38 protein-coding genes, 1 tRNA gene and 1 pseudogene (1 of these 40 running past the window's edge) are annotated in these 57,671 nt (G+C 50.0%); 20 read left to right on the top strand and 20 right to left on the bottom strand.

Annotation, left to right across the window (positions count from 1 at the left end; translation table 11 throughout):
• A partial coding sequence (locus tag EKK48_15115) for a hypothetical protein (protein ID RTL40590.1) occupies positions 1 to 7,444 on the bottom strand: 7,444 nt, incomplete at its 3' end.
• 317 nt (positions 7,445 to 7,761) lie between these two features.
• Entirely contained in the window at positions 7,762 to 11,922 is a 4,161-nt protein-coding gene (locus tag EKK48_15120) for a hypothetical protein (protein RTL40591.1), read from the bottom strand.
• Positions 11,923 to 12,270: 348 nt separating this feature from the next.
• Here EKK48_15120 and EKK48_15125 point away from each other — a divergent pair, with 348 nt between their 5' ends.
• Together EKK48_15125 and EKK48_15130 are read left to right on the top strand one after the other, a co-directional pair.
• Positions 12,271 to 17,337, top strand: a complete 5,067-nt coding sequence (locus tag EKK48_15125; protein RTL40592.1) for a hypothetical protein — start codon at positions 12,271 to 12,273, stop codon at positions 17,335 to 17,337.
• Positions 17,338 to 17,439: 102 nt separating this feature from the next.
• Positions 17,440 to 18,900, top strand: a complete 1,461-nt coding sequence (locus EKK48_15130) for a hypothetical protein (protein RTL40593.1) — start codon at positions 17,440 to 17,442, stop codon at positions 18,898 to 18,900.
• Positions 18,901 to 18,906: 6 nt separating this feature from the next.
• Here EKK48_15130 and EKK48_15135 read toward each other — a convergent pair whose 3' ends face one another.
• Together EKK48_15135 and EKK48_15140 are read right to left on the bottom strand one after the other, a co-directional pair.
• Entirely contained in the window at positions 18,907 to 19,458 is a 552-nt protein-coding gene (locus EKK48_15135; GenBank protein ID RTL40594.1) for a hypothetical protein, read from the bottom strand.
• 111 nt (positions 19,459 to 19,569) lie between these two features.
• Entirely contained in the window at positions 19,570 to 20,580 is a 1,011-nt protein-coding gene (locus EKK48_15140; protein RTL40595.1) for a glycosyltransferase family 9 protein, read from the bottom strand.
• A gap of 136 nt (positions 20,581 to 20,716) precedes the next feature.
• Between EKK48_15140 and EKK48_15145 the strand changes: the two genes are divergently transcribed.
• From EKK48_15145 to EKK48_15160, 4 genes and pseudogenes are all read left to right on the top strand, one after another.
• The gene (locus tag EKK48_15145; protein RTL40596.1) at positions 20,717 to 21,010 is read left to right on the top strand and encodes a hypothetical protein; all 294 of its coding nucleotides are present in this window, start codon (positions 20,717 to 20,719) and stop codon (positions 21,008 to 21,010) included.
• A gap of 79 nt (positions 21,011 to 21,089) precedes the next feature.
• A pseudogene (locus EKK48_15150) lies at positions 21,090 to 21,143 on the top strand (hypothetical protein).
• Positions 21,125 to 22,150: an inorganic phosphate transporter gene (locus EKK48_15155; protein RTL40597.1), complete on the top strand. Its 1,026-nt coding sequence runs from the start codon at positions 21,125 to 21,127 to the stop codon at positions 22,148 to 22,150. The pseudogene EKK48_15150 and the gene EKK48_15155 overlap by 19 nt, the downstream one beginning before the upstream one ends.
• Before the next feature lie 29 nt (positions 22,151 to 22,179).
• On the top strand, positions 22,180 to 22,644 hold the full coding sequence (locus tag EKK48_15160; protein ID RTL40598.1) for a universal stress protein: 465 nt from the start codon (positions 22,180 to 22,182) through the stop codon (positions 22,642 to 22,644).
• Here EKK48_15160 and EKK48_15165 read toward each other — a convergent pair.
• From EKK48_15165 to EKK48_15175, 3 genes are all read right to left on the bottom strand, one after another.
• Positions 22,551 to 24,551: a hypothetical protein gene (locus tag EKK48_15165; GenBank protein RTL40599.1), complete on the bottom strand. Its 2,001-nt coding sequence runs from the start codon at positions 24,549 to 24,551 to the stop codon at positions 22,551 to 22,553. The two genes, EKK48_15160 and EKK48_15165, sit on opposite strands and share 94 nt — an antisense overlap.
• A 5-nt stretch (positions 24,552 to 24,556) precedes the next feature.
• A complete protein-coding gene (locus tag EKK48_15170) occupies positions 24,557 to 25,240 on the bottom strand; it encodes a LysM domain-containing protein (protein ID RTL40600.1) in 684 nt (227 codons plus the stop codon).
• Positions 25,241 to 25,781: 541 nt separating this feature from the next.
• Positions 25,782 to 29,108, bottom strand: a complete 3,327-nt coding sequence (locus EKK48_15175; GenBank protein ID RTL40601.1) for an insulinase family protein — start codon at positions 29,106 to 29,108, stop codon at positions 25,782 to 25,784.
• A gap of 154 nt (positions 29,109 to 29,262) precedes the next feature.
• Here EKK48_15175 and EKK48_15180 point away from each other — a divergent pair, with 154 nt between their 5' ends.
• Both EKK48_15180 and EKK48_15185 read left to right on the top strand, forming a co-directional pair.
• Complete coding sequence (locus tag EKK48_15180) at positions 29,263 to 31,302, top strand: ferrous iron transporter B (GenBank protein ID RTL40602.1); 2,040 nt, start codon at positions 29,263 to 29,265, stop codon at positions 31,300 to 31,302.
• A gap of 130 nt (positions 31,303 to 31,432) precedes the next feature.
• A tRNA-His gene (locus EKK48_15185) sits at positions 31,433 to 31,508 on the top strand.
• A 242-nt stretch (positions 31,509 to 31,750) separates the two neighbouring features.
• Here the strand turns inward: EKK48_15185 and EKK48_15190 are convergent.
• The 3 genes from EKK48_15190 to EKK48_15200 all read right to left on the bottom strand — a co-directional run bounded on the left by EKK48_15190 (position 31,751) and on the right by EKK48_15200 (position 33,244).
• On the bottom strand, positions 31,751 to 32,266 hold the full coding sequence (locus EKK48_15190) for a hypothetical protein (GenBank protein RTL40603.1): 516 nt from the start codon (positions 32,264 to 32,266) through the stop codon (positions 31,751 to 31,753).
• Positions 32,267 to 32,381: 115 nt separating this feature from the next.
• The gene (locus EKK48_15195) at positions 32,382 to 32,819 is read right to left on the bottom strand and encodes an RES domain-containing protein (GenBank protein RTL40604.1); all 438 of its coding nucleotides are present in this window, start codon (positions 32,817 to 32,819) and stop codon (positions 32,382 to 32,384) included.
• Positions 32,819 to 33,244 (bottom strand): DUF2384 domain-containing protein, encoded by a 426-nt coding sequence (locus EKK48_15200; GenBank protein ID RTL40605.1) that lies wholly within the window; start codon positions 33,242 to 33,244, stop codon positions 32,819 to 32,821. The genes EKK48_15195 and EKK48_15200 overlap by 1 nt, the downstream gene beginning before the upstream one ends.
• A 243-nt stretch (positions 33,245 to 33,487) precedes the next feature.
• On the opposite strand from EKK48_15200, the gene EKK48_15205 reads away from it, so the two are divergent.
• Both EKK48_15205 and EKK48_15210 read left to right on the top strand, forming a co-directional pair.
• On the top strand, positions 33,488 to 36,373 hold the full coding sequence (locus EKK48_15205) for a TonB family protein (protein RTL40606.1): 2,886 nt from the start codon (positions 33,488 to 33,490) through the stop codon (positions 36,371 to 36,373).
• Between the two features lie 125 nt (positions 36,374 to 36,498).
• Positions 36,499 to 37,155 (top strand): hypothetical protein, encoded by a 657-nt coding sequence (locus tag EKK48_15210; protein RTL40607.1) that lies wholly within the window; start codon positions 36,499 to 36,501, stop codon positions 37,153 to 37,155.
• Positions 37,156 to 37,164: 9 nt separating this feature from the next.
• Here the strand turns inward: EKK48_15210 and EKK48_15215 are convergent, their stop codons facing one another.
• Both EKK48_15215 and EKK48_15220 read right to left on the bottom strand, forming a co-directional pair.
• Positions 37,165 to 38,034, bottom strand: a complete 870-nt coding sequence (locus EKK48_15215; protein RTL40608.1) for a nucleotidyl transferase AbiEii/AbiGii toxin family protein — start codon at positions 38,032 to 38,034, stop codon at positions 37,165 to 37,167.
• Positions 38,031 to 38,666 (bottom strand): hypothetical protein, encoded by a 636-nt coding sequence (locus EKK48_15220; protein ID RTL40609.1) that lies wholly within the window; start codon positions 38,664 to 38,666, stop codon positions 38,031 to 38,033. The genes EKK48_15215 and EKK48_15220 overlap by 4 nt, the downstream gene beginning before the upstream one ends.
• A gap of 212 nt (positions 38,667 to 38,878) precedes the next feature.
• On the opposite strand from EKK48_15220, the gene EKK48_15225 reads away from it, so the two are divergent.
• Together EKK48_15225 and EKK48_15230 are read left to right on the top strand one after the other, a co-directional pair.
• Positions 38,879 to 39,520 (top strand): GntR family transcriptional regulator, encoded by a 642-nt coding sequence (locus EKK48_15225; protein RTL40610.1) that lies wholly within the window; start codon positions 38,879 to 38,881, stop codon positions 39,518 to 39,520.
• Entirely contained in the window at positions 39,513 to 40,763 is a 1,251-nt protein-coding gene (locus EKK48_15230) for a pyridoxal-phosphate dependent enzyme (protein ID RTL40611.1), read from the top strand. Before EKK48_15225 ends, EKK48_15230 begins: the two co-directional genes overlap by 8 nt.
• A gap of 13 nt (positions 40,764 to 40,776) precedes the next feature.
• Here EKK48_15230 and EKK48_15235 read toward each other — a convergent pair whose 3' ends face one another.
• Complete coding sequence (locus tag EKK48_15235; GenBank protein RTL40612.1) at positions 40,777 to 41,796, bottom strand: hypothetical protein; 1,020 nt, start codon at positions 41,794 to 41,796, stop codon at positions 40,777 to 40,779.
• Between the two features lie 124 nt (positions 41,797 to 41,920).
• Between EKK48_15235 and EKK48_15240 the strand changes: the two genes are divergently transcribed.
• The 3 genes from EKK48_15240 (at position 41,921) to EKK48_15250 (ending at position 44,751) form a co-directional block, all read left to right on the top strand.
• Positions 41,921 to 42,406 (top strand): hypothetical protein, encoded by a 486-nt coding sequence (locus EKK48_15240; GenBank protein ID RTL40613.1) that lies wholly within the window; start codon positions 41,921 to 41,923, stop codon positions 42,404 to 42,406.
• Positions 42,396 to 42,836: a hypothetical protein gene (locus tag EKK48_15245; GenBank protein RTL40614.1), complete on the top strand. Its 441-nt coding sequence runs from the start codon at positions 42,396 to 42,398 to the stop codon at positions 42,834 to 42,836. Before EKK48_15240 ends, EKK48_15245 begins: the two co-directional genes overlap by 11 nt.
• Before the next feature lie 130 nt (positions 42,837 to 42,966).
• On the top strand, positions 42,967 to 44,751 hold the full coding sequence (locus EKK48_15250) for a hypothetical protein (GenBank protein RTL40615.1): 1,785 nt from the start codon (positions 42,967 to 42,969) through the stop codon (positions 44,749 to 44,751).
• 48 nt (positions 44,752 to 44,799) lie between these two features.
• Here EKK48_15250 and EKK48_15255 read toward each other — a convergent pair whose 3' ends face one another.
• The 3 genes from EKK48_15255 to EKK48_15265 form a co-directional block, all read right to left on the bottom strand.
• Entirely contained in the window at positions 44,800 to 45,330 is a 531-nt protein-coding gene (locus EKK48_15255) for a hypothetical protein (protein RTL40616.1), read from the bottom strand.
• 66 nt (positions 45,331 to 45,396) lie between these two features.
• Positions 45,397 to 46,242 (bottom strand): hypothetical protein, encoded by an 846-nt coding sequence (locus EKK48_15260; protein ID RTL40617.1) that lies wholly within the window; start codon positions 46,240 to 46,242, stop codon positions 45,397 to 45,399.
• Positions 46,243 to 46,336: 94 nt separating this feature from the next.
• On the bottom strand, positions 46,337 to 48,391 hold the full coding sequence (locus tag EKK48_15265) for a hypothetical protein (GenBank protein ID RTL40618.1): 2,055 nt from the start codon (positions 48,389 to 48,391) through the stop codon (positions 46,337 to 46,339).
• A 210-nt stretch (positions 48,392 to 48,601) separates the two neighbouring features.
• On the opposite strand from EKK48_15265, the gene EKK48_15270 reads away from it, so the two are divergent.
• From EKK48_15270 to EKK48_15280, 3 genes are all read left to right on the top strand, one after another.
• Complete coding sequence (locus tag EKK48_15270) at positions 48,602 to 50,425, top strand: PAS domain S-box protein (GenBank protein RTL40619.1); 1,824 nt, start codon at positions 48,602 to 48,604, stop codon at positions 50,423 to 50,425.
• Complete coding sequence (locus tag EKK48_15275) at positions 50,426 to 51,103, top strand: response regulator transcription factor (protein RTL40620.1); 678 nt, start codon at positions 50,426 to 50,428, stop codon at positions 51,101 to 51,103. It abuts the gene before it with no gap.
• A 267-nt stretch (positions 51,104 to 51,370) separates the two neighbouring features.
• A complete protein-coding gene (locus tag EKK48_15280) occupies positions 51,371 to 52,621 on the top strand; it encodes a hypothetical protein (GenBank protein ID RTL40621.1) in 1,251 nt (416 codons plus the stop codon).
• A 121-nt stretch (positions 52,622 to 52,742) separates the two neighbouring features.
• Here EKK48_15280 and EKK48_15285 read toward each other — a convergent pair whose 3' ends face one another.
• The 4 genes from EKK48_15285 to EKK48_15300 form a co-directional block, all read right to left on the bottom strand.
• Positions 52,743 to 53,873: a hypothetical protein gene (locus EKK48_15285; GenBank protein RTL40622.1), complete on the bottom strand. Its 1,131-nt coding sequence runs from the start codon at positions 53,871 to 53,873 to the stop codon at positions 52,743 to 52,745.
• Between the two features lie 327 nt (positions 53,874 to 54,200).
• Positions 54,201 to 54,488: a hypothetical protein gene (locus EKK48_15290; protein RTL40623.1), complete on the bottom strand. Its 288-nt coding sequence runs from the start codon at positions 54,486 to 54,488 to the stop codon at positions 54,201 to 54,203.
• A 117-nt stretch (positions 54,489 to 54,605) separates the two neighbouring features.
• Positions 54,606 to 55,571 (bottom strand): exopolyphosphatase, encoded by a 966-nt coding sequence (locus tag EKK48_15295; GenBank protein RTL40624.1) that lies wholly within the window; start codon positions 55,569 to 55,571, stop codon positions 54,606 to 54,608.
• Positions 55,572 to 55,645: 74 nt separating this feature from the next.
• Positions 55,646 to 56,353, bottom strand: a complete 708-nt coding sequence (locus EKK48_15300; GenBank protein RTL40625.1) for a hypothetical protein — start codon at positions 56,351 to 56,353, stop codon at positions 55,646 to 55,648.
• Positions 56,354 to 56,488: 135 nt separating this feature from the next.
• Between EKK48_15300 and EKK48_15305 the strand changes: the two genes are divergently transcribed.
• On the top strand, positions 56,489 to 57,493 hold the full coding sequence (locus EKK48_15305) for a hypothetical protein (GenBank protein ID RTL40626.1): 1,005 nt from the start codon (positions 56,489 to 56,491) through the stop codon (positions 57,491 to 57,493).
• A 77-nt stretch (positions 57,494 to 57,570) separates the two neighbouring features.
• Positions 57,571 to 57,671 carry the start of an alpha/beta hydrolase gene (locus tag EKK48_15310; protein RTL40627.1) on the top strand. 790 nt of this gene lie beyond the right edge of the window, so only the first 101 of its 891 coding nucleotides appear in the window; the start codon lies at positions 57,571 to 57,573; its stop codon lies beyond the right edge, outside the window.

The raw sequence follows: 57,671 nt of genomic DNA on the forward strand, positions 1-57,671 counted from the left end.
GCACTGTACCGGCGTTTCCTTGATTGGCGCCACCTTGCACTGTACCGGCGTTTCCTTGATTGGTTCCTTGGTTGGCACCACTTTGAAGTGTACCGGCGTTTCCTTGGTTGGCACCGCTTTGCAGTGTAGCGGCGCTTCCCTGGTTGGCACCACTTTGCAGTGTACCGGCGCTTCCTTGGTTGGCACTACTTTGCATTGTACCGGCGCTTCCTTGATTGGCACCGCCTTGCACTGCGCCTTGAGTGCCCTGATTTGCGCCAGCAGTTAATCCGCTGTTAGCCCCGACATTAGAACCGGCATTTGCACCTGATCCAGTAGCGGATGTACCAGCATTCGCCCCAGTAGCTCCGGTCTGTGAAGCGGTGGCGTTACCCATTGCGCCTCCGGAGACTACTACATTGTTACCAGCACTGTTCCCAGCCAGGTTCCCACCGGTAGTGGTGTTTCCAGCATTAGCGGTGCTTCCAGCCGCACTGGTGTTCCCAGCATTAGCAGTGCTTCCAGCTGAAGCGGTGTTCCCAGCATTAGCAGTGTTTCCAGCTGAAGCGGTGTTCCCAGCATTAGCAGTGTTTCCACCTGAAGCGGCATTCGTGCCAGCGTTCGTACCAGTGGTGTTAACAGCCGACGTGCCTGTACCTGAAATGTTGGAACTTACATTCGCTGCACTATTTCCACCAAGAACATTGGAAGCAGTTCCGCTGGCCTGAGAACTCAAGGTACCACCGCTATTCGCAACGTTGCCTGTCGAATTGGCCGTGCCAGTTCCAACAGCCGCGCTCTGGTTAGAAGAGGCATTAGCACCAGTTGTGACACCACTATTGGCAGTTCCAGCCAAGTTCGAACCGGCCGCAGTGCCTAAAGTGCCGGTTGAATTTCCTGAATTCTGGCTTGACACATTGCCGGCGGTGGTCTGGTTGCCTCCGACAGAACCGCTCACATTACCGGTTGTGCCTCCAGTACCAGGGTCTTTGCCGGTAATATTGACTGCAGGCAATGCATTGACGTTACCGCTTGCCGTCGACAGGCTCAACGAGCTATTAGCTGAATTTCCGCTATTAGAATTGATTACAGAAGCTGCGGTGGTCGCGGCATTGTTAGCGGTAGAGTTACCCGCAACATTAGTAGCGCCAGTGGCTGTTCCCGCGTTGCTTGTATTTGTACCACCAGTACCAGTAGCATTGCCGGACGCCGTGTTGAGAGTGCCACCGGTGCCGACATTCGAACCTGTATTGACGGTTCCCGCATTAGCTGTCGAACCGACGTTGGTGGTTCCAGCATTGGTCGTTGCACTGTTTGCATTTGCGCCAATATTAGTACCTGCGGAATTGCCTAAAGTACCGGTATTAGTAGTAGCATTATTGGCACTACCTGTAGTGGCTGATGCTGAAGGCAACGATGATACTGTGCCTGTAGTAGCTGTTGAGTTGAGCGTCTGACCAGACGTATTGACGCTCGTAGAATTCGAAGCGAGATTGGTTCCAGCATTTGTGGTTACAGTTGTAGAATTGCCAGTGTTGACGATTCCAGTGTTGACGTTAGCAGTGCTTACGTTGCCTGCTGTATTTGCAGATGTGTTTGCAGTATTTGCACCGGTATTCGCGGTGTTCGCACCAGTGACTACAGTGCCAGTGCCAGTGTTAGCGGCAGCGGTAGTGCCTGCAACTACCGTTCCAGTATTAGTGGCAACATTAGTGCCGGTGCCGGTGACAGTTCCATTCGTATTCGTAATCGGAACAGCAGTTGAACTGCCGGTATTTCCATGTCCATTATTTGTAGCATTGACGACCACACTACCGTTGGCGCTACCGATCGCGACTCCAGTGTTCGTGGAAAGATTGAGCGTACCACCTGAGCCCAGGTTCACAGGTCCCGGCGTCGCTTGAACCGGTCCTACAGCAACACTGCTTCCGGTGCTGTTGCCACTGCCATTAGTGACAGTAACCGGCACAGAGGGTGCCTTCACTTCAACTGGCTGACCGTAGAAGTTCGTACCGTTATCTTTGGTGGTACCAGGGTAACCGAGTATCGGTCCAGGCAAAACTACTGGAGTGCCGACCGGCGGTTGTGTTGTCGTCCTCTCCATCGGAGTAATAGTGACCATGCCAGTCTTGCTGTCGATCGTCACCGTACCCGTCGTTTCCTTGATCACGTTTCCTTTTGGATCAAAGACGGTCAAAACGTTGCCGTTAGCTTGACGCAACAGATAACCTTCGGAGTTCTTAATCTCGGTTCCGTTCGGTCCAACCGTTACTTCCGTGACCTTGCCGTTCACAGGAGCGAGATAGTAAGTGGTTGTCTGATGGTCGGGGCTAATAGCCACTCTCGAACCATCAGCTTTGACGATCATCTGTGAGCCATCCGGCGAAATCGTCTTAAATGCCTGTGTTGCAGAATCAGTCCACGTCTGTTTACCGCTGGCATCGACAGTGAGCGTACCTTTAAAGGCTGGTGCCCCAGGGCTGGTCCACACGCCATCTTTGAGAGTGTAGACCGTATTGCCGCTCGCATCACTGACCCGCACTGGCTGTCCATTCGGGCCAGGCGCATACTCGATCAAAGTCTTATTACCAACAGAATCAGTTATGGATGTCACCCGTCCATAGCTATCTTTCTCAACAGTCGGTGTAACCGTCGGCGGCGGAGTTACATCTCTCTGCTGAGTGGGCTGCGTAATGACATCGGGTTTAGTTTGACTAACAACCGCATCTGGTGCCTTTGGAACTTCTGGCGCCTTCACAACATCAGGTGCTTTGACAGGCTCTGCAGTTTTTACAACCTCTGGTGCTTTCACAACCTCTACGGGTTTCGGAGGCTCAGGTGTTGCTTGAACACGCTCCGGCGTGCTTACTGGTTGATTAACTGGCTGCTGCTCTTGCCTGACGGGAGGCACATCAAGTCGTACAGAGGAAGTATCTCTGTTTGCATTGTAGATAGAGTTCGAATTATTGGACGAATTGAAGTTCTCCGACCTGATCACAGGGTTATCAATCGGAGTGTAGCGAGATCCGGTGTTATTGTCTGTTGATGCAACTTGCTTAAACAACTCCGGCGCGTTGCTTGACGAGCTTATCCTTTCGACAACTGGAGGAGCACCCGGTCCACCACCGCCGTAGCTGATGTTAGAAGGCTCGACTCTAGGTGCTGGAGGATCGACACGCATCGTCGTAGCCACCAGCCCGACAGTATTGGAGTCAGCAATCTTCGTTGCCGGTGGAGTGAATGTAGACTGCGGTGGCGGCGCTTGATAAACAGGCGGACCGTTGTTGACGACAGGTTGAGGAACATCAGCCTTCACAGGTGCTGTCACGACAGGTTGACCAGCAGGCGCTTGCACGACCGGCACCACTTCTGGTGCTTTAACTACAGGCGCCGACTCGGCAATCTTGCCTAAAGGTGAGCTGGGAACTTCCGGCACGTTAGGCTTCGGCCCAAATACAGGAGCTGTTGGAGTCGGCGGTACAACCGGCGGAATCGGTGCAGGCGGCGTCACGACGACCGGCTTACCACTGCCATCGGTATAGGTTCCATCAGCTGCCTTATTGGCGACTTGTCCTACACCATCAGCTCGAAGCACCTGAACACTGCCGGTATCGCTATTGGTGATAGTCGTGTTGCCAGTCTTTGAATCAACCGTAATGCGACCATTACCTGTTTGCAATACGTTCCCTTGAGCATCCGTAAGAGTAAATTTGCCTGAGCCATTTTCCTGTGTGAGAACTGAACCATCAGCTCCATTCTTGACTCGAATGTTGCCGTTTGCGTCCACCGTCACTTCGGTCTGCTTACCGTTAACAGGCGCATGCACGTATGTAGTGCTATCGCCGTAGGCATTAGTCTCAACGCGAGAACCGTTCGGATTAGCCTTAATCGTACTGCCATCTGAGTTGATAGTAGTTACGACTTTGCTGTTCGCATCGGTCCAGACCTGATTGCCGTGACTATCGATTGTGACGGTGCCCTTGAAAGGTGCGTCACCGCGCAGGTCACTGGTCCACGTCTTTCCGTCTGCAGAAAGCGTCCAGGTTCTAGTTCCATCACTGATCTGCGATGGTTGACCGTTTGTATACTTAACTGTCGTGTATCGTTCTTGGGCATCTTCGATGCCCAATACTTTGCCGGTAGCATCGCGTTCAACGGTCGAGGAAGGCAAGCCGTAAAACGAGTTGACTTCAAGCTGCGATCCATTGGCACGAATGGTTAACTGCGTGTTGCCGTCGGTACTGACCCATTGTTGGCTTCCATCGGCGCCGACAGTGACATTGAATGTCTTTGGCGGTGTTGATTTGTCGGTGAACGTACCATCAGCGTTGCGCTCGAAAATGGTGCCACCACTATTGATGGTTTTCAGACCCTGCGCATCATAATCAAAATTGTTGACTTTACCGACACTGTCGATTACTTGCTTGACATGACCATCTTTGGTCGTCGTAATCACTGAACCATCTGCTTGATGCGAGTGCACCATTCCTGCAGCATCAGTCAACGATGGCAGCCCGTTGTCGCTAATCTTCAGATTAGTGTAAGTAGTGCCATCTTTGCCCTGAAAGTTAACGCCATCAGTCGAGGTCAGTACGTTGGTACCATCGGTTATTGATTTCAATTTTCCAGTTGCAGGATCATAGTCATATTTGACAGTATGACCTGCTGCATCTGTTGCTGATTTCAGGTATTTATCACCAGTGTCTGGGTTGACGCCCTGCACACGGCTAGAGCCGTCAGGCATGCGCGTGGTGATATCTCCCGTCTTGATATCGACCGTACTCTTTTCGCCAAAATTGTTAGTAAATGAGTAAGTCCCGTCAGTCTTAACAGTGATGCTGCCCGACCATTTATCACCGTTATCATTGACCCAATTTTTGCCGGTAGAATCGGTAGCTTTCCAGTGACCGTCTGCGTTTTGCACATCAGTCAAATTGCCTTTTGCATCATAACCAAAGCTGTATCGATTACCTTTGGCATCGAAGATTTCGGTCACTTGACCAAACTTATTTGTTTCGATGCTGGACGTATCTTTCTTGAAGACATAGCTGCTTCCATCAGCGTACAAACGTGTGCTGGCGCCGGTAGAGTCATGATAATTGAGCGTTCCATTCTTATCGACGGCTACTTCGTTTAAGGTTGTCGTGCCGTTGCTGAAGGTCTTGCCACCGTCTGTGCTGCTGAAAGAACCAGCCGGTGAAGTGAATGAAACCAACTTATTGTTGGCATCGTAGTTGTAGGAATATGTCTTACCGTTGCCGTCGATTACATTGGTTACGCTACCAGCTCGGTTAGTGGTGATTACACTACCGTCGAGATTCTGAACAGTGCTGTTTGACGCAGAATCTTTGTACTTGAGCTGACCGCTGGCATCGAGCTGCACGCCGGAAATAACCTTACCCGAGCCATCTGTTGATACGAAGCTGTTGCCGCCATCAACGGAGTGGTAAGTGCCGGTTGGAGTTTTGATATCAGAAAGCTTGTCACCATTGTAGGTGTATGTCGAAGACTGCCCGCGTGCATCAACGACAGTCGACAGACGGCCAGCCTTGTCATACTGAAGCTGCGAACCATCCGGGTTCTCTGCGACTTTTGTTCCGTCAAGATTGGCAATTTGTTTAACACCCTTGCCGTCTTGATATACAGTTGTGCCAGTCAACTGGTCGATTGCCATCGAGCCAGTCCAGGTGTCAGTGCCGTTCGTCCAGTTTTTGCCGTCTGCCGATGTCCACGTGCCCGACTCGTTTTTCGTGCTCTTTATGGTCCCGTCGGCGTTGTAAGTGAACTCTGATACATGACCGCCGGCATCTGATTCTTTGATGATGCGATTTTCTTTATCGCGTTGCAGACTGGAGCCGTCAGGACGCACCTCAAGCGTGGATCCATCAGTTTGTGTAAGGTGTTTGATGCCGGTGCCTGCATCGGTCTGAACAATATTACCCTTTTCGTCTACACCGATAGTGCCTTTGTATGTTTGCGTTGCATCTGATTTAAGTGTCCAGTTCTGACCATCTGTCGAAGTCCAGTCACCTTTGCTGTTCGTAAACGTAGTCGTATTTCCGTCATAGCCGAAGGTGTACTTTGATTTACCATCAGCGCTGGTAACCAGAGTCGGGCGTCCCTGGCTGTCCCGGTTGACGGTGGAACCATCCGCTTGAGTGGAAACACTCGTGCCATCGCCCTTCTGAATGATGACCGTGCCGTCTGCAGTTCGCGTTTCCTTTTCAGGATATTTATCACCAGCTTTTGGCGCTGAAGTGAAGGTGTACGTACCATCACGGGTGACATCGAAAGTGCCTTTGACCTTCGTCTTGTCGGTGTCATTCACCCAGGTGTTGCCGCCATCAGGAGAGTGCCACCATCCATACTCATTCTTGACGCCTGTCTTTCGACCATTGGCATCGTACTGAAATTCGTAAGTTTTATTGTCTGGTGTGGTTATCTTCGTAACTTGACCATCCGGATTCGACTGGATTGTCGACTTGTCCGGATTAGTTACCGTTTTATTGCCGTCAAGCGAATATGAGGTGCTGACGCCATCTTTGACAATTGTAGCCTTACCATTAGCATCGAAATCCTTGCCATCGAATTTGGTGCCATCTTTGAACTGAACCTGGTGAGAGCCGTCGGGGTTCCAGGTGGTTGAAATTCCGGTACTGCGATCTTGATACTGGAAAGACCCGGTGCTGTCGTTGACTGTGATTGAACCCTTGAAAGTCTGACCTTTCTCGTTCTGCCAGGTATTACCATCCGCGCTCAACTTCCAGTTGCCGGTGGCATTATCGACTTCGACAAGATTACCGTTTTGATAGACAAACTTAGATTCACGACCGGCCGAATCCTTTTCGGCTACGACACGCGGCGGCTGGCGGTTCGTATCTTTGGTCACATAACTGCCATCAGCATTCAAAGTCTGAACCAGATGCTGACCAGTCGCATCAACACCCTGGTCGATCTGTCTTGGCGGTCCTGAAATTATGGCGGTATCGGTCGCGGGTGCGTTCGCTACCTCAGGAGCTGGTCCAGTCGGGTATTGAATCCATCCAGCAGGAATGAAGTTAGCGTCGCCGGGTTTGAGCGTAGTCTGTTGAGGTCCTGCCAGAGCTTGAGCCTCAGGATTGGCCTGGACAACCTTTCCATCACTCACTTGAGAAACAACAAAAGGTCCTGACTGTTGCTTAACTTCGGGGGGTTGCTTCGGCGCAAATTCCCCGCCGGGAGCCGAAACCAGACCGGCAGTGTTCACCTTGGCAGTTATATTCGTGTAGTCGTCAATGCCGAAACCGTCATCAATGCTCTTGCCTGCAGGACGAACGGCAGTGAGAGTCGTTCTTCTGTCACCATCACCAACGATGTTCGTCAGGTTGAGCGTCGTTTCGGCTGGCTTTTTTTCGCCTACCGTGGTTTTATCAGTCGCTTTTGGCGGCTTCTTCGAGTCATCAGTTGGAGGAGGTGTTTCAACCATTAGAAACCAGAACCGTCTTCACGGTCACTTTGCTCAGTTTTTCCTGCGCTTCCAGACACTTTCAGAGAATTAGTCGTCTAAGGCTAAAGCCTCAGTGGCAGCGCAATCGCACTCGGTAGTAAGAGATGAAACCGTCTGCCTTAGTCGACTAACTCAGCCAGTCTCCGGGGATCCCAGGGCTACCGGCAAATGCCGTCGCCCGCACCGATGTCAATATACTCCTATCCGTGTGCCAATAATGTCATCTATCCAACATTTCTTGTCCATTAGACAAGAAAACTATCGGATCTAGATTAATTCTGTCCGGTCAGACCAGATCAGCGGTTCAGGCTAATTAATTGAGCAAAATAACGGTCTCGATAATTCTTCCAGTTTGTCTTCAAATCGTTGTTCGAAAGTTCCAAAATCGCTTCGGTTGGCAAGTCGATGCGAACGCTCTTTCGATCGCCGCGAGGAGAGTATTCATGACGCATTGAACTCTGTGCAAAAATTTCGTAAGCCACCACGGATTTCCAGGCGTTATCCCGACTGACTTCTACGACAACAACAGTCGACGGGTTATCGCCATGAACCATGCATCGGGTCAGGCGAGTCTGTTCATCGAGTTGGACGACCGCCACTTGAGCTTGCGCATCATAGAGCGGCGGCGGGATGACTGGCGCCGGTTCGAGTTCGACGGTTTCTGGAGGGGCCGGGCGTTTGGTCAGAGGAACTCCAGGTTTTTGCACGAATCCAGCGGCCTGGATGACGACCATGCCGGCATCAGACACAGATGGAGGTCTCGAGTCGAGATTGAAGCTATGAGCACAAGCGCCGCAGATTGCCGCGCCTACCGCGCTCAGTCGGCCACACTGAGGGCAGGCCTTTGTCGACCTGCCGCCCGCTGGTGCCTTGACACCGTTATGTTCACGGAAGTACTCAACCTCATGAGCGGTCGGGATCAAAATCGTGGATCCGCGCGACAATCGTGCTAAAGGTGTGCCTTTTTGATCCGTCTCAACGGAAATGTCATTTATCTCCGCTAACAACGGCCAGAGGGAAATATCTTGCAATGATGGATGTTTCATTGCCACCGTCTTTAGTGTGTCGCCAAGCCTGACCACATAGCGAATGCGACCATCGGCCGGCTTTTGCTTGGCAATGGGTCCAAGCAATTTTTCAATGTTGGCCCTGCGTGCTTGCGCAGCCGCCAGCTGCTCTGGTGTCATCGATGGTGCACTTAAATCCCCGCCGGCAGCACCAGATTCAGTAGCATCACCAGATGTAGTACCATCCCAATTTGCACCGAACCGTGCAGCCAATTCCTCCTCTGCCGACAGTTTTTCGTCACCCGCAGACTGTGCAGTAGAGCCAGAATGTAAACGTTTTCGGAATTCTCGAATATCAACTTCGGACGGCAACCAGATCACCTGACGAGCGCGCAGATCTGGAACCTCACGACCGTTTTCCAACTTCATGGCAATTTCTTTCTTATTGATTTCATGAATCAATGGAGCCAACTTCGCATCGCGATGCTGTTTTGATGCGATTGACTCGAGAGTATCTCGCTCTCTAACGACATAACGACGGCGACGAGCGTCTTCGTCCTGTTTCTTGTCCTTGAGTTTCTCTTGCTCTTTTTGCTGCTTCTCTTTGTCTTCCCGAACCTTGCGGTCTGCCATGAGTGCAAGCAAAGCGGCTTCTCGGCGTTGCTGCTCTTCTTCCAGACGTTCTTTCTCGTCTTTCTGCTTCTCGGCCAGTTCCTTATCGTCTTTGCCCTTTTTGCCGTCGAGATTGTTGCCCAACCCGTCTTGTTTTCCAAAAGGAGAATGAGGATCGAGCTTATCGCCGCGCTCATCTTTACCGTCTTTGCTTTCAGGTCGAATAACCAGATCTGGCCGCCCTGGCATCTCCCCTCTTGCGCCAAGTTCTCCCTTTACTCCAAGTTCTGCTTTTATGCCGAGGTCTTTGCCAGTCATATCCTTGTCGGATTTTCCGGGTAATTCTTTGCCTGTCGGATCTTTTCCAGCAAGCTCTTTTGCGGCAATCTCCTTTCCAGCAAGCTCTTTGCCCGCTGCTTCTCTTCCCTGAGCATCTTTAACAGGCAACTCTTTTCCTGCAGCTAACTCTTTGGCGGTTGGCTCATGCTTCCCATCTGGCTTTTGCTCAGCTTTATTGGCAAGCTCAGCTTTGACGGTCGTCTCGATTTTGATGCCCGGTTCATTTTTACCAAGCAGGTCTGTCTGTCGTTGAGTTGCATGTGTATCTTGGTTCGCAAGACGAGCATCTTTCATATCGAGGAGCGCGCGTATAGCTTGCTCTTGTTGCGGAGTAAGCCTTGCCGTAAATGTAAGCGGATCAAGATTGGTCGGTGCCAGAGCGCTCTTACCTTCTAAACCACGCTCACCACCTCTGGTACCATCAAGGGAGCGACCGATGATGTCACCGAGAGTAAGCACGTTCTTGCCTTCGAATCCGAATTGCTTATTAACGTCTCCTACAAGTCTGTTTATCTCTTGCATCAACCGAGCATCACGGACCTGCAGGGACTGCAAATCGATCAAATTCTGGTTGCCTCGAACCAGATCGGTCAACCTGTCGATAGCCATCTTTTGACCTTGAGTAATATCGACTGGGGCTCCCGCCACTCGATCACCTGGCTGAGTAAGCAGCGAAGCCAGCCTACCGACTGCAGCATCGGTGATCTGTCCCTTTCCATCAGGATTCAAAAATGCTTGCAATTTATCAACTTTTTGCGGATCGAATCCTTTCAATATATCCTGCAGATTCTGATTCTGACTGCGCGGATCGAAGTCACCCATCTTATTGGACTGAATTTGTTTCAAAGCATCTGCAAGGAACTGCCGGGTCTGCGGATCATGCATATCCAGACCAGGAATACCATTTCTCTGTTGCGGCAACGCTGGCTGCGGCTGGTCGCCACCGGCACCACGAGCGGCTATCTGCACACCAGGGTTATCTTTGCCATCACCGCCATGCCCACGAGTCAAATCTGGTGGCAACTGAACCGGTTGAAATGGCTTACCGTCACCCCCAATTCTATCGACCGGCTGCATGCCAGGGTTTTGTAACTTCTGCGCCAGAACGGCAGGATCGATCGGTCCTTGCCCCGGTTGACCTGGAAGTCCGCGAAGCGCGGCATTGTCGCCACCAGGCGTGAAGTTGCCTTTGTTTCCATCTTTGAGGATGACACCCTCAACTGCTGTCACAACCTTCGCTGGATCTACCTGCCGAACCGGTTGACCATCAATACCTCCTGGATTCGGACGCACGACTGGCTGGTTGTCGCCATTACCTTTGGTCCACTGACCACCCGGATTCAAGTTATCCGGTTTAAGTGCACCGCCATCCAGTCTCGCCGGTATCGGCTGCTGACCTGGTTGCACCACCGGCTGCTCACTTTTCGCTGGTGTCGAAGGGATAGCAGCAGGCTGCTTGTCGGTGCCAGCCGGCGCAGCTGGCTGCTTATCGGTGCCTGCCGGTGCAACTGGCTGCTTGTCAGTTCCAGCCGGTGCCGGCTGGGAAGTACCTGGATTGTCCATCCCTGACCGAACCTGATGGGCAGTTTGTCTCAAGTCGTTTATTACATCGCCGGCATTAGCACGATCGGTTTTGATCCCCACTTCAGCAACTTGTCTAATAAAGTCTCGCTGTTGCTCTCTTGGAAGCTGGCTCAGACTGCTGGTTAACAAATCACGCTGTTGTTGATCATTGGCACCCTTGAACGAATTATAGAATGCCGCAGGATCGAGTTTTGGCGCTGCTGAAGGAGCAGCTGCCGGAGCAGCCACAACAGCGTGCTCGACACCACCAGTGGTGTTAACCACTGGTACCGTCTTATCAGTACCAGCCGGTGGTACTACTCGCTCCGGAGCCACGGCGGGCGCCACTACTGGCGCCACTGGAGCTACGGCTGCAGGTTTTTCCGCTACCGGCTTGTCCACCGCCGGTTTATCGCCCTGGCTTGCAGAAGCGTCGTTATCGTTATTTCTTCTATTTCCCCAACGTCCAAAGTTGTTCGAAACGACATCACGCTGCGTAGCTTCAATAGGCGGTTGCCCTTCTCTTTGAGGTTGCAGGGTATATCGTCCATTTTCTGACTGAACTTTGTAAGTATCCCCTTCAGGAGTTTTGAAGAATGTGCCGTCCCGATTATGGTACTGACCGCCCTGAATGGTGTTGCCATTGGCGTCCGTATACTTAACGACTTGCCCTCGCGAAATTCCCTCACCCTGACCGACATCACGATTGAACTGCTCAGCTGTGTATCGCGTATTCCCTCTGTTTCCACTCTCAAGCCCGATCGCGGCCCGGAAGGCATCTTCTGAAGATTCATGCGTCCCGCCACCTGACGTGTCGTTATGGGCGCCATCCCCTACGCGAGTACCCGAGGCGGCCGGAGCGGGATGTTTCTCTGGGGGAGGACTCTTCTTATCGTCTGCCTTTATGAGGCTGTCCGACGACGAAATTTCAGTCATGGTGATCTCCGGAAATAAGACAGGAACTAGTCTCTCACTCAACATACCCAAGAGGGTTGCCAGAGAATTCGTGTGAAATTGTGATTAGTAAAAGTCGGAGAAGCCGACCAATCAGTCGAGCCATCCATATATAAGATAGCGTTAAGAATAATAGCCCCAGCAGTGGGGCGTTGTCAACAAGCAACAGCGCCTAAATTGCCCCACATCGAGGGACATTTAATGTAATTCGTGTCCAGTCAAATGTCGGGGCGTGTACATAAAAATAGGCGGGATTTTAAACTCTTTCAATTCCGCATTTCAACGAAGCAACTTGCTTCTGCAAGTGGCATACCACACGCGGATGGCGGCATGGGTTCAATTTTTCAAAGCGCGGGTCTGGAACAAACCGACTCTCAAAAGAATAAAACGCAAGTTAGTAGCGAGCGCGAAAGTACCATTGCGCATCTGCTCTTCTCTTTTGGATATGCGAGCGCACAGGTAGATCAGCCAACCGCCTCAGCGTATTCACAAAGCACTGACAGCAAGCCATATCTACTGAAACCCGTCTCGGATACTACGGCTTCAGTAGTCCGAGCGGCAGAATCACTGACAATCGGAACGCAAGCACCGCTGATTCGGAGCGCCCTGACAACTAACTTACTTAGTCCTGAACCGGGCTTGCTCAAAGCTCAAGTTGCGCCCGCAGATCCCACCTGTCGAAACTTAATGCAGTGCGACACAGCGGCGCCGCGTCTGAGCAACAATGGACAGCCGGAAGTTCCCATCCTCAGAGTGCTAAAGGAAAGCGCCCAGGTACCTGTAGCCCAGACCGCAGATGGGTCTGCGGGCACCTCAGCCCCAGCCCCCAGGTATGATACTGCTGCAACTGCGCCAAAAACGCCCCCCGTTTATGAGCCGGCAGCGATAATTCCAGCAAGAGTCGAGCCCGCAAATCAACCAACAGTTGACAGTAAACCTGCACCGCAAAATTTGACGCGTGATTCGCAGAACCAGATTTCAACTCCGGCGATCAAGCCGGATGTGTCACCTCAGACGGTGCCCATAGCGGCAATATCCTCGGGCACACAAATAAATACAACTATCACTTCACCAATACGAAACGACGGTTATATCGCTTCTCGCACAGACATAGCGACGGGAATTCAACCACCTGCAATTCAACCGACAATATTGCAACCTCAGGCAAATCGCCCGGAGACACTTCCACTTAGCTCGAACAAAGTCGATGTGGTACCCGCTCCGCTCACGCAAAGAACTGAGTCTGGCGTAATACCAAGGTCCGAATCGGCGCCGACAAATCCACTAACTGCACCACAGACGGTTGGACGATCTGAAATTGGCAATCCGACAGTTCGCGACAGCATTCCTGCCAGAGAAGTACCTGCAACCATACAAAATCCGCCGAGGTCAGCGGTCATGGCCCAGGCAAGTACTGAAGCTGGGGCTATCCCAGTGCGACAGGTAGCAGCGACATGGAATGATCAACTAAATAGGTTTAACTACAATGATGTAGTGACACCACCCAGGTCAAATCAAACGACAGACAGACAACCAGCTACGGCACCAAATCCGGTGCCTGGCAGCCCCTTGCCCACCACCATAAGTTCTGATTCTTTATCTGCAAGAACGACTGCCGCATTACCTGGGGGAACTGATAAACAACCCTCGCTGAACCTGGATACAACGAATTCCAGGCAGAATTCCACCACCGACTCAACATCCGTGACCAGAAATACGCAACCAATGCCCGGCGATACAGGTACTGTGGTCCGACCAGGAACAAACAGTCCAGACAATACACAATTTGCAAAACCGGGACAACCAACCACAGTAGACACCCAAACAGTAGCAAAACCAGGTCCGACAAATCCTCTGGAACCATCAAAACCCGGCTTACCAGGTCCAATAGACTCTGCCACAAACCGAACGGCACCAACTGATAGGACTGGAATAGATTCCACTCGAAATGCCATAGACAGCAGAACCCCAATACCGGGAGATACAGCTCAACGAAATACTCCTGTGACCAACACAGACGGAAAGTTGATAGACGGGGCACTGAGACCAGGCGTAACTGATGGACGAGGGCAAGATGTAACGAGAACGCCTGCGGCTGATCCGTTACGACCGTCATCGCTAGAGAATCCACGAGGAACGGCCGAAGCAAAACCAACCGATCTCCCTAGAGCCGGGCAGGACGCACGCACGGCAGACAACGCCAGAATCGGAGCCGATCCTCGACTACAAGACAGCGCGAAAATCGGCATTGATGGTCGCACTCCGGATGCTTCCAGAACTGGAGTCGACGGTCGTACTCCCGATGCTTCCAGACCGGGAATCGACGCTCGTACTCCCGATGCTTCCAGAACTGGAATCGACGCTCGTACTCCCGATGCTTCCAGAACTGGAATCGACGGTCGCACTCCCGATGCTTCCAGACCGGGAATCGACGCTCGTACTCCCGATGCCTCCAGAACTGGAATCGACGCTCGTACTCCCGATGCTTCCAGAACTGGAATCGACGCTCGTACTCCCGATGCTTCCAGACCTGGAATCGACGCTCGCACTTCCGATGCCTCCAGAACTGGAATCGACGCTCGTACTCCCGATGCTTCCAGACCTGGAATCGACGCTCGCACTCCCGATGCCTCCAGAACTGGAATCGACGCTCGTACTCCCGATGCTTCCAGAACTGGTCAAGAATTCCGACCAGCGGACAGCCAACGCACCAATACCACTGATGGTGTCAATCGAGCCGAAGCAAATAGAACCACTAATGATGGAATCACCAGACAGTCTGATCAAAGAGGAGATCAAGCGAGAGGAGACATTCGACCAGACAGTCAAGTCGGGAAATTCGAAGCAGGACGAACTGAAACAGGAATTCGCGCCGGCTCTGAACTCTCGCAACAAAAAGCAGGTGAACTCCGCTCAGACGTTTCACCAGCAAAACCAGGCGAAGTTCGTTCAGAAAACACAGCAACACGCGGCATTGAACAGCGAAACGAAATTTCAGCAAATCGAAATAACGAAACGCGCGGTGAAACTTCAGGGACGCGAACAAACGAAGCAAGCAAAATAGTCGAGACTACCGGCATCAGAAATAACGAAGCGCGGCTAGATGCGACTGCCAACAAACAACCAGATAACACTCAAATCAGGACAGACATAGTTAGCGGAAGAACTGATTCAACAAAAGTCGACAGTACGAATTCGCGCTCAGACAATGCCGCCATTAAAGTCGACAGCGGGTCAGGACGCACCGACAACCCAGGAATCAAGAATGATGGAATGGCAGCCCGCAACGACATCCCATCCACCAGGACTGATACCGGATCGGCGCGCACAGATAATCCCGGAATCAAAACAGACAACAGCGTAGTGCGCACCGACAATCCTGCAATCAAAAATGAAATCAGCGCTGCACGCACCGACAATCCCGGAATCAAAAACGACAGTAGTTCAGTGCGCACCGACAACGTCGGAATCAAAAACGACAGCAGCGCAGCGCGCACCGACAACGCCGGAATCAAAAACGACAGCAGCACAGTGCGCCCCGACATTACCGGAATCAAAACCGACAGCAACGCAGTGCGCACCGACAATCCTGGAATCAAGACTGACAGCAGCACAGTGCGCACCGACATTACCGGAATCAAAAACGACAGCAGCTCAGTGCGCACCGACATCACCGGAATCAAAAACGACAGCAGCTCAGTGCGCACCGACAATGCGGCGAGCAAATTCGACGGTATTGTTGTCAAAAATGAAAGTCCAATAGTTAAGCCAGACGGCGCAAACAACATCAAGATAGACAGTGCACTGTCACAGTCACCCATCCAGAATGACTCATCCGCGCCAAAACAGAATGGTTCTAAAATTGCTGACGGAATAGATAGTAGCAAAATCGCAGACAGAGTGGGCATTCCCCCCGAAGGAGCAAAGCCAACGCCATTCGGTTTTCCAGCGGACGTTGTGGCAACGCACAAAGAAGCTGCTGCCATCAGGCAGGTTCTCAATGAACTTAGACAGAATCAAAATCTATCGCCCTCAGAGGTCCTGGAGCTGCCCAGCTTCAAAGAAGCAATCAGACTTCTGGACGCGCTCAAAACAAGAGATGCCGATTCGCATCAAGACGTCAAACAACATTTCACAACCTCGTTCGTAGAAGCAATGCGGCTTTCAGACTTCCTGAAAGTTCTGGAAAGAGCCGATGAAGTTCAGCAGAAGAGAATCCATAAGCAGCAGTGGGCCGCACGCTCTATTGCGCAAACACAGCATCGAGTCAGATACCTGGTCCAGCGCGAAGATACACTTGAGAGCATTGCGCAAAAAATTCTCGGCGACGTCAGATTCGTCCAGCTGCTCGTCACAATCAATAGAGCAGAAATTATCTTCACCGTCGTAAATGGCAAATCAGTATCAACAGTCTATGAAGGTCAATATCTCTGGATTCCAACACCCAATGAAGTCGCCATCCACCGCAAACACTATTTCAATGCAAACGGCGCTGCCTTGCGCGGTGAACCGATTGCACCGGAAGATCCTACGCCGATTCGAGTCGAAGAGTACGAAGCTCCTACAACGGTTCGCGATTTCGCGACTCGATTGAAACCGCTAACAGCACCACAGGTAATGACTCCAGAAGGACCGGTGAGCAGTCCGATGGCATTAGTTCTTTACCGGTTACGATTTGCAGGCAACCGAAACTCAGTCAATCTCGACGAAGTCCCTGAAGATGAACAGGAATCAGCACAACCCAGCAACAGACGTCACCACAAGGTCAGGCTCGGTGAGACCCTGCAGTCGATAGCCGTGAACGACGAGCTTTTGAAAGACGTAAACATGTGGGTTTTGATATGCCAGATAAACAATCTGAGCACCGCAGTCGATGTCGTCGGCAGACCTCGCGTTCAAATAAATCGCGGTGACATACTGCTGTTGCCAAACCAGGAAGAAATAGAAGAATTCAAACTACTGAAAAAACTGACAGAAATTGCGCAGTTGTCCGGCAAAGAGCTGGACGTCGACCTGACACGTAAACCGGCTCCAGCAAAAGCATCGCCTCACTGCAAAATTGACCGACAGATGTCAATCGAGAAACTCTGGGAGCGGTGCCGCATGATTCTGACTGACAACGATGACACCAGTTACAGTATCAAGCTGCAGAGAGACACACTCGAGGGTCGCTGGACGACAGTGGCAGCGTATGAATCGAAAAACGGAAAAACTGTTCGCTGGACATACAAAATAGACGGCGCCAGGACTTGCCTCGAGGTCGGCTTACCGGCGGCAGTGTCTCGCGAAATGGCAATAGAAGATTTTCAACGCAATTGGCGCTTTTACTATAATCGCTACACCGCGATCACAACAGATACGCTGGAACTGCTCGATTTGAGTGAGGCGGCTTTGTAGAAAGAGAGCGTCCATAAGTCGTCAGACGAATTCGTGCCCGCTAATTTTCATGTGAAATCACATGCGATACAATCTTCTGTCAGCGCAGCAAAGGGCAGGCACATGACTGATTGGCTAGACATATTCGATCAAGTAATTTACAACGAGGTGATGTTCTCTACATCGTCAGAAACGGCGCCGGCAAGACAAGAAAAGTCTTCACCATTGTTCAATCAAGCGATCATGGACCTGTTTGCATCCAGCGCCAACGACACAGCCGTACCTGATTTTCTCACGACTATAGTGAAACAAGATGAGTGGTGGATTGCCACAAAACCGGACGGTTCGCTAAATCCAATCAAGGCCGAAGCTGGCGAGTTTCGCAAAATGATGGAAATTGATCAGCCTCCATCCCCGAAGAGAAAACGTCAGAAATCTGCGCGCACTGGTAGCGGTGGCATTCTTTTGCCAGTCTATGACGAGCCACCATCAGATAAGATCACGCACAAAGTGACGGGATGCGAGTTAGCGGCTCAGACGACAAGCAAAGACTTAGATGGATTGCTGGTCTATTCAAAAGACCAGACCGAATTCGAGATCGACGCATCGAACTTTGACTTAATGAGAGATATTGCAAGCGAGACAGACCTTGAGAGATGGCTAACCACACCCAGTCCCGGACAAGTCGAAAAATTACTCCAGTCGACCTGGTACGCAGAATTCCATCACAGCGACAACATAAACATATCCACTAGAGATAGGTTGGCACTGATCCATACTCGCCCGGACCGCCTCGGGCTAAGTTTTAACAAGAGAGTGCCTATGACTGGTGAGAAACTTTTTCGCACACTTGTGGAGCAGAAAGTGGGCGGAGCACTGGTCGAAATCAGCAGAATAGGTCTCAAACACTATGAAACTTCGACAATTATTTTATCCCCGGCTTTTTTCTATAAGCTGCTTGAGGGTGAAGACATTCGACCTGGTGCGAAGCCCATGCCCGCTCAATCAATGGACGAAATCAAGCTTTGGCTAGACTTTTCGAAATTTCCATATAACAACAGACGTTTCCTGGAAACAACCTTGAATGGTGAGAAACTGGTGCGAGTTGTCGCGCCCGATTCGTCCGAATGGCAAGCGCTAGAAACAATAAGACTGGAATTCAAAAAGCCGGCTCCAACTTTGAGCCCAGTGTTCTCACTACCAGCTCAAGAAAATTTCGTTGACTCCGGCTTCGGTCCGCATCCTTCACGGCTGCTGTGCCCGGGTCTGCTGGCAGCCGAACTGGGAGCGATGGCATTTCAAGTTGGCAAGTATCCTGAGAAGCTGTGGCAACCAGGACGATGGGTGCTGCTCGGGAGATTGTTGAATCAAGATGATATCGAAGATTCTAAAAAACGTTTGAGACTGGCTCGAGAATTGCAGAAGCTGATTCCGCCGGGCAGCGATTCAATTCCTCTGTCGGCAATTTTAACCAACAAAGGTATGAACGTTTTCCACGAACATCCAATCGCGTTTACGAAGGCGTGGATTGATGCGACTGTGGCTCAAGCTGAGAAGTATACGAAATCTTTTGTTTGGAACTAGTCTCAGCTAAGCGCCGTTGCCTTGAGTCAAAGTTCCATCACCGCCGGTAGTGAGTGCATTTTGAGATGCCAGCTCGTTCGATGGGGCGTTATTTTGATCGGCTTGTTGCTGTTGATTCTTCAAAAGTCCGGGAGGAGCAAAGCGCATCCACATTGGAATCGCTGGTCCCGGTCCTGGATCTCCCGGACTGCCGGGTCCATCAGCAGGCATCATGGTGCCGTCAGTAGCTACGGGGGTTGGAGAAAATCGCTGCCAGGACGGCACACAGAGACTGGGATTGTAGGCAACGCTCTGCGGCTGCTGCTCACTAGCAGACTGCTGCGAACCTGCAACCTGCTGCTCGCTAGACTGCTGCTGGCGCGCCGCCTGACTGCCATCGGTCTGACTCAGGGGCGGAATAACCATTTGCGAACCATCAGCGCTCAAGACCGGAGGTTTGTCAGCAGACGACCGCTGAGTGCTCTGAATCAAATTCGCAAATTCTGTATTCAGTCCACTGCCCGTGGGCGCGGACGACAGTGACGATTCTGACCTTTCAGGCTGGAAGGGCGCGGTCATTAGTAAATTTCCGTGGGGCGTACTGAATGTTTGTAGCACGGTTTTCAAGTATTTCAAATGACTTCCGCACGTAATTAATATGCGACTACGTATTTCCCGCAAGAAACAGAACTAGTGCATCAGCTCCTGGGCTTCAAGCTCAGCTTTCAGATAAGCGATGATTTCGTGCAACTGAATACGGTTCATGCACTCACCCGGGCTGCCGGGTCCAGTGTATTTACACGACTTCTGGTCGCGACATTGACAGGAAGCACTTTGATTCAAGGTCGTACTCATACAACCGTAAGGTCCACTTCTTTCTGGATATGTTGGTCCGTACAAGCCGATCACTTTCGTGCCTACAGCAACGGCTATATGCGCCGGACCGGTGTCACCGGAAATAACTACCTTGCACTTTTTCAAGAATGCCGCCGTCTCGGTCAGAGACAGCCTGCCTGAAAGATCGAGACAGCGATTCTCCAGCTCAGCGTTCAAGCCGGCACATAGAGACTGCTCATCGGCTCCACCGATCAGAACCGGCAGGTGCGACTGCCATCCAAGAATGTGCTGCAACAGATATCTCCAACCATCGTATATCCAGGCTCTATGCGGTCGTAACTTGCCGACACCAGGAACGATACCAATCATCGGCAAAGGTCCAAAACCATGTTCGGCAATTACCCGGTGCACTACATCAAGAGCCAGGGCATCCGGAAAAATCGTCGGGAAAAGATGTTCTGGATATTCATTGCATACAGGTTTGATCGTATCGAGGAAATTTGCCGTGGCATGTTTGATTGGCCTCACATTTGGTGCCTGCTTCTCATAGCGCAAAACCTTGATTCGCGTAAGCCAGGTGAAAGCGGTCGATTTGAAAGAGTTCGAGAGGTCAACGAAGAGATCTGGTTTGACTCGCTCAAACGTTTTCATGTTCTCAAAGAGACTCGCATCTCTCGCATATTCGATCACTTCATCGACGGCAGGGCAGAGTTCGAGCAGAATCGGCCGCAGGGAGGAATGAGTCCAATATGTCAATTGAGCCGCAGGATAATTTAGTTTTAGAGTGGTGGCAACCGGCGTAGCCAGCATGCAGTCACCGATTGCGGCGGGATGATAGACGAGAATGTTGGCAAAAGCTTGCATTATTGATTAGTCTTCACTGGACTTTTGGTGCGCATCATTTATCATAATATTTGTATGAGTGATGAATCCTATTACGTTTTAGGTTGGCCCCAGCCCTCTGGAAAAGTAGCTGTACTTTGCCGATCTCGCGGGCAAAATGCCGGACCTGCTTATTGTTGGACAAAACGCGAGGCAATTCAATTGCGCACTCGCCTGGCCAATGATCGTCGAGGCGAAGAAAACCCCTCCGCTCGAAGAATCATACGACAACTTCTGGTTTACAAGTACTTATTGCGTCAGCCCCTCCAGTGGCGCCCAGGCGAGCTGTGGGTCTATCTTGATCCAGGTTATCTGGAAGCAGTCGAAGCACTGCGCGCAGTCTGATACACAAATCTTATTGACCATATCTAGCGGCATCTGTGCGCATGCTTCGCACATGGTGGCAATCTAGCGACGAATTGTGGAACTCCCTTAAAGTGCCCTTAACCGCTTCTCTGCTATTTAGATCAGCAGGCGTAGCGCCATAAGCACTAAAAGCCCTTTTTCAAGAGGCGAAGATTCCAAAATGGGTGTCGAAACAATAGTTGCAGTCTTTGCAATTGTTTTAGCGCTTGGCTTTGACTTCGTAAACGGCTTTCACGACACCGCCAACGCAGTAGCGACGGTTATATATACAAAGGCCCTCAAACCAGGCGTCGCCATCGTCATGAGCGGCATCTTGAATTTCCTTGGTGCGGTGCTGGTTGGAACGGCAGTTGCTACGGTGATAACGAAAATCATTCCTGCCGCTGTTGTCACGTTACCGATAGTGGTGGCAGTGTTGCTGGCAGCATTGATCTGGAACTTGATCACCTGGTGGTACGGAATTCCGGTCAGCTCCTCACACTGCTTAATAGCAAGCTTGTTCGGTGCCGGAGTGACGGCAGCCGGTTTTACAGGAGTAGATTGGAGCGAGCTGTACAAGGTCATGGCAGCGCTCTTTCTCTCACCACTGATCGGATTTTTCGCCGGTTGGTTGCTGACCTGGCTAACGCTGAAGTTATCGAAAGAAAAAGACAATCCACCTGGCACCAAACATGAACACTCTAAATTGATGCGGTTTCTCCACGTCATCGCCAGCGCTTCCGTCAGCTTCAGCCACGGCAGTAACGATGGGCAGAAAACGATGGGCATCATTACCCTCATCCTGGGCACTCACTTCAGCGGCTACACAACCAACCATGTCCCACTCTGGGTAATCATGAGTGCGGCGACGGCCATGGCGCTTGGCACCATCATCGGTGGATGGCGAGTCATTCGCACTGTCGGAACTAAAATCAGCAGAGAACGATTAAGCCATTCTCAGGGCTTCGGCGCATCAATGAGCACAGCTCTAATCATCCTGGCAGCCTCGCACATAGGCGCACCAATCAGCACCACCCACACCCTCAGTTCCGCCGTAGCTGGTGGAACGATACCGGCGCATGGAAAAGAGAAGTTAAATCCAAAAACCATGAAACTTTTGCTCAGCGCCTGGGTCCTCACAATACCGATTGCGGCGGCACTGGCAGCTATCTGTTATTCAATTTTGCGAATCATCTGGCATCCCTAATACAATAGAGTGCCATCAAGGAAAGAGATATGAAAATCGTCGTCGCCTTCAGCAGCCCTAAGCGCAGTGCCAACACAGTTGAGCTTGCCGCAAAACATGCAAAAGCCATGGACGCTGAATTGATCCTGCTGCGCATTATTCCAGACCCTGAAAAGGTCGGAGTAGTGGCACAGCTCATCTCAACCGAGCGACCGATCGACACAGCTCAACGACAGATTGACGAAGTAGTAGCTCGGCTGAAAGAGCAGGGTATAAACGCCTCTGGTCTCGTCAAATTAGGGGAAGTCGCTAAAGGCATAATGAAAGGCGCCGAGGAGTTACAAGCCGACCTGCTCTACGTCGGCACGACCAATATTGCCAAACGCCCGATTTTCTTGATGAAGCGCGACCCGATTGTGCGCTACCTCGTCGACCACTGCTCCATATCGCTCTGCCTTGTCAGGCGAGACTTTCCAGGCGAAGACCCGAAGAGCGGATCTGGCGAATCAAGCTGAAGCAATTTCTCTTCGATTGAAGTGATGCCCTGCAAAGAGCGAATCACCGTCATTGGTGGCAAACATTCGAGTATCTGCTTGCCGTAACGCTTATTTGTGAGCCGATTGTCGAGAATCGCCACAATTCCAGTGTCTTTATGAGTGCGAATCAGCCTGCCGACTCCCTGCTTGAGACGCATGGTAGCGTGCGGAAGCGAAAGATCATTGAACCAACTCGACTCAGGATTAGACTTCAGCACATCGCAACGAGCCTCGTGAACCGGGTCATCAGGCACCTGAAACGGTATGCGATCGATGATCACGCAGCTGAGCTGGTCGCCATCGATTGAGACGCCTTCCCAGAAACTGGAGGTTCCAAATAGCACTGCATTCGGTGTGCGCACGAACCATTCGAGAAGCTTCTTGCGAGGCATGTCACCCTGCTTTTTGGACGGAAAAGCGAGGCGCTCACCCAGCATGTTTGCCACAGTTGTCAGAGCATACTTGCTCGTGAACAGCACAAATGCACGTCCTTCACTGATATCGAGAATTCGCTCGATTTCATCGGCCGACTGCGCGGTAAAACTGGGATGATTAGGCTCCGGAAGGTTTCGAGGCAGATAGAGCAGCGACTGGCGAGCATAATCGAACGGGCTGGCCACCTTGTTTTGAATGACATGCCCTTCTACGCCGCACAAACTCTTGAAATAGCCGAATGGGTCATCACCCACGGTGGCAAGAGTAGCCGACATCCATACTGATGACTGTAAATGTGGTTTGTCGAAAACGTAATCCTGGATGAATGGAGCCACATCGAGCGGTGCGGCATGAACTTGAATGCGGCTGCCGCTTATGTCACCACGTTCCACCCAAACGACCCAGTTGGGATCGGGATTAGCCAGCAACTGCAGACAATGAATGTATGCAGTGGTTGTCGAAATCAATGCACGCGCCTTTAGTTTAGCTCGTTCACGAGCCTGACCGACATCGAGTATGGTGTCGAATTCCTGCTCTTCCAGCCAGACTTTGAGATTTTCGAGCGACAAAGCCAGTTCACTGGCTCCATCGATTGCTTGCCTTACGCGCGTCTTTTGAGTGGTGCAACTCTGCGAGAGTCTGAAGAAGAACTCGTCAGCTTCGAACTCCAACTCCCGCACGATGCTCAACGGCGCCTGTACACGCTTGGTTGCTTTGCTAGCCAGCATGCGCAGACCACGATTGCTGATACCCAAACCAAATGCGTCGGTTGCCACATCGGGTAGATGGTGCGCTTCGTCGACTATGAGCAAGTCGTATAGCGGGAGTATATTGCCATAAGATGCAGCATCAGCCAGAAGCAGCGCATGATTGACCACGAGAAGATCCGCTTCTTCGGCACGTTTCCTCGCATCAAAATAAAAGCAGTCATTGAAATTCGGACATTTATTGCGCATGCAGTCGTCCGAATCTGAGTTGATTTCATTCCATGTCTCCCAGTGGGGAACGAAATCAAGCTCTGAGATATCACCGGTCGAAGTCGAATGCGCCCATTCGATCAGTCGCTCATCCATCTCTTGCTCGTAAACTTGTTCTTCGAAACGTCGCACACCAAGATAGTTTCCACGCCCCTTCATCAGCACAGCGTCGAATTTGAAGGGCAACATCTGCTTCAGAGCAGGAATATCCTTATTGATATATTGCTCTTGCAGTGAAATGGTATTTGTTGAAACGACCACTTTTTTGCCCGAAAGCAAAGCAGGAATCAAAGCAGCAAGACTCTTACCGGTACCTGTGCCTGCTTCAAATATGCCTGTCGACTGGGTGGCAAAGGCACGTTCAATAAGGTGCGCTAATTCAAGCTGCTGCGGGCGAGCTTCGTAACCTGGCAGCTTATCTGCCAGGCGGGCAAAGATGTCTTCAACTGAAAACGCGCTGCGCTCTTCGTCCACTCAAACTACTGCACTTGGGCGGCGCTCGTCGCGGCAACCTGGTTGGATTGAGCGTGATATTCAGGCAAGGTCAATTTCTGTCCGAGGCTGAGCACATTTGCATTGCGCATATTGTTGGCACGGCAAATGGAGTCGAGCAGTCTCGGGCTGACCCGGTTGTAGTTGCGCTGTGCAATGCTTGCGAGCGTGTCGCCTGGTTGCACCTGATAGCTGTTGGCGGCAGGAACCAGAGTCTCCGAACCGTCTTGACCGGTCACGGTCTGAGGTGCGCCAGTAACCGCATTTGGTGCCTTAGCAGCAGCTGCGACCATCTGTTTGTTTTCGACTGGTTTGGTGGCAACTACTTGAGATGATATCGCTGAATAACCAAAGACACAGAGCAGAGAGAGAGCAGAACCAGCCATGAAACCGACTGTGGCGTAAAAGCTTCCGGCCTTGCGGTGCGAATGTTCGAAATCATGATGAACGCCCGGCCACAGTGCCTCTAATTCATCAGACTTCGGCGCTTCGGGACCAGGAAGGAGCGATTCACGGTTATCACGATTGAAATCGCGAACCTCACGGTCACTGAAAAATTTTGAGGACATAGAAACAGCGGCTTCCCTGGATGGGAGAGGACTGTCTTTCAGAAAATCAGGTACCGGATCAAAATCTAGCGCTTCTCTCTCACAGTTAATCACTGTAGTCATTTCTTTTAACGCCACGGTTTACCTACTCTGGTTGGGGACTGCCTGAAGATTGGGACGGCTGACGAATATGCGGTCGATGTCCATTTATCTGCTTGCCGCCAAATACAGCGGTCAATGCAGCATATTAGGCTAATTCTCGGTCTAAAGTCAAACTTGAGGCACGATCGCCAAAAGCCAACGATACTGGGCTACAACGGACTTTTTCAAAGTGTCAATGTAGTTGCGGAACAATGCAGACTGTGTTTCTGAGCCAATCAGATTAAATAAATGACAACCTATCCACTATTTACAATCGCCGCTATGAGAGTACTGATGCTTAGATTGAGAAATGCACCACGCGTGGTTACTAATTCGTCCGGCGCCCGCCAGCCTGCTCGAACCTTCACTTTACAAGCCCAGTGGCGGTTACCGTTGTTAGTCAGAACGCATATGCGACACGCATGAACAATTGTTCATATTTACAATGGCGACCACTTGAATACTCAATAATTCTCATTTAAGTGGGCATGTCAGGCGCGACAATTCCATCAAATTTCTAATATCAGGGAGAAAGCGCAGAAGGTACGGATTCACCGCTATCTCTTGCCGGCACTGCCTCACGAGGTTCTGGAACGGCGCCGGACTTTCCGCCGTGCACCCGTTTCATGGTGGCCGTTGTACCGGCGATAACGAGCGAAGATTGATCAGGTTTAAGGTCGCTGCGAACGAACTTATTCAAATTATCCAGCTTCGCCGAGCGCAGATTTGTCAGCTGCTCGTTGAAGCCGTCGTGCCCTCCGCTCTGGATGTAGCACTCCAGAATCGTTTTGGCGGCATCTGTTGCAGTGCTGAACTGCCTCACCGGAACAGCATTGACGAGGAATCGCTTTACCTCGCTGAACTCCTCGGGCGTAATCGGGGTGCGAGCGAATTTACGCAGTTCCGCCTGTACGACTGTAGCTACAGTTGGCACTATATTTGGTTCCACAGGTATATTCAATGCCCATGCAACAGAATTACCTAATGGTACGAATTTAGTATCAACAGCGTCGGGTGACAGATTATCCGCAAGTGCCGGATCGGCACCGACTCGCTGCGCCATACGCGAAAAGATGGGGTGATTATTGAGCACACAATCTGCCATCATCAGATATGCGTAATTCGATGTATCTGCCGGAGTATTGACCAGGCGGCCAATAGTGACAAAAGTTTTGGACTTATCCTTTATAGGAATAGATGTTTTAACGATGCGCCTCTGATTTGGTTCCATAGGCGGAAAGTTCTTAGCTGTGGAGGTATTCTGCTCCCAACTGCCGAAGGTCTGGTCGGCCAACCTGAAAACCATCTCTGCGGTGACATCGCCAACCACGACAATCGTTGTTGCCTCAGGAAGAACATTTTCTCCGTGGAAATCATCCAGCTCAGACGACTTAAATGTGGCAATTGAAGTAGCTTTCTGATTCAAGTCATCAGGATAATAAGGAGAGTTAGGTGAAATCAGACTGCGCAGGAGCGCACGCTCTGTTTTTATTGTCGACGAATCGTCGATTTGTTTAAAATGCGCCAGTACATCACGCTTAGCCTTGTCCAGGTCGGGACCTTGTACAAGCGGCTCGCGCAAACACGAGCCGACAAAACCCAACACTGCTGAAAGGTCGCGAGGCAAACATCGAGTTCTGAAGCCGATAGTCTGAAGACCAGATTCGAATTGCAGCATCGCATTCGGTGCCATTCCGAGATCTTCTTGCGCTTGCTGCAACTGAGCACGAGTATATTTTGCTGTGCCGTTGTTCATGCAAGCAGTCATCACATCAGAAATCCCTTTCTTAGTGGGCGGTTCGAAGGCTGTGCCTGCACGAACAAGACCGCCGATTTGCACTATCGGTGACAGATGGTTTTCCAACACGAGCACAGTCAGACCATTCTTCAGAACACGCTCCTGAACGCGTGTAGGCGTAGACTCGAGAACAAGCGGTTTGGCAGGTTGGCGGGGTGCTCCTGCTGCGGCGCCTGCACCTGTGCCGGGTCCTGCGCCCGGGCCATTGGCTCCGTTAGAGGTCGCGCCAGACGCTGCGGACGATCCAGACACGCCACCTGGTCCTGAAGCCGCTCCCGTCCCTCCTGATGCAGACGTAGATGACTTTGTAGGGCCACCTGCTGAAGCTGGAGACTTAGTCGTCGAACCAGTTCCAGCCGGCATCTTTGAAGCACCAGCGGGCGACTCCGACTTAGTGGGGCTCTTAAGAGCGCCGTTAATCGGAACATCCAACTGATTAACGCTCCGTTGAGCAATCAATTGAGTATCAGTGCCAGACGACTTTGTCTGAGGAAGAGTCCAGTCATCCTTCTTGTAACCGGTTATGTGAGTGTGCAAATAAGGCTTCGGATGCTGCTCATGATGGTGGGGCTCCGCCTCTGAGTCCGCAGAGGGAGCTGACTTAGTCGGAACTTTACTCGGAGGAGCCGGTGGATTGGGTGCAGGTTTCGGTACTGATACGGGTGTCGCAAGTAGACCGACAACGCGATTCTCTTGAGCAAAATATCGTTTCGCCACACGCTGCAGATCGGCATTAGTAACAGCCTTCACTTTTTCCGGCCATACAGATGCCAACTGATACGTTTGCAAGCATTCGCAGAAACCCAGATTGAATGCTACGTGATATGGCCCATCATTTTCAGAAGCATAAGAAAATTCCGCCAGATTCTTCGCCCGTCGCAACTCGGCATCAGAAGCACCTTGAGCCTTGATTTGATTGATGGCTCCATCCCAGCCTTCCAACAGCTTCTGCAAAGTTCCAGGCGCAATCGTAAAACTAACCGTAAATAGACCTGGATCTTTCTTCAGCTCATAGGCAGACTTTGCAGTAAGAGCAGACTTACTCTCGACCAACTTTCTCAGCCTGCCCGATAACTGCGCATTCATCAGCTTTTCCATGATCATAAGTGCAGGCGCGTCACCATCAGAGAAAGGTGGTGCGTGATAGGCGATCTCCACGAGGTCGCGTTTGCCGGGCTGATGCATGATGACTCGGCGTTCAGCCTGCTGCGGAGGCTCAATAGTGCGCACAACCGGTATCGGATTTGGTGACTTTGGTAAGAGGGCGAAATGCTTAACGACAGCGCCCAACACAGCTTGTGTGTTCATGTCACCAACAATTACCAGCGTGGCATTCTCGGGATGATAATACTTGTCATAAAAAGCTTTCACATCCTGGACTGTCATGTTCTCCAGATCGGTCTTGTAACCGATAGCGGGATGTCTGTAGGGATGCTGCGAAAACGCTGTAGAACGCACTTCTCTAGCCAGGGTCGCTTGTGGGTCTCTTGCCTGCTCCTCAATGTCCTGGTTAATGCGAACCAGTTCCTCTTTTAGATCCTGGGCAGTGAAATTCGCTTTGCGCATGCGATCGGCTTCGATGCGCAACATCAAATCTAATTTTGACGGATGAACCGTTTCGAAAAATGCGGTGAAGTCGTCACTGGTAAATCCGTTGAATTGACCACCGTTGCGAACAATCGTGGCACCCAATTCACCTTTTCGATACGTACCGACATTGTGAAAGAGCATGTGCTCAACAAGGTGACTGATGCCGGTCATTCCAGGGGTTTCATTGCGCGAACCGACTTTGTACCAGACGAAGCAGGAGACGACAGGGAAAGAATGATCCTCAACAAGAAGGACTTTCAGACCGTTAGGCAAAACCTGAGCCTGGACGCGTTGGTTCTGGGCCATTGTCGGCGGCGGACAAAACCCGACAATCAGCAATGTCAGTGAAAGAATGAATGCTAAAAGTTTGCGCGCTTGATTCGCCAACAGAGTTATCTCCAAATTCACGACCAGTTCATCAGGGGCAGTGATGACTCTAGCACGGTCATCCAGGTTAGACACCTCTTATTCGTTTCTAGATGGTCAGACAGCGTTAATGCGAATGCTCATCAATGCCATGCAAAAAAATCCCTGAAAAGCTTCGCAAATAGTTAGTTTTCCTTGAATCAAAACCGCAATTATTGATAAGATTTCTCAATAACCACGAGGAGCGGGTATGAGCGTTTCTTCCAAGGAAATGACTCAAGGTCAAGGACGCTATAGCTTTCCACCTGCCAGCACGCGCAAAATCGCGCTGGCGGGAAACCCAAACGTGGGCAAATCTGTAATTTTCAACGCTCTGACAGGTATGAGCGCAGACGTGTCGAACTACCCAGGCACGACGATCGATGTCTCTCGCGGCAAACTCGGCGAGTACGACATCGCTGACACTCCTGGAGTGTACGGCGTCTCGAGCTTCAACGACGAAGAAAGAGCAGCCAGATTAATGATTTTGGAAGCCGACACAATAGTCAACGTAGCTTCTGCACTCAGTCTCGACCGCGATTTGTTCCTATCCATTCAGCTGATTGAGATGGGAAAGCCACTTCTGCTCGTCATCAACCAGTGGGACGAGGCTAAGCGCCGAGGGATGGAAATTGACACCTCCCTTTTATCCAAACTACTCGGCGTGCCCGTTCTCAAATGCGTCGCTGTTCGGAAGGAAGGCATCGACGAAATTCGGCAGAATATCGACCATGCCACCGTCGGAAACGTCAGCGAAGAAGTGCTTCATTGCATTCAACCGCTATTGGACAAAGGCATCGACCAGGCACACGCTTTATTGATCGCCGAGGGTGATGAACTCTCAGCCACCGCATGTGGTGTTCAGCCGTTACCTGACCGCGCGGCAATCTATGGCACACGCAGATTACTCGCAAACGAGTACGTGCAACAGTGCGTCACGCAAGAAGCAAAAACAGTCAACTTCTCTATCAAGCTGGGTCGATTTCTTCTCCACCCAGTCTGGGGCTCATTGATCTCCTTTGCGGTTTGCTATTTAATCTTCTATCAACTGCTCGGCGTCCTCATCGCCGGCACTCTCGTTGATCTAACTGAAAAACGAATCATGAAGGTCTACTACGAGCCAGCAGTGAGACGATTAGCTGCAAATGTATTTCCGTCGACGATTACCGCGAACGACAAGACATTTGACTTTCCCAACGGAACGCTGGCGAATCCAAACGAAGCAGCTCAATTAGACTCCACAATAAGTAATACGTCAGTCGAGGACTTAAAGTTCAATTTCTGGCCGAACAAATCTTTGATGAGTGTGATCGGAAATATTCTGGTCGGCGAGTACGGTCTGGTCACACTGACGGTGACATATTTGATTGGGCTTCTATTTCCGCTCGTGCTCGGATTCTATCTTGGACTGTCGATTCTAGAAGACTCAGGATATCTGCCTCGACTGGCGGTGTTGGTTGATCGCATGATGAACAAGATTGGTTTGAATGGAAGAGCAATCATTCCACTTATTCTGGGTCTGGGCTGTGTAACCATGGCGACAATTACGACTCGGCTGCTGTCAACGAAACGCGAAAAGATGATTGCTACCGCCTTACTTGGAATCGCTATTCCATGTTCAGCGCAACTAGGGGTGGTATCAGGCACGCTCGCTAGAGTAGGCGGCGGATATGCATGGGCGGTCTATCTTGTCGTCGTTACCACAATACTCGCAGTCACAGGTTTGTTATTGAACATGATCATGCCTGGCAAATCAGGCGGACTGATCATGGACTTACCGCCAATGAGAATGCCCAGAGCCGACAACGTTCTGAAAAAAACCTGGAGTAAATCGTGGAACTTCCTGCAAGATGCAACGCCAGCATTTTTCATTGCTGGATTCGCAGTAACAATCGCTCAGATGACTGGGCTGCTTGATGCATTCATCAAGCTTCTGCAGCCAATCACAGTAACATTGCTCAATTTGCCGAATGATCCACGAATTGCCACCACATTCATTTTGGGAATTGTGCGCAGAGACTTCGCCTCATTCGGGCTGACCGAAGTGCCACTGACCGCGGTGCAGGCCGTGACTGCCATGATTGTGATTACTTTATTCGTACCCTGTATCGCCACGGTAGGCGTGATGTGCAAGGAACGGGGTCCCAAAGTGGCATTTACCATCTGGTTCGGCTCATGGGCTTGCGCATTCGTCATCGGTGGCGCCATCGCCAGGCTACTGCCGCCGGTATTCAAGCTCGTCGGGCTTTAGAAGGCATCTGGACCGCGACCTCCCGGACTGCCATCCCTCCCGGTTATCCAGCCGTTTTACCGACTGTTAAAGGTCAATGAAGTCATGGTGCGCGTCTTCGAAGAGCGTGCTAACATAGTCCTCTGGTATGGCAGGCGTCGCCAAGTGGTTAAGGCACCGGTTTGTGGTACCGGTATTCGGGGGTTCAAGTCCCCTCGTCTGCCCCATATTCGCTTTTTGAAGCTCGAAAGACAAAGCCCGTGAGGCTTTGTTTTTTTGTTTTGACTGGAGTGGACACGATCTGCCACATTTTCTGCCAGGTATCGAAACTTTTTGGGGTACCTAAATTCAAAATCTCGGTCCAATTTTCCATAATCATAAATGGGCACTTCTGGGGAAGATTAGGCTTCCGGCAGCTTACTCCCCGTAAACAGGCATCTGGCGTGCTTCAAGACAAAACCAGAATGTGTCACTGCTTTTGGTGGCTGAGTGAAGATAAATCCACTACGTCAGCTTCCCTGCCAATAAGGCACTTGTATGCAATAAGATCTTCCAGTGGTTGCACCATAACTTCAATACCTGAGATTCGCCGACGTTCGGCTCTGTTCAGATCTGTTAAAAACGGCACACGTCGACCATCTTTAGTAATGGCAAAAGCATCCTCGACTTGGTTTATATCAACATCGATTCCATCAATAGACAATGTCATTAGCCACAAGTCGAACTCGTCATCCACGAGGTGATGAGGTGGCTGTTTAAGTTCGTCCGCAAATAATTCGGCAACCTTTCCGAAATCAGCAGCACCTACCTCAAGATCGATATCGTGTGGTGGCCAGAGGGAGCCGTGAATGTTTCCAGCAATACCACCAGTAACTTGATATGGAACATTTTGAGACTCAAGTCGCTCAACTATTCGGGCTAAAATAGCCAAATACTTCTTCAACATTGGCGCCCCGGGCTCATGCTTTTCTGCTTCTTGCGTCATCACACCCACGAATATTGTTGTACCGCTCCATCAGTTGGATTCACTCCGCACTAGTACTGATTGATCTGGCAGCGTGAACCGATATTCAGGCATCGCAGCGCGAGTTGGCGGGCAGCTAACGCTTAAATAGCCGGTCATCGAATTCAAAAACATTCGTCTCAAGCGTGCTGACATTAGGCATTTCGCTATGGATAGGATTTAGGATGACATTTCGTTCGACAGACAGAACTGCAGATGGTACGTTCAAACATAATGATCTTTCGGACGCTAGCCAGTCATCACCAAAAGCCTCAGCATCCCTTTCGTTTGGTGCTTTCAGACCAGGAAATGTCTCAATGCTGGCGGCATCTGGGACTTCGATCTTGAGCCAAACCAGGTCAACAGGCAAGTTATCGAAATCTACATGAACCAGGTATTCCAACGCCGCTAAAGATAGATGCGTAGACGTGTATACGGCGGGACGTCCTGGTGCATTCCAGCGCCCACCGTACAACCGCGAACCTTCTCCATCGAGCGCTGAATTCCGTGCTCCGCAAATCCGATAAACGAGCATCAAGAATAAATCCCGTGAGCGATCCGACCAAGGATAGACTCAACGATGCGCGCACCGTAATCGCTTCTGAGAAGTCCTAACGGAAGATGTCCGTTTAATGCTCGGTTCGGCGTGCGTAGCCACTTGTGGGCCTTCGGTGAGTTCCCAAACACTTCAACTGCGAAATCGTGGATACGAGCGATCCGCGCTATCAGATCCGATTCTTCGGGTGACAAACGCTTTTCGCTTTTTCGCCTTGCCAATGTTCGCGGTGCGATAAATGACTTAATTTCTGTCTCGTCAACGATCCCTTTATGCTCGATTTCTGCCAGTGCTTCTACCGGCAGTCCTTGGTTGAGGATGTTCAGCATTTCGATTTCTGAATTTATTTCTTCGGGCAAGGTGGCACCGCCCGAAAGAACTCTTATGACTCTATCCTTATCCATGAAACCACCAATTTGCCATCTGCCTCAAATTATAGCGCCAAATGGCAGATGAGGCAAGCTGAAAGGCTTACACATCACCATGACTAGTGTGACCTGGTGAGACCGTCATCAGCATGTCCTTGGCCACAGTGCCGCACGCCCTGCTGGATCTTTCGCACGACGCCATGTCTTCACCACTTGATAACCCGCCTGAATTGTGCTATCCTCCCTAAGCTTAATTTCCGCAGCTTCAATTTCTTACTAATGAAAAGTCCCCTTTTGCTCGCCGCACTCAATGCGGTGTATTTCGGCGTCGCTGCCGCGTCTGCAGCCTGGTGCGTTCACACATACGGACTCAGCACACCTGCGTCGTACATGGCAGGTGCAACGCTCTGCGTCTACGCATTCCTCGCTGCAGCCTCACTCGTAACACTCATTCCGAGACGACCTGGTCCAGCAAAACCTGCAGCGTCGCTTCAGCCGCATACAAAAGTGTTGATTCGCGCCGCATTCCTCATTCTGCCGATAGCGTATTTTGCCTATATCGCTTCTTTCTATTTTGTAGAACGAACATATCGCACCATAGGTGGTGTCGACCGGTATGAAGCATTTTCCGCCCTCGAGCTATCGCTTTTTGGCAAAGAAGTATGCACTCCTTTTAGACCCTATTCAGCGAGTTGTAACACGTACTTCACCGTCACCTTCGCAGACTGGGTAAAGCACCAATGGCATGCCCAGGAGACGAAAAATCCTTACAAGCTCGTATGCCGATTCGATGTCTCGAAAGATGGAACAATCAAAAACTTGAAAGTGCACAAATCCTCCGGCGACAAAAATTGCGATCGCGCCGCGCTTGCTGCTCTTGATTCAGTGGCCCCACCTCTGCCCCCAGATGCTCCTGACCGAATGCTGATCGAATACACATTTGGCTTCAGTGGCGTCGAGGACAAATGGCCAGTTTTTGAAACAGAAACGATAACGCCGGCTCAAGACAAGTTTCTGTTTGAGCAAGGAGATCGTGCCAATTTTCATTGCGATTACCCTCGCTCTAGAAAGCTCTTACTGCAATGCCTTGAGGAGAGACGTTTGCGATTCAAAAGTGGCGCTCCAGAGCTAACTGAAATCTTGGTTGCGGTGGCAAAACTTTATTGCCGAATGGGTCTTATACCGGAGTCGGAAAAATACTTTGAAGAGGCCCTTACTAACGCTCAGTTTGAGCAAAAGCAACATCCAGAAGCCGTTATCACCACACTGCAGGAATATGCAAATCAGTCATTTGAATGCAAGAAATTTGACAAGGCACTCAATTTGTACAAAAAGTACTTTTCGCTGGCTCCATCATCTGCAGACCGTTCAAGTCAAATACGACTAGCTGAATCATATTACGGAACTGGTGCACGTTACATCGCCGCAAAGGTTTTTGCGGACGTAATTCGTTCTGACGAGCAACAGGGGTCAACAGTTGATGCCCACACACTCGAATCTGAACGCGTTTCTTTGTGCAATCAGTACGTAAAATCCGGTCATGCAGACGCTGCAATCAAACTGATGGATGAATATTTTGCTCAATACACTGAAGAGAGAGATCCAAAATTAAAAAAGGAAAAATTCGATCTGATATGCGCCTTGCATGAAACCTACAGGCAAGCAGCACCATCCTCAGCTAAAGCGAAGTTGTATACAGAAACGGTCTTCACTGAATTACTGCGAATTAACCACCCGCTCAGCGAAGGGGGGAAATGGGTCAGATCTGATTTAGCATCGACATTGTTGAAATCGGGAGATAAAGCTGGCGCTCTTGCTTTGTATCAAAACCTGGTTGCGAAGTACAGTGCTAATACGACGGACCGTGCATATGCTCTCATGCAGCAAGCGAGCTTTCTGTTTAAAACGAGAGACTACTCCGAGTCAGAACGCTGTGTCCGAGAGGTTCTCAGCATTAGGTCGAGATCCTACGCTCACGATGATGCCCGAGTGACCAACGCAAAATTTGCGCTGGCAGCTATACTCACGGCGCAGCATAGAGAAGAAGAAGCCGCACATTTAATCGACCAAATAGCCATTCCGACGGATCCGAGGTCAGGCAATATCTGGCGACTGAGCTCTTTCTATGAGCAAACCGGGCAATTGGAACGCGCGCTTCAAATTGTCGATGGAGCTATTCGCCGATCGTACAAAAGTCTTCCCCAGAATGAGATCGCTATTCGAAGTAACCTCATCGATCGCGCACTAGATTTTTCAGAAAAATTACACGACGAAAAACGGTTCGAAAAATATCTAAACGAACAGTACCAGACGGAAATTAAGTGCAGTGGATTAGAAAACAGATTTCCGTTGGTGAAATACTATCTTGAGCACAATCAGCTCGCGACTGCAGAAAAGCTGGCTAACCTGCAGGTGAAATACACCCATCCAAAATCTACAGATATATTTGAGCACGAGGCTCAAGCTACTGCGTTCATCCTTCTGGCACACGTCAAAGACGCACAAAAACGACGCGAAAGCGCGAAGTACTACGTCGAGAGGGCCATTGAAGCAGTCGAAACCTACGGTCGAAGCAGCGAGCATGTCACCGCCGTCGGATTATTGGCGCAATTACGAGCGAGAGAAGGCGATTTGAAATCAGCGGAAGATCTTCTGAATAGCCTGTACAAAAACGAACTAACAGATACCTCTCAGGCGGTCTGCGGGGACATCGTCTCAGGCTTCAACACAACAGGCTGCTACTTCAGTTCTGGTTCGAGCGGTCAAACTGAATACACCGAGTCTGGTGGTTCACGGAGCGATTCAGAGATCTACGGAGATAGCGCCGACAAGTTCGAACCGACCCCAACACCGGTGCCGATGGTCTCTCTAAATTGGAACGCTGCTGTCAGCCAATATCATGAGTTTCAATTTTTGCAGGCATCAACCTTAGAGGCGCTGGCTCGAATACAGACACTTGAATCAAAGCCAGAGGCAGCTGCTAAGTCGCGGGCACTTTTATTTGACCTTGTCGAAGCTCATCTCGGGAGACATCTCGCTTCAATTCATGGCATTAATTTATGCGACATGGAAGGACTAGCGCGGGAACTGCCGAAGTCGGAACGTCAGCAAAAATTGCTTGTACGTGCGCGAGAGACTTCCAAACAACCTATTGAATGGCTCTGACCACAGCTAGACTATTTGAAGCTTAACCATCAAAATAGATAACTTGTAGCTTAAGGTGAGAAACCTCAAGAGTGAATCAAAAACGATTGCGGAATTCTCGGAAACTTGTTCACTGGGGGGAATCAATGAAGCCTACATCTATGTTGAAATGCGCGATGAGATGCCTGATTATCGCTGGATGCTTGTTGCTGATGGCGCCGTACTCGGCAAGTGCAAGACCCTATTTCATAAGCTCGGTCGCACGTGATGGAGGACAAGCAACTTTCCGTCCTGCCGACCAACGAGAATTTCGCGCACTTGATTTCGTTCCCTCATACTATCTCCAGCCTCCTCAAAACCCATCGAGCGCGACCGTTGGACTGAACGTTGAAGGACGATTGCGCGATGCCGGTAACTTCCAATTTCTTAGTTTCAAATATTTTGTTCCGCAAAACGCGCCAAATCTGAATCCCGAATTGGATGTTCTGATTCAAACGTCCGACGGCTTTACTCGCTTCACGACCGTAACCGGCAACCAAACAAATTTGGTTGGCACCACGCCAGTACGCGACCCTGGTCTCGGAAGTATTGCGAGTATTTACGCCGTTGACATTAGGTCCACTGACTTCCAGCCTTCGTTTGCAGCAAACACTCTGACAGTAGAAAGAATCGAAGTTCAGTATTCCGGAAACCGGCTTTTTCGCATCGGTTCACTCGACATCTTTGGTCAAAAGCGCTCGATTCTCCGTGATTATTTCTCGTACAGAACTGAGCCGGAAACGCAATTCTTACTTAACAAATAACTGCATCACTCAGCAAACCTTCAATCGTGGCAACAATGAAATAAAGAAGTCGGTGGTCCAAAGGTCTACAGACTGAGGATCTTTCACGAATGGAAGAACGTCACGTTTTGCAAGCTCAATGTCAACTTGAGAGAACTTCGACTCCAAAAGATTGACGAGATCTGCTCGGGTCAGATCTCGATCGGCGTTCCACGACCTTGTCTGACAAAGTCTCTGCTTTAAGTGAGCCAGATGCACCGGCGTGTCACGACCCAAATACCAGACGAAATCATAGTAGTCGCGGCCCTTCACTCTACCGCTTCCCCAGCCGCGTTCAAGCAGCGCGTGTATTTTGCCCGCAAACAAATCCGGTTGTTTGTAAGTCCTGACCGAAAACGGAATCGGCTGCAAGAGAACTTTCGCTTCCGTTTCGAAATCACCAGGCGGATTAGTGTCAACTTCGAGCTTGATTTTTAGAACATTGCGAGGCGCAATCTGATCGGCAATTTCTCTCGGCACATCAATCTTCAAGAAGTGCTCCTTCGTGTCAGCTTTGATAAAAGCTGAATCAATAGCGGTGTCTATGTTCTTGATTTTTTCTGCAATTTCAACGTTGAAATCCATTGCAGAAAGTTCAGCACCGATGGCGTCAAGATAAGGTTGCAGCTCAAAGTCACGATCTGGTACCAGCAAAGAAAAATCCATATCCTCTGAAAATCTATCGAGACCATATAGAATTCTCAAAGCTGTGCCACCATAGAAAGCGGCATGCTCAAAGAACTTCGCTCGCCACAATCCGAGCAACGCAATCTCTTGAATAATTTCCTTCATCGCATTCTCGAAATCCTGACGAGTTACGCAGTTATATTTTCTCAGCATTGAATCAGTGGCCGGATTCATAGCACCTCCAAAATTCTTGCAATCGAAGCGCTTTTATAATGCTTATTGAGATGCGTTAGTCGACGGATATCGAATCTTTCAAGTTGCGTCGGATCGATCCGAAGATCGGCGACAAGAAATTCCCTCGCTGAATCAGGACTGTCAATATTCGGCACGTCGTTTAATACAACGTAGTCGCACAAAGCTTTTTCAGGCGTGGCAATCAAAACGGGATGAGCCGAATCGACCCAGATTTGTTCAATTCCATGCGGGTACTTAGCGGCCGAAAGATAGCGGTAGGTAAAGCGCCCTATTGGAGTATCGAATGTTTTATTCTTCTTGGGCGTCACGCTGGTAACCACCTCAACACGCTCCGGGATAAAACCAGTGAGCGAAAGTGCGTACTCAAGAGAAATGCAAGACGGACCGTAAATGAGATTAGCTAGCGTTTCCTTACAAACCGGGTTGCGTCGCAATTTCGGACCGAAAACATACAGACCCTTTTTGACCCGAAGAATGTTGCCAGACTTCAACAGCTGATTAATTTTCTGACGGACAGCCTGATACGGCGAAAGCGCAGAGCTTATGAGCAGATGGTCAAATTCATCCCGCCCAATCCGCTCCCGCAAATCTATAAGATCGACCTTCGCCATGGTCTTTTCGTCCAGTAAGTTAGCTTAATTCTAACATACTGGCACTTATTTAAGACAATTCATCCAGTATGTCAGGAAAAATCTAACATACCGGATGAATTGGCTACAGCACTCCGGAGAAAATTCTGCTCCCTCAAGCGAGAGCGTATACAAACCCAGCGAGATGTATACAATTTCTTATCGCGCAAACCAAGCCAACAAGGTCCACCTTCATGTCAAAGCCGTTAACCGTTCCCCGCCGTCAGGAGACATACGATGTTATCCGTGACCGCATCATGAGTGGTGCTCTTGTCCCTGGAGCGCGGATAATCGAATCCACTCTATGCGAAGAGCTTGGCGTCAGCCGCACTCCGATGCGTGAAGCACTCTTTCGCCTTGAGCAAGATGGGCTCGTGCGCCAGGAGCCTGCTCGTGGTTTCTCGGTCATGCCTCTCAGTGCGAGGGAAGTGCGGCAGATATATCCAATCATATGGACGCTCGAAGTTCTCGCGTTAAAAATCGGGGCAGACAACGTAGACACAACAGAACTTCAGCGACTCAACCGCAGTCTGACCAGAGCGACCAATCCAGAAAAACAACACGCTTTAGATGACAAATGGCACGAGATTTTGATTGAGAGTTGCAAAAATAAACGCCTATTGCAGCAGATTCAACTTTTAAAACATGTGGCTCATCGCTATGAACTAGCCTACATGCGCCATTCAAAAAAATTGGACACATCGATAGATGAACACGAAGCGATTCTCACAGCGATCGCAAGTGGTCAGGCGACAGAGGCGCAGCTTCTGCTCGAAAAGCACTGGCGCCGCGGCATGGAGACTCTATTAGACTGGCTGGATTGGAGGGATGAATAAAATGAATGGTGCGAGTTTGAAGACAGGAAGTCCTCCCTCGATAATCAAATCGGCTCAGAATCCAAATCTTACGGGGCTGAAATGCTTACGATGCGAGAGACTCTATTCACTGGATGATCCGCACATCGACAGCGGTTTAGGGTGCAAAGACTGCTTGCAGAAAGGTTTCCCTGTATCTCTGTATTGTGTCTACTCTGAGAGTGCGCGCTTGACTGTAGAGAATAACGAATCAGGAATGCATCAATTTGTGAGCATGCTTCCTTATAGCAACTTCCCGTCGATTGGCGAACGAAGCACAGGGCTCGCGCAAATCGAATCACTGGCTTCAGCCATGGGTGTCGCCTCTGTTGCAATCAAGAACGAAGGGCAAAATCCAACTGGATCACACAAAGACCGCATGAGTCCGTTCGCAGTTGCTAGAGCAATATCGGCAGGATTCACGAAAGTCATTGCCAGTTCCTCAGGAAATGCGGGAGCGTCTCTTGCGGCATACGCGGCCCGAGCCGGTCTCGAATGCTGCATCATCTCCGCACCTGATATAAGCGAATCATGGGCAACAGCAATCAAACTCACCGGAGCTCACCTGCGACTGGTTCCCAGCCACGAGCGCTGGCCGTTGATGCAGCGATTGGTGCAAGAGGAAAACTGGTTTCCTGTAACAAACTTCCATGCCCAGCCGATTGCTAGCAATCCGTTTGGCATCGAAGGATATAAAACCGTCGCCTACGAAATTGCTCTTCAGTCGCGCGACAAAACTCCGACCTTGATTTTGATACCTACTTGCCGCGGAGACCTTTTATTTGGACTTTATAGAGGGTTCGTCGAAGCTATGCAGGCAGGGCTGATACGTACGATACCGCGACTGGTGGCAGTCGAGCCTGGAGATCGTCTTAAAGATGCACTTGAGGGAAAAGATTACCGGCAGCACTTCACGGTGGATGACAATAACATGGCATCGATTGATGGCGACACGGTAACCTACCAATCAATTCAAGCGCTTAAGAACACTAAAGGCGGTGCAATCTGTGTCAGCTCGGAAGAAGCATCTTCGGCTCAGGGTGAACTAGCACGCAACGGCTACTACGCAGAGATGTCTTCCGCCGCATCGCTTGCCGGACTTCACAAACTTAAGAGAAATAATAAATTGTCGGCTTCTGACCGAGTAGTACTTATTGCAACCTCGCACGGATACAAGCAATTACCTGAAGATACAGCAGCTGTTACGAATCGAACCTGCAACTGACTGTTTGCTGGTGTCACTTCGATGTGTCTTGCCACATCGGTTCACTCTCACCAGGTGCACCAGCGTTTGATGGCGCAGATGGTGCCTCCTGCGCGGAAGTAGGCATAGCTCCTCTTGTAACCTTGCCGTTCTCGTAGTGAAACATGCCTGGCGGCACTGTCGTGCTGGTTGTAGACGGCGAGAGCACGCCATTTGGGGAAGAAGTCCCATTCGATATCGTGGATGAATTCTCTTTCGATATAACCGCAGAGCTCTGATTCGATCGTATGGACGAATTGGCACCACTTTCATCAGGCGAAATCGAGGTAACAGGCTGAATTTTCGATGACTGTCCCAGAAGTACCATCAGGAGTATTGCGCTCAAGAGTGATATCACACCAAGTACGGAGAGAGAAATCATTCGCAGCTTGCGTGAAACTTCTCTCGGACATTGCCGGGTCATGAACTTTCCATCAGTGCGCAGATAGAACTTCGGCTTTTTCAAATTTTCGCGCTGGAAAACAATCGCCGCAGCCGGCTCTTGCTCCAGACCTTCGAAATCATAGATTGCAGTCTGACAAACGCCGCATGCACGATATCGCTCTTTCCTATTGGATGCGTCTGTCCATGACCATTTGCATCCGCTGACTTTGCCATCAGCAACAATCGGTTCAATCAATTCGACTGGTTCTTGCGCTCGTTCCTTCGCTATTTCAGCAGCCTTATGCTCGAGACGATTAGCTGACTGCGATACAGCCTGAAACAACAAGGAATGATCGAGCATCGTCTTGGCTACATATCTGGCAGACTTAGCCGGCTGCATGTCAGGCGAAGGAACAGCCTGCTCCTGCAGCGTTTTTGCAACGCGCCGGTTCGACTTCTTAGGAATGTGAGAAATATCCAACATCGTTCGCGCGACACGTCGTTCCGGGGCATCCGCATTCGATTTCGCATTTGATACCGAACTGCTCTGATCCGACTGTGCACGCGGCTCCACAGGCTCGGGTGTGCTACTGTCGAGCGGCGGGATCGGACCGTCTGGTGCTTCGCTCATTTGGTTTCTCTAAGCTCCTCACAGCGAGCGGCACTAAATAACTGGTCGCTTTCGTCCTAATTATCCTTTCGACTGTGTAATATTCTACGTTACCCACCGAATCCCGGGTAGCAAAGGTGCCGGAATGAAGCGCAAGTTCAAACCCAATCGCGAAAACAAGGGAGTGTCGATCGCCGAATTCGGTCCGGCTTTGATTGTTCTTTTGATCTTTTTCTTCTTCCCACTCGTTGACTTGCTTGCAGTAGGGCTGTCTTTCGGCATTTGTACCGTGCTCAATTCAAATCAATTACATGAAGCTTCGCTGGAACGATGGCAAGATGCTGCTGATCCAAATGGCACTGTGATGAAGGTTATTCCGACCACATGGGCGCGTGGTATGGGTAGGTTCGTCAGAGCCTCAGGCACACCCCAGACAACAGTCGGTTACCGCGATGGCGACAAAAATTCTGATGACCAGATAGACAAAGTGGTCAAAGTCGAAACATCTGTGCGCTGCAATCCATTTGTGCCGCTGCCAATTCCCGTTGCGAACATTCCGGGTCTCAATGGTTCATATACGGTGACGATCTCAGCCGAAAAAACGATGGAGAACCCGGATTATGCGCCTTAACAAGTTGAAAAGCCGCAGACCCAGCGTGCCCCACAGCAACCGTGAGAGGCGCAGCAAGCGCGGGGTGGGACTGATTGAAGCAATCGTCATGGCCATAGTTCTTATTCCGGTTACCCTATTCTTTCTCGATCTCATTGTCCTGGTGCTGGCAAACTGGACTAATGATGCAGCCTGCAAAAATGCAGCAAGAGTTGCGGCCAATCAGCGAATCGGGGATGACGCGGTTCAGGCTGCAGAAAAAGCCATAAACTCCTACAGAAAGAATTCCATTGTGAAAAGCATACGCATTGTCACCTTAGATTACGACGAAGTGGGTCACACCATCGTGGCAGTGCAAACCGAACTCGTTGTTCATTTGCCCGTGCCAGTTCCCGGATATAGCGACGTCAAATTTATAGCTAAAGATGTGGAGCCGATACTGGTCAAATAAAGATGTTTATTGAATTTCTGCCGCTGACCGACTTTTAAAACTGATTGATTGTAATACTGACGGATTTGTAAAACTGAACAATTCTCTAGCACGAATGACCACTTACTAGTAAAGCCAACTAAAGAACTCCATGAATAAACCTTCTATTGCTGAAAACAAAAGAATCTGCCGCACCAGATACAGAGGCAAGAGGGGCGCCATCGCCTTCGGCGTAGTGCTTGCTCTCATACTCGTCATGCTGGGTGTAGGATTCATGGTGCTGGTGCTATACATGGGCGGTCAGCATGAAACAAAAAACGCTGTGGACGCCGGTGCACTGAATATCGGAAAACAAATCATAGATAACGCAAGCACCAGATTGGGCTTGGGCTTTCTAGACGAAAAGCAGAGAATTTTCTATGACGTGCTGGCTGATGATCCGTATAAATTAATCCCGGACCTGAAGGTAAAAGCTTCCCTGCGAAATATAAATCGTGTTTGGGGCAAAGCACTTTTGATTGGTATCAATGCTGATGCAGCCGAAAAAGATGGCAACGCCGGTTCAGCGACAGCGAACGCAAAAAGTGCAATCGAAGGCGCCGAGGCTTTGAGCAATGACCTGCAGAAGGATGTCGTCGACAGCAAAAACTGGCGCGGCTGGTTCGATGATATTGCCAAGCTGAATTCGGTGCGCATGCTCGGACAAGACGCAGCAATGAAGCCGATAAATGTCGATCAATGGCAAAATTCTTGCATGATGCGCGGAGCGGAGAGCAACATTGAACTATTCGGCGATGCGCCCAACTTCAACTTGCCGCCTGGCTATCAGCTAAGCGCTGACGCCTACACAAGCAGCACCCGAGAGTCAAAAGTTGCCGGTGCCGGTGGAAGACATTTCTTGAAAGGATATACACCAATTACGGTGGCGGGGAAAACAATTTGGCAAATTCCTTTCCCTTACGACGAAAAAACTCACCTGGTTTCAGGTCCTGAATTCGTCAGAGATAAACCCGCGAACAAGCCACTCTCATGGGCAAAACCAATACCAAATGCATTCTCAGCCGAAGGAGCCTCTGTAAAAACCGGCGGAGGACCAGGAGAACACGCCACTTCATACGTAATCACAAACCCGCATCAATCCTTTCGTTTGTCGATTCCGCACTCATTCTTAAAAATCCACGTTGAAAAGCCCAAGACACATTGGAAATTCTTGCCATACGTTGACTGGGTAGAATTTGGAGACCCGCAAGAATACGATTTCTCAGGGAAGCAGAGCCAGAGTGGTCCCACAATGCCACTCGGTGGCGTAGGCTGTACCACCAGCAGCGCAGGCGAAGTCGATGGAATCGGATTAGACGTAACTTTACGAACACTCGACATGCTCATGTTCCCTCCAGAATTCAAAATAGGCGACAATGACATGTCGCAGCTGGAAGGATACATGGTCAACCGCATTAACGAAATGGTCTCTGATGCCGGCACAGCAAAGACACCACCCAAAGCCCTGACGGCCAACGATTTGCATGAATGCCTGAATAACCCGCTGACCATTCTGTATTTGCGCAAGGGCATCCAGGACTTCTATATATTCAGCAAAGACGGTAAAACAATTACTTGTCAGCCGGAAGAAATTGCAACTACTCCTTTTATGGCGCCATGGCTCCGAACCGACATGAATATGATCGCAAACGATCCTGACGGTACCGAGAAAAAGATCATCGATGACGCGAACATCCCATTCGTTGTTGATGGCAATCCATCGTCAGTGCCTTTACAAATCCCAATACCATTCAGTAATTTCCTGGATATAGACTGGGCAACCTGGGATGAAAACGTTTACTGGACACCAGGCAGCGGGTACAACGGCTGTCTTGGAACGGTACGCCTGGAACGTTATACAGAAATACACACACTGAGTATATGTGTGCCTTTATAGGGACCAGATAACTATAGGTACCAGATAACGTTACTTACCAAACGGGCACTAAGTCGCTTGCCGAACTTTGAACCAGGTAATACTAACTGTAGTGCCATGTAGTTTTGCATTCGGGGAACAGAACAAACGAATCATCTGCTTATCTTTACTGCCTTCGAGCATAAAGAAATTTCCGGCAGACTTTGTGCCTTCTAGTGCTTTAGCGGTAGGAGATTTAGTCTTCCAACCGCTTTGAATACAGGCATCCTGATAAAACTTGAATACCGTTTGAGGAGAATCTTTTGTGTGAAGAGTCGCAACCGCAGTCGGTCGGCCCTTCGTTGTGTTCAGCCACTTCGCGTCAACCACATTGCTTGAGTATTTTGGAAGCGGAAAATTAATCGGCCAGGAATCAGCAAAGTGAAGATTTTTAGCAGCCAGCTTCATGTATTTGTCACGAATCTGCTCTTTGGAAAGTCCCTGCATCGAGTCCTTGACTTGCTGCGGCGTCGGTGCTTGAGCTAACACCACACTTGCCCCGAGGAGCACCAGTACAACCTCTGCCGAAATCAAAGAAATTGTGTTCTCAAAAATTTTCACGCTTCCACCAGGAATTTGCTTCAAGTCAATATTCAAAGCATTATATCCTTTCCAGCATTATTCGAGTTACAGCACCTTATCGAAGTACATTCTCAAATTCGGCATAAGATTATCTCTGTCGCCCTCAATCACTTCAACAGCCCCCTCGGCTGCTAGGCTCTGACGGTTAAGCTCCGGGTCGGGGCACACAAGCTTTGATGCGTCTATTTCGAGTTGCAAAAGTTCGTCGGCAAAAGGCGGTCTTTTTGCATCTTCAAGTTTGGCAAGTTCATTCCGCACTATCGCGATCGCGTCAAGCACGCGGGAAGTGCTGATTTCATTAGCGAATCCGATCGGATAAATGTTGAACTCATGAGAATGCGACGAAGCGGTGCGCACCTCAGATAGTGCATCGGCAACATAAAAAATGCGGTTGCATCCCAACTCTGAAACATGCTTGAAGTGGTCCTTGCCTTTGGCAAAGCGCTGCCTTTTTCCCATCGCTTCAGTCAGGAGACTTGCGATTTGACTTCCTTGCGGACCAGCTAGCCATTCGTCCAGCACACTTTGCTCGACGGCTGAAGATACGAAATTCCGCACTCCGCCAGCTGTCAAATTATCCAGCAATTCGATCGTGCCACTGAAGTACTCGGCCAGATTTCCTGCGGCGGCAGCAAGAACGTTGTACAAACCAGATGCTGCCTCGACATCGCTGATTATGTTTTCGCGTTGCGCATTGTACATCATCATCTTAGCTGCACAGGAGAACCCTGATTTTTCGAAGGCAAAATTGATCAAATGCTCCAGGGTTCCTGGTTTTCTAGCCTCAACCGGAGCGTACAGCCAGGAAGCGCAGCCAAAAGCAGCAGCATTAATCGGCATGCGATCTATCAGCACGCCGTCTCTTATCCACACTACCGCTGTCTGTAGCATTACCAGTCTTTCCCGAAATTGAAGAAAGCAATTCTACAAGAAAAGACCCTGCTTTGCAGCAAGGTCTTTCCCGCTTCCCTTCAGCGAAACCAGGTCATGAATTATTGGCTTGAACAATCGTAGACATTATGGCGCGGTCCTGGCCATTTACAGGCTCGACGCTCAGGGTGTAGTCCGATTGCCAGCCCGGTCCGCCAGCCCACACCATGTTGCCCATACCGTTCTGATTGAGATAGTGGATGAAATTAGTAACAGCCGGCGCCCAGGCTGGGTTATCGGTTGGTACACCCCACTCGCCGACAAATCCCCTGGCGTCATTTTGCTTGAGCCACTCAACAAAAGGACGAATATTATCAACGCCAACATTTACGTTGTCTGGTGGATTAGGATTCGAATACGCGCCCGAGCCGTCATCCCAGTAACTGTGAGCTTCAAAAGCAACATTTTTGTCTAACTTAGCGAGCCCTTCCAATCCGCTAAAGTTTCGCGCCCACTGATCGCCCTCGACCACAACTGTATGATTATCGCCAGTTGCTCGTATTGCCTGGTCTACAGCAGTAGCTGTTTCAGGCCAGAGCCCGTTGGTATTGAAAGGCTCATTCGTTAAATCCCAACCGGCAATCGCCCTGCTGGCGGAGGCATCGGCATCAACGTGTCGCACCATCTTTGACCAAAAATCCTGCATAGCGGAAATAGGCAAACCGGGCGAGCCCACCACTGTTCCTTGCGCCTCATGGTCTATGCCCTGACCGTTTGGTCCGTGGTTCAACGTATAACGATCGAAATTAGCCAGATTTAGCAGGACTTTCATCCCGCGCGCATCAGCCTCATGCAAAAAACTATCGAGTCGAGCCATTTCACTGGCATCGAGAGGTCCGTTCAAAGTCGGCTGAAACTGCTCCCAGCTGATGGCCAGTCGAACGGTATTCAGCCCCTTACTCTTGTAGTAATCAAGCTCCTGAACGGTAGGCCAAAAATGACTATCCTGGGAAGAATTCTTTCCCCATTCTGCACCTGACAAATTAACGCCGCGAATTCCAGCCGTGTCTAAAGTCAACTGCCCATCTGAAGACCCGCCATTCAACGGTTTGTAAGTCAATGCTCCTGACGATTGATCTGATGCTTCCGAAGGTGTCATCGGCGTGTAATCGCCACCGTTTCCATTAGCGGGTGAATCTCCAGTACCTGACCACACTCCCGGAAATGAATCTGCTTCCGTGTTTTGCAGAGCAGATTTCAAACCGTCTGCCCATGCCTGATATCCCGCCGCTGAGAGATGGAGCTTATCAGCCTGATAGAGCTCTGAACGCTGATTGCCGCTTTGATCGACAAAAGAATTTCTCAAATTGACAAATTGAACCGCACCACCTGAAGTGGCTAACTGAGAGAGAGCTTGATTTGCCTCATCGACCATTCGATTACCCGGGTCGCCGCTGTCAGTTCGAGGCAAAATTCCCATAAGCACCACCCTGGTGTTCGAGCTCCGCTCTTGAATTGACTTGATGCTATTAGCGGTATTTTCAGCAATCTGAGAGGCTGAAAGACTACCCAGATCGTTCGTTCCGATCATGATTACTGCTGTTTTCGGCTTTCCTTGCATCTCACCATGATTTAGCCGATACAGGAGTTGTGCGGAGCCATCACCGCCTAATCCCAGAGCAGTTGGTTGGTCCACACCAAAAGAATCTTTAAAGGGTTGCATAGCGCTCGGACTGTACCCCATCGCCTCTGTTATCGAATCGCCAAAGAATTCGAGATTTGAACCGGCTTGGGCGGCACTGGCAGCCTTCTCAACATTCGAGCGATGAAGGCCTTCCCAATCAGAAGCATCAGGATATGAACCATTTGCATGCACCGGCAGAAGTTCTTCGGAACGCTGTGTTAAATCACCAACCGATTCGCTCCCAGGCTTACTGCTGTCGACAGCGCCGCCAGTCGCGACCGCATGTTCAACATTGTGTTCCCCGTCAGCGGCGGAATCGCTAACAATGGACAGCTCGGGCAGATGCTCAGAAGCCGTGCTTGGGTGCTTCCGACAATGCGCGTGCTCTCGCGAGTGCTCATGCCACTGCTCCCGTGCGATGGAATGAAATTGTTGATGCTCGGAAGTATCTCTACGACGGTGGTTCTCTGAAAAACAATCAGACATGCTGATTCTCCTTTTCTGGCTTGGGCAGTTCAGAAGTTCTGGTAAGTGAGGCAGGCTGCGTAGAATCAAGTCTAAAATGGACCCTGTTTCATCGTTATGTCGTCAGTGTTTCAACGTTGTGTCATGAGAGCCAAGAATGTCGTGGTATCATGCCGACAGGGTTTACACGCTTTTTGATCTAGGCCGCGCGGTCAAACCAAACCAGGACATATGAAACTTACTTTGATGCACAAGGGATTGCTTTTGGTGAGCATTCCGCTTTGCTTCGAAATAGCAATGTTCAGCGTTCTGATTAACATGCAAGAACAGGTTGAACGCGATGCACAAATACTAGAGCACAAAAGACAAATCAATGAGTGCATGAACACCATTATCAATGACATGGCGCGCATCGCACTGGTGAAAAAGCGCTTTCAGCAAGGTCCTTCCTCGACAGAAAATCTTCTCAGAAAAAATGTCGATGAATTGCTGCAGGCTTTTGCGAAGGTCGAAGAACTGACTAAAGACGAACCAGAGCTCTTGCAGTCAGTCCAAACCTCGAAGAAAGCGGTGCTGAATGCCAAAGAAGAACTTACCCTGGTCAGGAGCCAGGTTCGAAATGCAAGCTCAATCGAAGAAGTAAATGGATTTCTAATCGCCAGCAGAAAAAGACTCGATGCAGACCTGGCTGTAGCACTAAACTCAGGGATTCTCGACATCGTCAATAAGACAGAGCAAGGCGAAGACTTAGAAAAAAACATCGAGGCAAGACATCGCATCACGTTGCTTCTCCGCTGCGCATTGTGGATAAGCGCTATTCTGGGCATTTCTCTCGCCGTCGTATACAGCAGAAACTTGACTCTCCGAATCATGAGAGTGAAAGAAAACGCCACCAGGTTCGCAAACCGTGAATCTTTGCGCACCGTACTAACCGGTAATGACGAAATCGCCGAACTGGACAGAGCATTCCATGATGCCACGAGACAAATAGAAACAGCAACGAGAAAAGAAAGAGCGATACTAGAAAATGCCACCGACCTGATTTTCTCCCTCAATGAAGATCTGGTTATTACGTCGGCAAATCCCTCTACAGAACTGACTATAGGCACACGCCCGGAAGATCTAATTGGGGAAACAATCACTTCATTAATCGCGCCGGAAGAAGCTGAAAAGTTATCGCAATCACTTCTTCAGATGATTGCAACGACACACAAAGCCGAGTTAGAAGTGCACATGCTGAGAAAGAACATGTCTGCTGCTCACGCAGACCCACTTAACGTGGTCGTTTCGGCGAGTTATTCGCCAAGAGACAAATCATTCTATTGCATTGTGCATGACGTAACATCCCAGAGACAGATGGAACGCATGAGGCAAGAAGTTGTGGCAATGATCACTCACGACCTGCGCACACCTCTTCAAACAATCAGAAACTATCTAGAGATGCTGCGGCTTGGCATGCTGGGCAACTTGAACGATCAGGGAGACAGTCTTCTAACAATAGCTGACAAAGAATCAAGAAGAATGTCCACGCTCATTGACGGTGTTCTGACGCTTGAGAAACTGCGCAGCGGAAATACCGAACTGAATATAGAGAATCTAGATCTCTTCAAGCTTTTAGACTCATGTGCAAAGGCACTGGAATTGGTTTCCAGAGACAAACAAATCGAGATCGAAATAGAACCCTTTACGCCCATAGAGATCAGAGGCGATCGACTATGGTTGGAACAGATTCTACTTAACGTTCTCACCAACGCTCTCAAATTTTCACCGCCCAAAACCAGAGTAACAATGAACGCTAAAACGATTGAGGATAACGCCGAGATTCGAATAAAGGATCAGGGCCCGGGAATTCCAAAAGAAGATCAACAGCGGATTTTTGAGCGCTTTCAGCGAGTCAGTGCCACAGCGCACAAAGTTGGCTCAGGGTTAGGTCTTAACATCTGCAAAGAGCTTCTACAGTTGCATAAAGGTTCAATCCGCTGCGAGAGTGAACAAGACCAGGGAAGTACATTTATAATTTTGCTTCCGCTTGCGGTGAAAGTTGCTGAGGTTTAAGTGGCGAAAATTCTATTAGTCGAAGACGACGGTTCGTCCGCCGAAATCGTGAAGACATGGCTGTCGGCACAAAGATATGTCGTAGAAATTGCCAGAGATGGAGAAGAGGCTCTGGAATTTTTGCGCATGGCAGAATTTGACGTCATCCTGCTTGACCTCAATCTGCCGCATGTTTCCGGCTTCGAGGTGCTGAAGCAACTGCGCGCAAAAGGCAAGAACACGCCTGTGATCATGCTCACAGGCAAAACCTCTGTGACAGACAAAGAGACAACCCTTGATGGCGGCGCCGATGACTACCTGACGAAACCATTTGATCTAACGGAACTATCAGCAAGAATTAGAGTACAACTACGCAGGCAGACTGGTTCAACGTCAAGCCAGCTCAGCGCCGGCAACGTCATTCTCTACCCGGAACAAATGAGAGTCACTCAGGATGGAATAGCGATAGAACTGGCACCAAAAGAATTTAGTCTCCTGGAGTTTTTTCTGCGCAATCCAGATCGAGTTTTCAACGCCGAAACAATCATGAGCAGAGTTTGGAGCTTAGACACAGAAGCTGGAACAAATGCCTTTAGAACAACATTGGCGAGACTGAGACGCAAGCTCAATCTTGATGACAGCGATAATTTCATTGAAACAGTGCATGGAGCGGGCTACCGGCTAAATTCAAACAAATAGCGACGCGCAATGCCCGTTGATATATCGATGCGATATCAAAACTCACCAGCCGTTTTCAGCCAATGTGACAGAAACAAAAATTGGAAATGTCTTATTCGATACGGTAGTCATTAAGCCACCGAAATCTTACAAAGCAGGAATTATTAGATCCACAGGCATTTCGGCACCAGTGGGCGAATCGAGCACTTGATTATTGGATTTTTTCAAGGTTTAGAGCGCAGTCGAAACTTATAATGTTGAGCTAGCCCCGTTGTCAGGCAGTACCTTTTGAGATCCCCTACAGCCACAAAATTCGTCGTGAGCGCTGCACTGGTCGCTGCGGTCTTTTTCGTTCTCATTAATTTTGTCCTGCACCTTTCTGGTCTGGGCGCACAGCGGACACTGAATCGCGGCACGATTGGTGATCGCGATGCCGCACTGAAAAGCGGTCGCGTCGCCAGTTGGTGGTTTTCGCATGCTTACCTGAATGAAACACCAGCACCAGATGTGGTGTTATTTGGCAGTTCCCAGTTAGGCGGGCTCCAGGCCGCCGACGCTAAATTCCTGAGAACACCACAAGACTACGTACTCGACCACAAATGTGTGAGTGTCGAAAAACACTTACAAGAGCTGAATCTATTCGCAAATTGTTTTTCCATTGGAATCGTCGGCAGCATGATTTCGGATCACTTTATGATCAGCAAAGTGTTATTTACGCCGCAGAACAGTCCCAAGATCATGGTTGTGACAATATCTCCGCGCGACTTTATCGACGGATATCTTTCCTCGGTCACATCAACCGAGGTCTTTCGCTGGTTTTCACCATACCTGACTAATGTCGCCATCGGCGAAGACTTTCTCAGCGAACCAATCGAAAAGGTAACCTGGTTCACTACAGCTGGACTCCCTCTACGCAAGGCATTTCGCAATACGCATAGCGAACTCGACTCTGCTGAACTAACATTCCAGGAGAGCAACGATGCGTGGCACAGGGTCGAGCAAGACCCGCTACTAACGACAACCAGAGATTCTCTGACCAACTTACGTCCGGGACAATGTATCGTCTCTCCCGAGATGCAGGAGTTCTTCCTCGATAATTCCAGCGACTACAAAAAGCGCTATAGCAAGCCATCGGGTGCAATGTACGAGCACCAAATAACCTGCTTCAACAAGATGCTTGCCGACGCTAAAACGCGGGGCATCAGCGTCCTGGTCGTCGGCATGCCACTGGATTGCACAAACTGGGAATTACTTCCTGATTCATTCTGGAATGACTATCGAGATCGAGTACAGGCAGCCTGCACCAACAGTGCCGCCACCTTCATGGACCTCTCACATGACTCAGAATTTGGACGAGGCGATTTTGTCGATGGTGTGCATTTGAGTGCACGAGGTGGTTGGAAAGTCGCAGGAAGAATCGCCCGCGTCATTGCGGCAACCCCTACACTTGCAACAGCGCTGAAATCAACTGAACATAAAGGCACCGCTAGTGTCCTTGCGGACAGACTGGATAACACGAAAACGTCGCTGACTTACTAATGCGCTCCTGAACCAATGAAAAGAGCGGCACATAATGCCGCTCCTTCTCTCCCTAAAATTTTTGGCCATCAGATTTCAACTTCAAAGCATTTTTTTTGAAGTCCAATCAAATTCTTTTGAATCAACTTTTTGGAGGCTGCCCGGCATCCAATACTCTGTCTCCGGTCGGATAAAAGGTCGGATCTCCTTCGTTTCCAGGATCGAGATGCACTTGCGGTCGCACCGTGCTATTGCCGTCAGTCGAAATGCTCGGTCCGAAATCCAGAGTTTTGTCGCCAAGTTTCAAGCCAACTCCTGCGCCAACTCCGGAATTATCGTCCGCATTGACGTGTCCACCGGCACGAACATCAAAGACATTTGCGATGCCGGTATTTGCACCCGTATAGGCATCGGCGCCGTCAGGTGAGACATCAGCCCCGGCAGCGGCTTGCACATGCACGGGCCAGACATTGCCGCGCACATCACCGGACACGCCTGTGTGTCTTCCTGCATTAACACCGAAATCTGCGTCTCCATTGACCAGATTGAAGACGTTTGCACCTGCGCCTACCTGACTGTGCACGCCATCACGGTTAAATCCGATTCCCGCACCGGCTCTGGCATGCACTGGTCCGCCCATTGGCATGAACTCAGCATCGACGCGCGTCTCTTGCCCAAGTTGCAACTCGGTGCTGGCTACGCCTACATTCACACCCAGGTCTAGAGATCCGCCTTTTACGCCGGCTTTGATAATGCCCAGGTCCAATCCATAGAATTCCGGCTCCGGCTCATTGTAGGCCGAATCATAAGCAGGGCTTGCCGGTGTTTCCGGAGCAAACTTGCTGTGCGGAGCGTAGCCAGGGTGAAGTTTAACTTCTGATTGTGGTTCTATGCGTTGCTTATCAGCATCCTGTCGGTCGCCCGGTCGACCGGCGAGATACTCATCGCGAAGGCGGTCGGCTGCAGATGTCTGTGAGTCTTTGTGCGATTTATCAAGATGTCTGTCTGCGGCACCAGACTGGTGTTCCACTACCTGTGGTGCCACCGCTTTCGCCTTCGCTTCTTCTTCATCGATCTGGTGCATCGCTTTCGACCAGGCTTTAGGATTGTGTTTGATAATCCTCTCGCGTTCGTCGAGTGCACGATCCCAATTGTCTGGCTCACTACTCTTCCACATCTCCCATGCGCGCTGTGCAGCTATTTCATCAGCTTGAAAGCTGTCGTGACCGCTGCGGGCGGAGTGGTGTCGGTGATGATTGCTGTGTCCATCCATGATCGCTGTCCTCTTCGTAAAAATGATTCCGCACACTGAGTCGATTACTTACATCAGGCGCACCGCAGATTGTTGATATGAATGGCTTTTGAAAAGCTCATTTGTTCAACGCCGTCATCGTCTGTGCGATTTCCTACATGTTCGTATGGACCAGTGTCCGAACTGTGTCCAATACTTGCGTAAACTACGCGTACAAAAGCAAAGAGCGGCATGAATGATGCCGCTCTTACAATATGCTGGATAATGCTTCTCTACTTCTTCAGCAGATTTCTACTTCTTAGGCAGATTTCTACTTCTTCGGCAGATCTCTACTTCTTCGGCAGATCTCTACTTCTTCGGCAGATTCTCTATTTCTTCGAAAGTCAACAGGTCTTCGTGAAATCTGAACGAATCGCTGAACGCCTCAATTTTGTGCTCTCTGTCGCTTGAAAAGATCAAAGTCACCGGCACTTTGGCGCCAGCCTTACGATTAGCCTTAATTTGGCCTTGCAATTCAGCCTCATCTTCCGGGCTCAATCTCTTGATTGCCAGACGGTGACCGTTTAAGCCCACTCTCTTCGCGTCTGCTACTTTCAGGGGATGTCCATTGATTGAAACCGCTACCACTTCTATCATCGTGCTCTGTTACCTCTTATTGCCTGCCGCCGCAGAAAGCCACTGAATAGCTAACGGTTAAGCAACTCCGTTACCACCGCTAAAAGACTTCGACCGAGTTTAGCACAGCGTCGTCACTTATCCATCTGAGTTTATTTTTTTGATGAGTTCTTGCAACACTTCGTCGGCGCGCTCATTGCTGACTTGACACGTACCGGCGTTTTCGTGCCCGCCGCCCTCGTACTTCAGGCAGAGTTCCCCGATATTTGTTTTTGAGCTGCGATTAACGATCGACTTCCCAATTGCAAAGACAGTATTCTGCTGCTTCAACCCCCACAAAACATGGATTGAGATGTTGGTTTCCGGATGCATTGCATAAATCATGAAACGATTACCGGCGTAAATCGTTTCCTCGTTCTTTAAATTCAAAACGAGCAGATTCTTATGTATCTGAGAGCAGCGATTGACCTGCTCCTTGAAGAGCTCTTCCTGCTCGAAATATAGATCGACTCTCTCTTTCACATCGGGCATCTGCATGATTTCTGAAATCTCTTTGTCTTTGCAGGCATCAATCAACTCCATCATCAGGTTATAGTTCGAGATGCGAAAGTTTCTGAACCGACCCAGCCCTGTACGCGGGTCCATCAAATAGTTGAGCAGCACCCAGTCAGTTGGATGCAATATCTCTTCTTTGCTGAATTGTGCAGCATCTGCTTTATCAACGGCGACCATCATGTCATTCCATTTAGAAGGAAATGTTTTTGCGCCGCCGAAGTGATCATAAACAACACGAGCAGCTGACATTGCTTTGGGGTCGATAATGTAGTTATCTTTCTCGCCCTTGTTGCGTATCATTTCACTGGAATGGTGATCGAAAGCCAGATGTACGCCTTCGACGTATGGCAAGTTGGTTGTAATATCCTTATTTGTAATTTCAACTTTTCCATCTTGCATGTCTTTAGGATGAACGAACAAAATGTCGTCAATCATATCCAAATGCTTTAACAGCACAGCACACACAAGTCCGTCAAAATCACTGCGTGTCACCAATCGACATTTGGTCGCGTCTTTAACCGAACCCGCGCTCGCATTGGGTGTTGTCATAGCGTTCAGCCTCACTATAGATTGCTTCAATATCCTGCCGCATGAACGCGGATTCTAAACCAGGATCTTGAACATTAATCATGAGGCTCGTATGATTCAAACTTACCTGCATCGGAAAAGCGCACAACATCACCATTTGGCCAGGTGATGGATTCATTGTGATTCCATCCACCGCGACTGCGATAGATCGCACCGTTGCTCAGCACATGCTCGACGGGAGCGTCCATAGCTCCAGAATCTAGAGTCTTAACGACAGTCACGGGCATTCCATCTTTATCGACTAAAGAAAATCCGTGCATTCCGCCCAGTGTCAATTGATCGCCATTACTTACGGTAATCGTTTTGGTTCGGTCAGAACTGTCGGTTGAATATGGTGAATCGGAATTACCGGAGTTTTTCCCATTCGGCTCGAAACTACCGGAGTTGTTCAAGTTCGTCTCCAAATCAGGCAACATATTGGCGTACGGGGTGCCTTCGTACAACTTCGGCCAGAGGGCAGGTAGATCAATAGTCAAACCAAGCCCTTGCAAAACTTTGGTCATTTGACTTATTCCGGCTTCAAAAGCTTTTGGATCCTCGATCACGGGGCGCTCATTGCCGCTTCTGCCATGACAGCATCCGCAAGAACAACCGCCGCCGCCACATCCTGAATCACGCTTCCAAATGGCGCTCGACAAATCTGCTTTGTCTCTCATTGATTGATCCTGCATTCCGTTATCAAAAGGGTTCACGCCTTGTTGACAGTCGTAGTCGTTTGAGCCGCGCTCGGATCTCCAGGTCATGGCAATCCCTCCATGGGCAAATATATTTAGGGCTCAAGTGTCTATACACAACCTGAAGATTCTGGACACATACATTCCGATTTAATCTAAGCTCCTGACCAAACGACCACAACTCTGCCCAAAATTTTCGACAAAATGGCATCGCAAATTAGATTGGCCTGGCAATCTGCTGCCATCCGTAACATCCTGGTAACACGTTATCGATACAACTATAAAGTTAGGGTAACTCTACTTACTAGCGCCACACACACACAGGACTTGACCGGGTTCACAGCCGGTCGTTTCTTCGAGGTCAATTCGATGAGTGTACCGGTTCCGCCACCTATTGCATTCTCTACTGTACAAGCGACCGCGCAGCCGGCAACGGAAAAGCTGAATCTCGAAAGAGTCATCAATGTGACATTCATGTCCATGATGGAAAGCCCCGATCTTTCGTCTGTTTACAGAGTCAGATCAGGCGACACGGCGCGCTCGATCGTGACGATTGCGCTGGCCAAAAGACTGAAGCGCGAGGCGACGCATGGCGAGATCGAGAGCTATCTCCACGAAGTCAAAGAGCTGAACGCTGATGTCGATCATCTCAAACCGGGCGATGTATTTTTATTGCCAATCGATCACGAACATGCGCTCAACCATAGTGTCCGAAAACCTGGTCCTTCACCAGATGTGACACGCAAGGTGATTGAAACTGCCAATAGCCCGAGACCGGCGAATGTGCAGACTGTGATCGCCCCACCGGGTCTCTCGACAGTTCCCGGTATGTGCGTTAAAGCCGATCCATTAATTCGCATGCGCACGGCAGCAGCACCAGAGGTAGACGATACTACCGAAACAGTGACCTACAATTACCAGGGCGAACTCGCATCAAGCTTTCTGGGGCTGTTCCGCTCATTCTTCACCGCCACTGAAACGAGAACATCGACCGGGCACCTACTTTCGAGTAGTATCGAATATGATGGCTTTGGTACGACGCTGAAATTTATGACAATTGGCGGAGTGATTGAACTATCGTTAGTACGCTCGATTAAAACAACCTACGACAACTCATCAAATTTATATTTGACCGTTCTTTGCTGTGCAGATGGCATGACGCACACACTCTTTTCGTCGCCGGACGGCTCGCGCTCATGGCGTGTGTGAAAGTCTGACAGTAGTCTCTCAGACCAAAATTTGGTAACGTGAATGGAGGTCAGGACACCTCGCGTACACGTGAATTTATGCATCCATTGATTCAGAAACTGAAATCAATCAACTGGAGCTTCGTCTTAAAGGGCGTTCTCGCCACCATTCTTGCTATACCAATCGCTATTATGATCGG

It is taken from the genome of Candidatus Melainabacteria bacterium (assembly GCA_003963305.1).
GTDB lineage: Bacteria > Cyanobacteriota > Vampirovibrionia > Obscuribacterales > Obscuribacteraceae > PALSA-1081.

Coding starts and splice junctions, on each gene's coding strand:
- EKK48_15120 (RTL40591.1), bottom strand. CDS start 11,922: ATGACTGAAATTTCGTCGTCGGACAGCCTCATAAAGGCAGACGATAAG.
- EKK48_15125 (RTL40592.1), top strand. CDS start 12,271: ATGGGTTCAATTTTTCAAAGCGCGGGTCTGGAACAAACCGACTCTCAA.
- EKK48_15130 (RTL40593.1), top strand. CDS start 17,440: ATGACTGATTGGCTAGACATATTCGATCAAGTAATTTACAACGAGGTG.
- EKK48_15135 (RTL40594.1), bottom strand. CDS start 19,458: ATGACCGCGCCCTTCCAGCCTGAAAGGTCAGAATCGTCACTGTCGTCC.
- EKK48_15140 (RTL40595.1), bottom strand. CDS start 20,580: ATGCAAGCTTTTGCCAACATTCTCGTCTATCATCCCGCCGCAATCGGT.
- EKK48_15145 (RTL40596.1), top strand. CDS start 20,717: ATGCCGGACCTGCTTATTGTTGGACAAAACGCGAGGCAATTCAATTGC.
- EKK48_15155 (RTL40597.1), top strand. CDS start 21,125: ATGGGTGTCGAAACAATAGTTGCAGTCTTTGCAATTGTTTTAGCGCTT.
- EKK48_15160 (RTL40598.1), top strand. CDS start 22,180: ATGAAAATCGTCGTCGCCTTCAGCAGCCCTAAGCGCAGTGCCAACACA.
- EKK48_15170 (RTL40600.1), bottom strand. CDS start 25,240: ATGACTACAGTGATTAACTGTGAGAGAGAAGCGCTAGATTTTGATCCG.
- EKK48_15180 (RTL40602.1), top strand. CDS start 29,263: ATGAGCGTTTCTTCCAAGGAAATGACTCAAGGTCAAGGACGCTATAGC.
- EKK48_15190 (RTL40603.1), bottom strand. CDS start 32,266: ATGACGCAAGAAGCAGAAAAGCATGAGCCCGGGGCGCCAATGTTGAAG.
- EKK48_15195 (RTL40604.1), bottom strand. CDS start 32,819: ATGCTCGTTTATCGGATTTGCGGAGCACGGAATTCAGCGCTCGATGGA.
- EKK48_15200 (RTL40605.1), bottom strand. CDS start 33,244: ATGGATAAGGATAGAGTCATAAGAGTTCTTTCGGGCGGTGCCACCTTG.
- EKK48_15205 (RTL40606.1), top strand. CDS start 33,488: ATGAAAAGTCCCCTTTTGCTCGCCGCACTCAATGCGGTGTATTTCGGC.
- EKK48_15210 (RTL40607.1), top strand. CDS start 36,499: ATGAAGCCTACATCTATGTTGAAATGCGCGATGAGATGCCTGATTATC.
- EKK48_15215 (RTL40608.1), bottom strand. CDS start 38,034: ATGAATCCGGCCACTGATTCAATGCTGAGAAAATATAACTGCGTAACT.
- EKK48_15220 (RTL40609.1), bottom strand. CDS start 38,666: ATGGCGAAGGTCGATCTTATAGATTTGCGGGAGCGGATTGGGCGGGAT.
- EKK48_15225 (RTL40610.1), top strand. CDS start 38,879: ATGTCAAAGCCGTTAACCGTTCCCCGCCGTCAGGAGACATACGATGTT.
- EKK48_15230 (RTL40611.1), top strand. CDS start 39,513: ATGAATAAAATGAATGGTGCGAGTTTGAAGACAGGAAGTCCTCCCTCG.
- EKK48_15235 (RTL40612.1), bottom strand. CDS start 41,796: ATGAGCGAAGCACCAGACGGTCCGATCCCGCCGCTCGACAGTAGCACA.
- EKK48_15240 (RTL40613.1), top strand. CDS start 41,921: ATGAAGCGCAAGTTCAAACCCAATCGCGAAAACAAGGGAGTGTCGATC.
- EKK48_15245 (RTL40614.1), top strand. CDS start 42,396: ATGCGCCTTAACAAGTTGAAAAGCCGCAGACCCAGCGTGCCCCACAGC.
- EKK48_15250 (RTL40615.1), top strand. CDS start 42,967: ATGAATAAACCTTCTATTGCTGAAAACAAAAGAATCTGCCGCACCAGA.
- EKK48_15260 (RTL40617.1), bottom strand. CDS start 46,242: ATGCTACAGACAGCGGTAGTGTGGATAAGAGACGGCGTGCTGATAGAT.
- EKK48_15265 (RTL40618.1), bottom strand. CDS start 48,391: ATGTCTGATTGTTTTTCAGAGAACCACCGTCGTAGAGATACTTCCGAG.
- EKK48_15270 (RTL40619.1), top strand. CDS start 48,602: ATGAAACTTACTTTGATGCACAAGGGATTGCTTTTGGTGAGCATTCCG.
- EKK48_15285 (RTL40622.1), bottom strand. CDS start 53,873: ATGGATGGACACAGCAATCATCACCGACACCACTCCGCCCGCAGCGGT.
- EKK48_15290 (RTL40623.1), bottom strand. CDS start 54,488: ATGATAGAAGTGGTAGCGGTTTCAATCAATGGACATCCCCTGAAAGTA.
- EKK48_15295 (RTL40624.1), bottom strand. CDS start 55,571: ATGACAACACCCAATGCGAGCGCGGGTTCGGTTAAAGACGCGACCAAA.
- EKK48_15300 (RTL40625.1), bottom strand. CDS start 56,353: ATGACCTGGAGATCCGAGCGCGGCTCAAACGACTACGACTGTCAACAA.
- EKK48_15305 (RTL40626.1), top strand. CDS start 56,489: ATGGCATCGCAAATTAGATTGGCCTGGCAATCTGCTGCCATCCGTAAC.